Here is a 57,671-nt window from a genome sequence, read left to right as displayed (position 1 = left end):
CATTGCCATCCTGACCGCATCAACCGTGCTCGCGCTGGCGGTGTCGGTATCGGCCTCACCCCTCACCTACTTCGCATTTGTGCTCGCCATAGTGGGCGCGGCCGAATCGTTCGGGCTGGTGACGCGCGCACTCGTCACCATTGCCTGCACCGACCCACTGACCGGACTGCCGAATCGGGCCGGCTGGGAGATTGCGACCGCCCACCAACTCGCTCGCGCACGTTCGGCACAGACGACACTGAGCATCGCCGCGCTCGACGTGGACAACTTCAAAGCCATCAACGACGCGTTCGGGCATCAGGCAGGAGACCAACACCTGATCGACTTCGCCCGACAGCTACGGTCGTCGATTCCCGAAGATGCCGTCTTCGCCCGACTCGGCGGCGACGAGTTCGCGATCTGCATAGAAGGCACGTCCGGCGCACGATCCGATGACGTGCTCACCCGGATCCGCTCACAACACATCGACACCAGTTTCGGCGCCGCCTTCGGACCTGCCGCGACCGTCACCATCGCCCAATTGCTTGCCGAGGCCGACGCCGACCTCTACCGGGCCAAACGCGCCAAAGGTCCGGGAGAGCTCGAGCAGACCTCCTGACCAGGGTGTGAAATTCTGCCACTACGCTCAGAACCCATGAGCGCCTCAACAGATCAGCCCTTTGATCCAACGCAGTGGAAATCGGTTGAAGGTTTCGACAACCTCACCGACATCACCTATCACCGTCACGTCGGCGAGGGTCGCGCACATGGCATCGTGCGGATCGCATTCGATCGCCCCGAGGTGCGCAACGCCTTTCGCCCCCACTCTGTCGATGAGCTCTATCGCGTCCTCGATCACGCGCGTCGGAGCCCCGACGTGGGAGTGGTCCTGCTTACCGGCAACGGCCCGAGCGAAAAGGATGGCGGCTGGGCGTTTTGCAGTGGCGGCGACCAGCGCATCCGTGGCCGGTCGGGCTACCAGTACGCGGGCGGCGACACCTCCGACACCGTCGATTCGGCCCGGGTCAAGGCCGAGGGCGGCCGGCTGCACATCCTCGAGGTGCAGCGCCTGATCCGGACCATGCCCAAAGTGGTGATCGCGCTTGTCAACGGCTGGGCAGCCGGAGGTGGCCACTCGCTGCACGTTGTCTGCGACCTCACCCTGGCCTCGCGCCAACACGCCCGTTTCAAGCAGACCGACGCCGATGTGGGTTCATTCGACGCCGGATACGGCAGCGCCTACCTCGCGAAGCAGGTCGGTCAGAAGAACGCCCGCGAGATCTTCTTCCTCGGCCGCGCCTACGACGCTGAATCGATGCAGCGGATGGGTGCCGTCAACGAAGTGGTCGATCACGCCGAACTCGAGGCGACGGCCATCGAATGGGGCAAGACCATCAACGGGAAATCCCCCACCGCCCAGCGCATGCTGAAGTTCGCGTTCAACCTCACCGATGACGGTTTGATGGGACAACAGGTCTTCGCAGGCGAGGCCACCCGGCTGGCTTACATGACCGACGAGGCCGTCGAAGGCCGAGATGCCTTCCTGGAGAAGCGCGATCCGAACTGGGACGACTATCCGTTCTACTACTAGGACCCAACAAAAAGGCCCCACCGGATGGTGGGGCCTTTTTTGTGTTGCCGAGTGGGGTCAGGCGCCGATCGGGCCTGCCAGCGTCGGCCATGAGAGATCCAGCTGGTCTTCCCAGTAGCCCCACGAGTGGGTTCCGGTCAGCGGGAAGTCGTAGGTGGCCGGGATCTTCAGCTGGTTCAGACGATCAACCAGCATCGCGGTGCACACACCGGTCGCGGCTTCGATGCCACCACCGACGATGACCTGGTCCGCCAAGGTCGACGGATCACCATCGGCCCGCGCCAAGGTCTCGTACTTTCCGGGCAGGCCGGTGCCGTTCGAGATGTAGAGCTTCACACCGCGAAGTTTCTCAGCGTTGAGGATGGGGTCGTTGGCCGCCCAGCCCGGTCCGTCGAGCGGCCCCCACATGTTGGTCGGGTCGCCGCCGCCGCGTGCATCGACCGTGATCCGGATGTACATCTGGCCGAGATCACTCGACGTCGACGCACAGCCGCTGTACGAGCCGACCGACTTGTAGAGTCCCGGATGCTCGATCGCCAGGTTCAGCACCGAGGTCGCGGACGACGAGATACCGGCAATGGAGTTGAGGCCCGAGGTTTTGAGAGCTTCATTGATGATCGGCGGCAATTCGTTGCCCAAGAACGTCGACCACTTGTTGCGGCCGAGCACCGGGTCATCCTGCTGCCAGTCGGTGTAGTAACTGAAAGCACCCGCGTTCGGTGTCACCACGTTGACGTTCTTGTCGGCAAAGAACCCGTTGATGTCGGTCCTGGCCTGCCAGGTCGCAGAATCCTCACCGCCACCGGCGCCGTTCATCAAGTACAGCGTGGGCCGCGGCACCGACCGATCCTTCGGCAAGATGACCGAGATCGGAATGTTCCTGTCCATCGACGCCGAATAGACGAGTAGATCAAGATTCTTGGGGCCGGTCGGGGTCACACCCACCAGCTTCGATCCACCGGGCGATTCGATACCGATCTGCGGCAGGTCTTCAGCGGTGGCCGGCGACGTCACCAGCAGTGTGGTGGCAGCCATCACCGAGGTCACTGCCGCGGTCAGCGCTACGCGCGCATACCGGCGGGTCTTTCCTGTACTCATTCGGGTCACGAGGCGACATTAGCCGGAAATCGGCCGAGCGGGAAAGTAAAACAAGAACACCAGGCCCCGGGACGGCCGAACCAGCCGTTCGGCGCGCCGGTCCGGCAGCGTACGACCTGCACTATTTGCTATCGCAATCTCTCCATGCACTCGTCGTCCGAACGGTGTCACCCGCGCCTCACCAACCGCCCAGTCGCGACATTTGCGGACACAAATCAAATACTAATTTTCCATATTAATTCCAGCTCAATGCGATATTCCAAAACAATTCAAAAATTAGCCACGGAAAACACGTGACATATCCAAAATTCGTTGGCAGTGTGAAGTTGGCTCAAGTTGGTCGGGGAGTTCAAAACTCGAGCCCCCTTCGACGAGTCGTGTTCAACCAAATGAAGTCTACGAAAGGTAGAAAGCATATGGCATCGACAGACCTGTCATCCGAAATCGGACTCGGCGCAATCATCGCGATCATCGGGGGGCTCCTCGGTGGCGGTGGCGAGACACCTCCCGCCGAATAGATAAGTAACACAAGCTGATCCGCCCCCCGGGTTCCCATTGGGGACCCCGGGGGGTTTGGCTTTTCGGCAGGGCGGTGGCCAGCTCTGGGCCCATCACCGTGAGTGCTCCCAACGACCAAACTCCGCACGGAGGATTTCGAGACCCGTCGATATCGGCGAGACCGACCCGTCGATGACCTCCAACCAATTCGCAGCGATATTCCGTTTGCCGGCATGGGATTACCGCCGCGTGGCAGCTTGTCCAGCTCCTCATCGACTCTCCATCAAGAATTCAATCGGATCGACTGACACCGCCGTTCAACCGCAAGAGCAGGCCGCAGCGATTTGGCAGGGGAAAATCTGCACATGGCCGGCGAACAACGTGTCGGGAACTGGATCCGGACGGTCGCCTCCCGAAACCACACATTTCGGACAGATGATCTCGAGTCGATAACGGGGCAGAGCAGGGGCACGGGTTCAACACGACGCCGAACAGGCCGAACCCCCGTGACAGCACCCCAAGCCGACAACTTGCTCGAACCGCGGCCCATCCCGCAGACACCGCCATGCCCGTCGTTCGCGATTCCGAATTCTATTTGCCGGATGGACAATTCGAGAGAAGTACTCGACACGAATCAATTGCCGAAGCATTCAGTTCTCGCCGATGCTGCGACCCAGGGGTTTTCGCCATCAGAATATGACTTTGTGTCTCAGAGCTCCAGACGTCGGCGGTCACACAGCTTTTCAATGAACTTGACGATCATCCAATTGGGAGCAAGGTTTTGTTCCGCTAAAGAAGGAGATTCGAATTCATCGGGCGCAGTTGGGAATTCATTCAGCAGCTTTTCCAAAATGTCCCTGCGATCAATCCGTATGTGTCAATCTGATCACGACTCGCCTGGTCGGGGATTCCAGAATCGTTACCGAAGCCAACGGGTCGCAGTAAGTAATCACAACAAAGGGAGAAAACCATGCTCGCTTCATCGCAGGACATCGAGAACCTGTTCGCCCAGCTGCTCGCCTTCGTCGGCGGCCTCCTCGGCGCAGCCAGCTCGGACCCGACTGCACCCTAGAGTCACCGCCCGAAAGGTTTGATTGCACGTCCCTGAGGTGCCCTGATGGGACCTCAGGGACGTGCGATCGACAGTATCTAGAAATTCGAGTTTTACCACGGCCGATCGGCGCTAATACAACCTTTCTGACGAAAGGTGACAAATCCCTGCGCGAATGGCATTGTTAACCGGGTTCATTATCCAAGGTATTGAGCCGGCCGTGGGAATAGACGTCGAAAAGGAATTCAATGACCTCAACGAATAAGCGTTTACTTGCATAGTTCCCTACCCCGCGCTGCTGGGCCCGCGGGACGTGTGGTGCCCATGACGACAAAATCGGACAGAGCTCTGACGACGGTATTGCTGCCGCATGTGAGGGCATTCCGCGGTCCCCTTTTTCTCCTTCTTCTTTTGCAGGTGACTGCTGCAGGAACAACTCTGATGATGCCCAATCTCAGCGGGCGCCTCATCGACGACGGGATCGGCCAAGCCGATATGGACGCGATCCGCGCCATCGGCGGCGTCATGCTCGCGCTGGCATTCGTCAACCTCGCCGTATCCGTCCTGGCGACAATCCTTGGTTCACACATCTCGACCACCATCGGTCGCGACATCCGCAACCAGACCTACGCGCGGGTCCAGAGTTTCGCCGACACCGATGTCCATCGGTTCGGCATCCCGTCCCTCATCACCCGCAGCACCAACGACATCAATCAACTACAGATGATGGTCTTCGTCGTGATGACCATCCTCGCCACCGCCCCGATCCTGGTGATCGGTGGAACCGTGATGGCCTTGAGTGAGAACTACCGACTGGCGCCTCTGATCGTGCTCGTCGCTGCGGTACTCACAGCGATCGTCATCGTCATCGTGCGCAAACTCATCCCGCACTACGAGAAGTTGCAGCGCTCCGTCGATCGGGTCGGACGTGTGCTCCGCGAGCAGCTCACCGGCATCCGCGTCATCCGGTCGTTCGGCCGCGAAGACCTCGAGACCTCACGCTTCGCGACCGCCAACACCGATCTGACGAAGACCGCGTGGAGAATCGGGTCGCTGCAGGCCCTGCTGTTGCCCAGCATCATCTTGATCGCCAACATCGGCGCCGCCGCGGTGATCGGTGTCGGAGCCATCCTGGTCGACAACAATTCGATGCAAGTCGGCGGGATCGTCGCATTCGTCGGGTATCTCACGCAGATCGTCATCGGACTCTCCATCGGCGCCGCCATGGTTGCTCTGCTCCCCAAGGCGAAGGTGAGCGCACGCCGAATCCATGAGGTGCTCAGCACCGAGCCGTCGGTGAAAGATCCGATCGCCGGCCGGGTCCCGGTCTCACGGACGGGTCACGTGAAGCTCGAGGACGTCGGCTTTCGCTACCCCGGTGCGCAGCATGCAGTTCTGAGTGACATCAACCTCGAATGCCGCCCGGGCACCCTCACCGCAGTGTTGGGGGGAACCGGGGACGGCAAGAGCACACTGCTGGGGCTCATCCCCCGGTTCAGCGACGTCACCTCCGGGCAGATCTTGATCGATGGCGTCGATGTACGTCTGCGCCATCGATCCGAGCTCTATGAAGACATTTCCTACGTATCCCAGGTGCCTACCCTGCTGTCGGGCACCCTCGAATCGAATCTGCGTCTGGGAAATCCAGAGGCGAGCGACGACGAACTACGGTCGGCCCTGGAGGTCGCCTGCGCGATCGACTTCGTGTTCTCGCACGAAGACGGCCTCGACCAGCGGGTGCAGCACGGTGGCAAGAATTACTCCGGGGGCCAGCGCCAGCGTCTGGCGCTCGCACAGGCCATCGTCGCCAGACCGCGCCTGCTGTTGCTCGACGACCCCTTCTCTGCACTGGACCCCGAGATCGAGAGCATCGTGAAACATCGCCTCCGACAGGAACTTGCAGATGCAGTCATCATCCTGACCGCTCAACGCGTGTCGTCGGCGCGCGGCGCGGACACGATCGTCGTCCTGACGGACGGTTGTATCGATGCCCAAGGGACCCACGACGAACTGGCCGCGGAGAGCTCGGTGTACCGCGAGATCCTCGACTCACAGGCGGCACTGCGATGAACCTGAAGTGGTTGTTGGCCAGGCTTACCCACGAGCGACCGAAGCTGATCATCGTGGGTCTGGTCGCGTTCACCAATGTCGTGACACTCATCGCCGCCCCGCTGATCCTGGCCGGCATCATCAATCAGATCTTCTCCGGCGCAATCGGTATGACACTTCCGGACGGTCTGACCACCGACGAAGCCGTCGCCCAGCTACGCTCCGAGGGTCGAGGCGACTACGCCGATGTCGTCCAAGGTGCCGATGCCGTGCCGGGCGTGGGTATCGCCTTCGACACCGTGTGGAAACTGCTTGCGGTTCTCGTCGTCGTGTATGCGGTCGGCTCCCTGGGCAATTGGGTCCAGGCATCGATGGTCAACAGCATCACACAGCGTGCGATGAATCGGATGCGGGCCGACATCGAGCAGCACATCCATCGGCTGCCGGTCGCCTACTTCGACACCGCCGCACGCGGGCAGATGTTGACCAGGGTCACCGCCGACATCGACAACGTCTCATCGGTGTTCAGCCCTCTGTTCGTGAAGTTGCCGGGGGCAGTGCTGACGATGGTCGCGTTGCTGGTCGTGATGCCGATCATCTCTTGGCAGCTGAGCCTGGTTGTGCTGGCGTCCATTCCACTCATCGTCACGTTCGGCGTACTGATCGCGAAACGGGCCAGGCCCCATTTCCAGGACCAGTGGGAGGCGACCACCAACCTCACCACGCACATCGACGAGAGCTATGCGCAGCTCCACACCCTGCGGGTCTACGGGGCGCAGGAACGGGCCCGCGAAGACTTCGAAAGGATCACCGGCGAGCTGGCGCGATCGTCCCGCAGCGCGCAGTCCTATTCGGGCTCGATTCTCCCTGTGCTGCAGGCGATCACAACACTGAGCTATCTCACCGTCGCAGTGGTCGGAGCGTTCCAGGTCCTTGCAGGTTCGCTCAATGTCGGGCAGGTTCAGGCCTTCGTCTCGTTTTCCCGGATGTTCAGTCAACCCCTCAACGACCTGACCGCCATGATGAGTCAACTCCAGTCGGGGTTGGTGTCGCTGGGCCGAATTCGGGCGCTGCTCGAAGAACCCGCCGAGGATGCACCCGCAATCGACGAAGTGGTGCCAGAACACGTCGGCCGCCATACCGAACCTCCGGCACTCGATTTCGACACGGTGCGGTTCGGGTATCGCAAGTCATCGGACGATGAGAACCGGACGGTCGACGTCATCGACGGCCTCTCGCTCCACATCGACGCCGGCGCCACAGTGGCGATCGTGGGACCGACCGGAGCGGGAAAGACCACCCTCACCAATCTTGTTCTACGCCTCTATGATCCGTCATCCGGGTCGGTGAAACTCGATGACCGCCCGCTCGAGGAGGCGCCCCGGTCATTCGTTCGAAACCAGTCCGCCATCGTCACCCAGGACCGTTGGGTGTTCACCGGAACCATCGCCGACAACATTGCATTCGGACGCCCCGACGCCACCCGCGCCGCCATCGAACAGGCAGCCCGCGACAGCCACGTCGCGCAATTCGTCGACACCCTTCCTGACGGATACGACACCATCATCGGCGACGGCGGCGCCACGCTGAGCGAGGGCCAACTCCAGCTGATCACCATCGCCCGCGCCATGATCGCAGCGCCGCGGGTCCTGGTGCTCGACGAGGCCACCAGCGCCGTCGACTCCCGCACCGAACTCCTCATCGCCCGCGCATTGGAGACCCTGCAGGATCGCACCACCACAATCGTTGTCGCACATCGACTCTCAACCATCCGTGAAGCGGACAGCATTGCCGTCGTCGAGCACGGTGTGGTGACCGAACAAGGCACCCACACCGAACTCCTCAATCATGGCGGCCGCTACGCCGTCATGTACAAATCCCAGTTCGAGTAGCCGCTCGCTTTTCTCACGCTCGCTCGGCCTGCAGAGCGAGCGTGAGTGAGAACAGTGAGCAAGGTCAGTTGTCCCCAACTTCCAGGCTCATCCACAGGTCGAGCGGAACTGGGCTCACCCACCCAGCGGCCGTCGAAGCAGATCCCCATGATCATCGCATGGGGGATTTCACCGAGGACAACGATGGGCTGATCTGGCGCTCGACGGCAACAGCGCAGGGGCATAGCGACCAGGAGATCAAGCGCGCAGTACACAGCGGACAACTGCGCCGCATCTGGCCGGGTGTGTACGTATCGACCGTTCACCGGTTCACGACGGACGGGCCGGCACGCCTGCGTGTCGTCGCCGCGGTACGCAGTTGCGGCGAGGCCATGGCTGTTTCGCACCAATCCGCCGCCCTGCTACATCGCCTGCCGTTGCTGCAATCTTCGTACGACAGAGTGCATCTGACCAACGGGCGCGACGGTGGAGGACGTATCGAACCCCGACGGCACGTGCACTCGGGACTATTACTGCCCGGCGACCTCACCGAAGCCGATGGCCTGGCAGTTACCACAATCGAACGTACTGCTGTCGATACCGCTCAGGCGGGAACGTTCGCGCAGGGTGTGGCCGCATTCGACGGCGCACTGCGGCTCGACGCCGACCGCGAGCGGCTCACCACTTTGATCGACGGCCGACGCGGTAAACGCGGTGTCGGAGGCGCCCGGCGCGCTCTCGCCTGTGCGAATCCCTTGGCGGAGAGCGTCGGCGAGTCGTGGAGTCGCGCCCAGATGCTTGCGTGCCCCGACATTCCCGCGCCCCGCCTGCAGCACCGTTTCTACTCTGCGGACGGAAGATTCGTCGCCCGCACCGACTTCGACTGGGACGGACGGCTCGTCGGCGAGTTCGACGGCCTGATGAAATACGGTGGTGGATCGATGAAGCCCGGTCCGACTGCCACCGACGTGGTCATCGCCGAGAAGATCCGAGAAGATCGCCTGCGCCGGATGGGGATAGAGGTGATCCGATGGGTATGGACCGACCTCGTCAACGGCACCCTGCCGGCGATTCTGCGCCACGCGTTGGTCCGCGCAGGACTACGTTGACCTTGTCGCTCACCGTTCTCACGCTCGCGCGGCCTGCAGACCTCGCGAGCGTGAGAAAACTGAGCGGCAACCAGGTCAGCTTGTGAGTTCTTTGAGTTGACGGATCTGGTCGACGCGAGCCTCATGGGTCGGGGCCGGTGAGCCGACGAGCAACATGCTCAGGCCCGCCTCGTCGAATGCGGCGAGGCGCTCTTTGACATAACTCGCCGAACCGATGAGCGACATACCGGAAGCGAGCTCATCCGGAATCGCCGCGGCCGCTTCGGCCTTCTTTCCGTCGAGATAGAGGTCCTGGACCTTCTTTGCGGCGTCGGCGTAGCCGTAGCGAACGGCGAGGTCGTTGTAGAAGTTCTTGCCCCGGGCACCCATGCCACCGATGTACAGCGCGGAGTGGTGTTTGACCAGCTCGAGAGCGTTCTTCTGCGCTTCTTTGTCGTCGGTGATCAACGCGGTGACGGTGGCCGAGACCCCCAGCTTGCCGAGTGACGGATCGCGCTTGGCGTTGCCCTTGGCCAGCGACTCACCGAAAACCGTGGACAGGTGCTCGGGATGCAGGAAGATGGGCTGCCATTCCTCGAACATCTCGGCCGCGAGCTCCACGTTCTTGGGACCGATGGCGGCGAGCAGCATCGGGATCCGTTCACGCACGGGATGGTTGATGATCTTGAGCGGCTTGCCCAGTCCGGTGCCGCCGTCTTCCTTGGAAAAGGGCAGCTTGTAGTACTTGCCGCTGTACTCGGTCCGTTCACGACGCCAGACCATCCGGCAGATCTCGGCTGTCTCGCGCGCGCGGCCGACCGGGGCGTCGTACTTCACACCGTGGAAACCCTCGATGACCTGCGGCCCGGAGGCGCCGATGCCCATCACGAAGCGGCCGTTCGAGATGTAGTCGAGGCCGGCTGCGGTCATTGCGAGGTTGGTTGGTGTCCGCGTGTACATCGGCAAGATGCCGGTTGCCAGTTCCAAAGTCGTGGTCTTGGCTGCGATGAAACCGAGCTGACTGACCGCGTCGAAGCTATACGCTTCCGGGACCGTGATCCGATCGAGCCCAACCTTTTCGAAGTCGACGAGATTGTTGATCGTCTCGGCAAAATCTCCCGAGTAGTTGATGCCCATGCCGATCTTCATATATGTCCTCCCAAGGGCCGCGCAGATCTACGAGACAGGTTTAGAAAAGTGTGTCACATCACCCTGAACCGGCTTCTGTCACGCCCCCGCGAGTGGTCCGAAGGTGAACAATGAATGAACATATGTGTGGAGCGAACCTAACTGCTGGTCAAGTCAGATTTCGAACAGATGACCGTTTAGGAAATTCGGCCGCGTCGACCGCAGAATATTCAGTATGAGCGCAGAAATGTTGATCCTCGTGCTGCTCGTCATCACCGCACTTGGATTCGACTTCACCAACGGCTTTCATGACACGGGAAACGCGATGGCAACGTCCATCGCAACGGGTGCACTCAAGCCCAAGACCGCGGTGACAATCGCCGCCATCCTGAACCTGGTCGGCGCCTTCCTCTCGGTTGAGGTCGCTGCCACGATCACCAAAGATGTGCTGAAGATCCAGCAGACCAGCGGCGACGATACCGGCGCTCTGATCGGTGGCCTCGACGCCCAGAAGGCCATGCTCATCATCTTCGCCGGCCTCGTCGGCGGCATCCTGTGGAACGTCTTCACATGGCTGTTCGGACTTCCCTCCAGCTCTTCACACGCACTGTTCGGCGGCTTGATCGGCGCCGGCATCGCCGCGCTCGGCTCGTCCGGGGTCAACTGGGAGGGTCTGACCAAGAAGATCCTCATCCCGGGCCTGCTGGCACCGGTCATCGCGTGCATCGTGGCCGCCAGCGGCACCTATCTCATCTACAAGCTCACCAAGACGATCGCCGACAGCAAAACGGCGCAGGGATTCCGGGTCGGCCAGGTTGCGACCGCATCGCTCGTCGCGCTGGCCCACGGCACCGGCGATGCACAGAAGACCATGGGCGTCATCGCCATGGCGATGATCGCGGGCGGACACCTCGACGCCTCGAGCGTGGAGCACGGCCTGCCGTTCTGGATCGTGTTCAGCTGTGCCGCCGCCATCGCGCTGGGCACCTACCTCGGCGGCTGGCGCATCATTCGGACCCTGGGCAAGGGTCTCGTCGAAATCGAATCCCCGCAGGGCATGGCGGCCGAGGCATCGTCGGCAGCCATCATCCTGACGTCGAGTGCCGCCGGTATGGCGCTGTCGACCACGCAGGTGGCCACCGGATCCATCCTCGGCTCCGGCATCGGCAAAAAGGGCGCCTCGGTGCGCTGGTCGGTTGCCGGACGGATGGCCACGGCCTGGATCTTCACTCTTCCCGCGGCCGGACTGATGGGCGCGGTTTCGTTCGCGATCGCCAACCTGACCGGTGGCGCGACCGGCGCGATCGTCATCTTCGCGATTCTCGTCGCTGCGTGCGGCTACATGTACTGGCGTGCGCAGCAACAGAAGATCGACAGCCACAACGTCAACGCCGATTGGGACGAGACCACCGGCAGTGCCGTCCCCGCCGAGCTCGCAGCCGCGGAATCCGACGATGCGGCCGTAACCGCTCAGAAGCAGGCGAACATCCCGGTGGCGATCATCGACGACGCACATGCGGCCGCCTCCCCCAGACCGTTCAGCCAGAAGGAAGGGGTCTGAGGCGATGGGAACCTTCGAATCGATCCTCCGCGTTCTGGTTGTCGGCCTCGTCCTCGGCGCCGGGTTGCCTGCCGTCTACGCGGTGGGTATCCGCCTCTACGCCGCCGGATCGAGTGAAGTGCAGACCGATGGGACGATGACGCCATCGAATCCGCTGCTGAAGGGCATCGCATACGTTCTGTTCGCGATCATCGCAGCGGTCGTTCTGGTCGGCATCCTGTGGATCACCCGCGGGACAATCGACTATTACTTCGGCATCAACCTGTTTCCGTTTGTAGAGAGCTGATCAGATCGGGTGTTGGTGATCGAGATCAGTAAAATCGGGTGAGCCCGGGCAGTCTGGAAGAGGCTGCCGGGGACCGCCTCGAGTTGCGAAGGAGGCGAAATGGATCGGCCGCAATTTCTCACCAGAGTTGTCAGCTGGCTCCGCGAGGGTTACCCCAACGGTGTCCCATCCAGCGACTACGTACCCCTGTTCGCACTACTTCGCAGGCAACTGTCCGAAGAAGAGGTCACGTCTGTCTCCCGCGAGCTGATCGGTAGCGGCCAGATGGCCGATAGTCGGCCCACGCCGATCACCTCGATCGACGCCGGGGTCCTCATCACCAAGATCACCGACGACCTGCCCCTCGAAGCCGATGTGGAACGTATCCGCAAGCACCTCGAGTCCAAGGGCTGGCCGTTCGATCCCAATCCCCTGACCGATCCGGCCGGCAACTCCGAAACCAGTGAGTGAACCGCGGGTTCTGCGACCCCTGCCGTTGTCGGCCACACCCGATATCGGAGCGCTGACCGATCTGCTGGCGGGTTCGGTGAGTTACCTGCCGGTCCCGGCCGCCGACCCCACCGAAACCGCCCGGCTGTGCACCGCACTGGGTGCCGGAGAGCCCATCGACCCCGAAGTCGCACTGGTGGTCGCGACGTCCGGCACCACCGGAACACCCAAGGGTGCAATGCATTCCGCGGGGTCACTGCTCGCATCGATCGACGCCACCCACGAATACCTCGGTGGCGAAGGCGGATGGCTGCTGGCCCTGCCCCCGCATCACATCGCGGGACTGCAGGTGCTCCTCCGATCCATCCGGTCCGGATTCGCCCCGGTCACGATGGATGTGTCGAACGGCTTCGACGCCGCCGCACTGGTCGACGCGATCGCCTCGATGACGTCGACGCGCCGTTACACATCGCTGGTGCCAACCCAATTGGTGAAGGTCCTCGAGCACCCGGCCGCGACCGCCGCTCTGAGCAAGGTCGACGCGGTACTCGTCGGCGGTGCGGCGACCCCGGCACCTTTGCGTCGCAGGGCAACCGAGGCCGGCATACCCATCGTCCGGACCTACGGCATGAGCGAGACCTGTGGCGGTTGCGTCTATAACGGCACACCTCTGCGCGGGGTCGAGATCCGCATCGACGGCACACCCCCAGGCCGGGTCGTCCTGCGCGGCCCGATGGTCGCGACCGGCTACCGCGGACTACCCGACCACCCGGCGTTCGCCGAGGCCGGATGGTTCCGAACCGACGATCTGGGCCAAGTCGACGAGCATGGCGTGCTCACCATCATCGGCCGGGCAGACGAGGCGATCACCACGGGCGGTCTGACCATCGTGCCGCAGGTGGTCGAGGCGGTACTACTGGCCGATCCGGCGATCAGCGAGTGCGCTGTACTCGGATTACCCGATGATCGGCTCGGCGAGAAGGTGGTCGCCGCGGTTGTCGCCGCCGCGGGCGCTGCGATCAGCCCAGAATCCGTGAAAGCCTTTGCTGCCCAACAACTTGATCGAACAGCCGTACCCCGCGAGGTACACGTCGTCGACGAGCTGCCAAGGCGGGGTCCGGGCAAGATCGATCGCGCCGCGTTGCGCGCACTCCTGCGCCCATAACCGCGGCGTCCGCTATGGGTAGAGGGACGCGGAATTCGGGTAGTCGACTACCCGAGACCCGCACGCCCCACACAAAGCAGGCTGTCATCAAGCACTCGTCAGACTTGAAAGGCCGTTGACATGACTTCCATCAGCCTCACCCGAAGAGCGGTCGCTCCGTCGACGGTGTATTGCAAAGTCGATGACAGCAGCGGGCCGATCACCCCCGGCGATCTACTCGTCCCGTCCACCACCACGTTCGGCCACGCCATGAGAGCCGCTCACGCAAGCGATGATTCGGCGGTCATCGGCGAAGCCCTTGCGCCATTCGACGGTGGTTGCGGTTTGATCCGCATAGCCGTCACCGCCGAACAGGCAGCGGTGATGCGAGGGCAGTCCATGAAGACAAATCGTCAAAGAAATCTGTTCTACCGGCTCCTCAACCACCGCTGAGTACATCGGCCGATGTTTCATTCCGGGTTGCGATGGGTAAAGTTACTCCGTCACCTAGAATTTCGGCCGAGTAGCAGCCGGGGAGCTGTGCAGAAGAAAGTCTCGTGCCGAAGCTGGGAATGAACGAGGGGTCCTTTACACAAGACCGTTGTGTACGGGACCGGGGAAGGTCCGGGGATAGGTGAGCATCAGCGATTCAGGGCGCGTCTACAGGATAGGTGTCGTCGAGGATTTCGAGTCGCAGCTCAAAGGTCTGCAAACGATCATCGAAGAAGCGGACGGAATGACGTTTGTCGCGGGGGCGGCCACCGTCAGGGAATTGCTGGCCGCGTCCACAGATCTCGATGTCGTTGTACTCGATCTGCGTCTCGAAGACGGTTCCAGTCCACAGGTCAACGCCGAGCAACTCCATGCCCACAACATCAACGTCCTGGTCTTCACCACCGCGGACTATCCAGACCTGGTCCGGTCGGCCATCTCCGCCGGGGTTGCCGGTGTGATGCGCAAGTCTGCCCGCAACAAAGAGCTGGTGGAGGCCATCCGGCTCGCTGCCCAGGGACAAACGGTTGCCACCATGGATTGGGCTGCGGCCATCGACGCCGACCCCGACCTGGGATCGGTCGATCTCAGCCCCCGTCAGCGTGAAGTACTCGAGCTGTACGCCTCCGGCGAGCCCGCGGCAAGGGTCGCGTCGATCACGGGACTGTCGATCGAGACCGTCAACGCCTACCTCTCCAGGATCCGGCGCAAATACGCCGACGCCGGCAGGCCCGCCCCGACCAAAACCGACCTCTACAAGCGCGCACTGGAAGACGGCTGGCTGCCGATTCCCAGATTGTTCCGCCGTTGAGGAAGCCAGTTACCTCGCTGACGCCGTCTGATTCCAGAAGCTCCGCCGACAACATCTTTCGTCAGTTCTGCCGCTATCTCGGTGTCGCCTACCTTCTGAGCTTTGCCCTCCTCTTCGGCGCCATCGTTCGTTCCACGGATGTGGTCCCGGTCTGGTGGACCATCGCCGTGGTGCTGGCGATCTACGGCGTCGCAGGCGCGATGTTCGCGGTCTCGTTCCGCCGGCCCGATGTCACCTGGGTGCGGTGGTCAGGACGGGCGCTGGCCGTTGGCTACGGGCTTGCGATCGCGACGTGGCCGCTGGTGTGGAACGGGGAGCTCATCGACGCCAACTACGGAATGTGGTTCACCCAGTTCAACGGATTTGCGGCGGTCACCGCCGCCGTGGTCTGGCGAGTGCGGTGGTCGCTGCCCTATCTGATCTATGTGGTGGTCTCAGTCCAATTCGTCAACGATGCCGTCCACACGCCCAGGTACGACACCGCGGTACCCACCGACATCGCCTGGAGCATCTGTCTGACCGCGATCCCCTACGCGATCGCGGTTGCCGCGCTTCGATCCGGGCGCGTCCTTGATGCAACCCGGGTGCAGTCCTCCTTGGCCGCCGCGGACGCCGCGGCCATAGTTGCGCGAGCCGACGAGCGTGCCCGTTTCGACGCGTTGACCCACGATCGGGTGATGTCGACGCTGCTGAGCGCCGCTCGGCATCCGATGTCCGCCGAGCTCGTGTCGCAGGCGACGAGCACGCTGTCGAAACTCGACGCCCTCAAGGCCATCGGCGAGACCGACGCTTCACCGCTCGAGGTCGACGACGCGGTTCGCAAGATCATTCTCACGGTCACCGAGGTCGACGGAACCTTCGTTGTGCGCACCGACATCTCATCGCGGGCCCGCGATGAGCCTCTTCCGGGACCGGTGTTGTGGACGGTCGCAGAAGCCGCGGCCGAAGCGGCTCGCAACAGCGTTCAGCATGCGGGGCCCCGGACGGCGCGATCGGTGGACGTCCTCGTCACCGAAAGCGAGCTGTGCGTGGAGGTGGCCGACGACGGTGCGGGTTTCGAACTGAAAAATGTCCGCCCCGATCGACTCGGCGTGTCCGGGAGCATCCATGGACGGATGGAGGGCCTGACCGGCGGTAGTGCCGAAGTGGTTTCCTCACCCGGCCAGGGCACCCGGGTTCGGCTGCGATGGATCAGGTCATGACCCACCCGAAACAACTCGTCGACCCCGTGGACGTCCGCGACATCTTGGGCCTACGCACCCCGATGACCTGCGCGATGGTCGGACTCGTCGTGGTCGCGATGTGCTTCGGGGCATCTCAGAGTCTGGCCGGCGTGTCCCCCCGCTGGCCGGTGCTGCTGGTTGTCGGGATCATCGCCGCGGCGACGATCGCCCTGATCACCGTGCCGCACGATCCATTGCCGTTGGGCGCTGCCATCGCGATCGCCCTTGCCCCACCGCTGGCTGCCGCAATCCTGCTGATCGTCGTCCCGGTACCGCTGGCCATCGGAAATCAGGTGTGGGTGTCGGGATACGCGACGCTCATCTACATCTTCATGTGCATCCGTGGACGGTATGCCCTCGCCTGGATCAGTGTCGTGGTCGCGGTCGTCGTGCATGTGTTCTGGTCCGCCACGACCGACCAGGGCATCTGGGAGGGCGCGCGCATACCGCTGTACAACGCAGGGGGACTTCTGGCGGTGACATTGATCGCCCGCGCGCTCCGGTCGACAACCGAATCCGTCCTCTCGCTGCGCGCTGCCCGAGCGCAGCGCGCAGCGAGAGCCTCCGCCGTCGCCGCTGCCCTCCAGGAGCGGCACACCCGGCTCGCCGAACTCGGCGAACTCGCGCAACCGGCGCTCGCGCGGATAGCCACCGGGGTGCCGTTGACCGACGCCGAGCGCCAATCGTGTGAATTGCTCGAGGCCCACCTGCGCGACCAGCTCCGCGCACCCGCACTCGCAAGCCCCGAAACGACCGCGGCGGCCCGCGCTGCCCGCGCCCGGGGCGTCGAGGTGATGCTGATCGATGACGGCGGACTGTTCGGCGCATCCGAATCGATCAGGGCAACCGTTCGGCGCGAAGTCGCCGCGGCCTTGCAGAGCGCAGACGAAGGCGAGGTCCGGGTCCGGGTCATGCCGCCAGGACGCACCAATGTGGCGACCATCTATCAACACGGCGAGGCCCGAACCACCCGGATCGAGATCGACACGATGGGCAATATCGCGAAAGACATTCGCTCACATCAACTCCCGGGGCAGGCCACAGACGATCTAGTTAGCTCAGACAACGATGGCCCCAGTACTGGTGGCACATCCTTTGGCGACTACCGGCCCCACCACCGCCCTGGTTAGGGTTATCCGCCGGATAGCCTCCGTCCGGTATCCGAGGAGTACCCCCGAACATGTCGCTGCCATTGAACACTTCTGAGCCCTTACCCGCCCCCGCACTCACAGCCCGCGAGATCCAAATTCTTCGTGAATGGGCCATGCGGGACACCAAGTCCGAAGTCGCCGCGACCCTCTTCATCACATCGGCGACGGTGAGCACCCACATCAACCGGATCCGGTTGAAGTATGCCGCCATCGGACGTCCGGCCACCACCAAGGCAGCTCTCATCGCGCGCGCCCTGCAGGACGGACACGTCCAGCTCCACGAGCTGTGAAAATCACACACTCGTCCAACTGAGTTGGGAAACCGGCGCCACCACGCCCCGTTTCACGTGGACGAGGTGACAGCCGGCGACAGAACGTGACAGTGCGACGACAGGGCCTGCGCGCACTGTGTGTTTCATGAACCCACCACTGCACTCCGGAGCGCCGGCCATCGAGGCCCACGGGCTCGTCAAACACTTCGGTTCCACCCGAGCGGTCGACGGCGTCGATCTGGTCGTTCCCACCGGAACGGTCTACGGCGTCCTCGGCCCCAACGGGGCGGGCAAGACCACCACCGTCCGCATGCTCGCCACACTTCTGCGACCCGACGCCGGGAAGGCCAGGATCTTCGGATACGACGTCGCCGACGATTCGGTCGCGGTGCGGTCGCTCGTCGGTGTCACCGGCCAGTACGCATCGGTCGACGAAGACCTTTCGGCCACCGAGAACCTCATCGTCTTCAGTCGCCTGTTGGGCAAGAGCCGGAGAGCCTCCCGGCAACGGGCCAGTGACCTGCTCGACGAGTTCGGGCTCACCGCCGCCGCGAAACGCCCACTCAAGGAGTTCTCCGGTGGCATGCGGCGCCGGCTCGATCTGGCCGCCAGCCTGATCGCAACTCCCCCACTGCTGTTCCTCGACGAACCGACCACGGGGCTCGATCCCCGGACCCGAGCCCAGATGTGGGACACCATCCGGCGACTCGTGGCCGACGGCAGCACCGTGCTGCTGACAACCCAATACCTCGACGAGGCAGACCAACTCGCCGATCGCATCGCCGTCATCGATCACGGCCGGGTCATCGCCGACGGAACCGCCGATGAATTGAAGAACTCCATCGGCTCGACCACCTTGCAACTCACACCCGCCGACAAATCTCTGGCGCCGGCCGCGATGGCGATCATCGAGCGGATCCTTTCCGAACAGGCCACGCTCAGCCCGGAGGCCGGGCGTATCACGGCTCCGCTGATCCGCCCGGATCTGTTGCCCGACATCCTCATCGCACTGCGTGAGCAGGGCATCGTCGTCGAGGGCATGAACGTCCAGAAGCCCAGCCTCGACGAGGTCTTTCTCACCATCACCGGCAAACCCGCCGAATCCGATACCACCTCGCAGGAGGACGCAGCATGACCACACTCATCGAAAAACCGAACACCGTGGCCGAACACGCGCCGCGGCCGGTCACGGCCATCGGGCTCCGCGACACGATCGCCCAGTCGTTCACCATGGGCTACCGCGGGCTGCTCAAGATCCGCCACAACCCCGAGCAACTGTTCGACGTTGTGCTGCAACCGATCATCTTCACGCTGATGTTCACGTACATTTTCGGCGGCGCGGTGGCAGGCACCGTGCAGGACTACCTTCCCATCATCATCCCCGGCATACTCGTCCAGACCGTCATCGTCACCAGCATCGTCACCGGGACCCAACTTCGAGAAGACATGGACAAGGGCGTCTTCGACCGCTTCCGGTCGTTACCGATCGCCCGGATCAGTCCGTTGGCAGGTGCACTGCTCGCCGACGTCATCCGGTACCTGATCGCCACGGCCATCACCTTCGCCGTCGGTATCGCGATGGGCTGGCGACCCGATCCGCTCGGGGTCATCGGCGCCACGCTCCTGGTCATCGTCTGCAGCTTCTCGGTGTCGTGGATCTTCGCGTTCATGGGCACGATCATGAAGAAGGCTTCAGCGGTACAGGGCGTTTCGATGCTCATCTTGTTCCCGCTGACGTTCATCTCCAATGCATTTGTTGAACCCGACACCATGCCGGGCTGGATGCAAGCCTTCGTCGAGGTCAACCCGATCTCACACCTGGTCACGGCCGTTCGCGAGTTGACCAACAACGGTCACGTCGGCATCCATGTGCTCTGGTCACTCGTCGGGGCCGCGATCATCATCGCGATCATGGCGCCGCTCACCGTGAAGTCGTACATGCGCAACACGTGAATCAGGCAGTGACCATGAACTTTTGAGTGATCGACAAGATGTCCTGCACCGCTTGGCGGCGGGACATCTTGTCGATTTCCACTCCCAGTTCGTTCCACATCTCGTCGTTCATGCCCGCCAACTCTTGCCGCCGGTCCATCACCGCCATGAATGTCGGGTAGTCCAACCGGCAACCCACCCGCTGTGCCAGCAACAACAGCCGCGCACCGTCGACCGATCCGGGGTGTATGCCGCTGATCGACGCACCGAAAGCCAGCGCTATCGAACCGAACTGCGGAAGGTCGTAGAAGCCACCGGGCTCGAACATGTACTTCGCGATCTCGGCGAGATTGCGCAGATACCTTTCGGTCTCTGCCACGTGGCCTGCCAGTGCCAGTCCACAGACACTGACGCTGATCACCATCCCCACAAAGGGATCCTGTGTTGGGAATGGATGCTCGGACAACAACATTCGCGCCGAACGGTCGAACAGGTCTGCCGCATCATCAACACGATCGTCGTACCGTTCGAGCTCGGCGGCACACACCAGGATCCCCGCGGCAACCTCAGGATGGATCCGCGGATCCGGATCCGCAGGCACCCACCCCTCGGCAAAGACGGCGAACTCCTTTCGCGCTTCATCGATACGCCCGGCGCCGACGAGTCCCGCCACCACGTAGCCGCGGGTCTGCCGCAGATCATGTTCGGAACCCATCTGCTCGAACAGTGTGATCGCACGACGATAATTCTCGATCGCCATGTCGTAGTCGGCGACCTGGCCGTGCAGACTACCGATCTCCACCAGAGTGGCCGCCATTACCCAATGATCCTGCCGGGACTCTGCAACAACAAGATTCGCGCGGGCAGATTTCATGGCCCCGCGACGATCAGCGTTGTTCTCACGGGCATTGGCAGAGAGGGTGGTTGCGATCATCCGAACCTGCGAATTGCTGCTCCGGGTGCCGAGAACGAGTCGGCGTAGGGCACCGGTGGAACTGCGTGACAGCAGTATCGAGGAGGCGAAGTCCATCGGCGTGGCGTCGGCGAGGTCTGCACGAAAGAGCTTCCTGAGCTGCCACTTGGCCACCGCGAGGGGACGAAACTGCCGGATCATCCTCAAGTGACCACCAGCGATGAGGTAGGTGGCCTGTCGATGTTCACGTTCTGCCTCGGTCAACGCGGCAACCGCCGTCTGGTCGAGGTACGGCAATTCGGCGATCACCCGCGGTGCCCAGGTCATCACCTCACCGTGCAGGCCCCTGATCGACCAGAACCCGGAGAGGACCGGGAAGCAGGTGATGATCGTCTGCTCCCAGCCTTCCGGGCGCGCAGACATATCGGGGTCCATACAGCGTCGCAAAACCCAGACCAGATTGTCAGCCTCTGCGGCCACCGCGGCGAGGACCGCCGGCTGCTCCCCGTTCTCGAACGGATCCTTGGCATCGTCAGCGAATCCCCGGGCCCAGCGCGCGATGGATGAGTTGACCTGAGCGCCTTCGTCCGTTGCCGCCAGTTGCTCCTCACCGAACTCCCGCACGGTCTCGAGCATCCGGTAGCGCATCCTGCCGTTCTCGGTGACCTGCAGAAGCGACTGGTCGACAAGGGCTTCCAGGTCGTCGTCGAGTTCGAAGTCGGTGACACCTACGACCTCGGCCGCGGCAGCACGCGAGAACCCACCCGGGAAACGACACAACCGGCGCATCGCCACCTGCGCGGGCTCATCGAGCAGATCCCAGCTCCACTCGATGACCGCGTGCAATGTCCGGTGCCGGGCCGGTGATGATCGATCTCCCGTGCGTAAAAGGGCAAATCGTTGCGACAAGCGCTCAGATATCTCGGCGACGCTCATGGTTCGTACCCGCGCCGCGGCCAGTTCGATGGCCAGCGGCAGCCCGTCGAGGGCCCGGCACAGTTCGGCGACGACGGCGGCGTCGATGGCAACATCCGGTCGGATCGCACGCGCTCGGGCGATGAACAGATCGGTTGCCGCCGAGCCATTCTCGTCGATGGACAGAGACGGAAGCTGATGGGTCACCTCTGCACCGACCCGCAGCGGCGACCGGCTCGTCGTCAGAAGCCGTACCTTCTCAGACATTCCGATGAGTTCGGTCGCCATCTGAGCACAGGCGTCCACCACGTGCTCACAGTTGTCGAAGATGACCAGGCTCTCCGACGTCAGGGCATCGGACAGACGGCTCTGCAGGTCGGAGTAGGCCAGGCGTGGGCGGCCCGCGGGACCGACGTCCGATTCACCGACGCCAAGGGTTGCGGCCACAGCGGCCAGCACGTCGTCGGCTCCGCGCACCGAGGCCAACTCGACAAAGAAGACACGAACACCGTCATCGGCAACCAGATGTCCGATGCGGTTGGCAATACGCGTCTTTCCGGACCCGCCGGGTCCCTGAATCGTCACAACTCTGGACTGTCGGAGCAGCGAAAGGATGTGGGCGATGTCTTCGGTACGACCGAGCAGCTCATTGGGCTCGGCCGACAGACCAACCGACATCGCACGGGCGGCCTCTCGTGGAGGCTCGGCTGCAAGCGGCGGCCGCAACAGCTGTTCGTGCAGCGCAACGATCTCCGGACCAGGGTCGGCACCGAGTTCGCTCGACAACGTGCGGCGCAGACGTGCGAATACCGCCAACGCCTCTGCGCTGCGGCCCATGCCCGCCAGCGCGCGGATCAACGTGGCGTGCGCAGACTCGTCGAGCGGATCGGCATCACATCGCCGTTGGGCCAGGGTCCGGGCGGTGTCGAAATCCCCGTCCGCCAATGCTTTGCGTGATCTGTGTTCGTCCAGGTCGGCGAGTACACGATCGGCGGTCTGCCGCACAGCACCGGCGAGATCGTCGTCCCCGAGATCGTCACCTGGCTCGCCGCGCCACAGGTCCGAGGCCGCGTCCAGTGACTCCGCCGAGCCATTGGTCAGCAACGCCTGAACCGCAAAGACATCGATGGCCTCGGGCGCGAGAGTCAATCGATATCCGGTGGGACCGGCTTCGATTGCACCGTCGGGAAGCAATGGCCGAAGACGCGAGATCTGTGTGTGCAACGCCGATTGCGGCGACCGGGGCAGATCGTCGCCCCAGACGCCGTCGATGAGGGCCGACTGTGACCGCTGGCTGCCCGGTGCCAACGCCAGCACGGCGAGCAATCGTCGTGCACGAACCCCCGGAACGGGTCGCATTTGTCCGTTTTCGTCCGCGATGGCGACCGGTCCGAGCAGTCCGATGATCGGTGCCACTCCGACAGATTGCACGTGTTCCTCGCTATAGGTCACCGGTTGTCAAACAAAACTGCAGGTCAGCAGCGCCCCAACAGAGTATCGCGGACACGGATCCCGGCGGAGTCCGACCAAAGGGGTGGGCAGAGATGATGTCGAAAGTCGGTGGGGAAGGATGATCCCATGGCTTCCGCAGCGCAGTGGTTCGAAGGATCTCGGCCCCGTACCTACCCGAACGCGATCGCCCCGGTGATCGCCGGAACGGGTGCGGCCGGCTGGGCCGGCGACATCGTGTGGTGGAAAGCAGCGCTGGCGCTGGTGGTGTCGTTGGCCCTGATCATCGGCGTCAACTTCGCCAACGACTACTCCGACGGCATCCGTGGCACCGACGACGTACGGGTCGGTCCCATGCGCCTCGTCGGTTCCAAGGTGGCCACCCCGAAGTCGGTGAAGACCGCGGCGATGACTGCCCTGGCGGTGGCCGGGATCGCCGGATTGGTACTCGCATTGTCGAGCGCCTGGTGGCTGATCCTGGTGGGCCTGGCCTGCATCGTCGCGGCCTGGTACTACACCGGTGGCCGAAACCCATACGGGTACAGCGGCTTCGGTGAGGTTTCCGTTTTCGTGTTCTTCGGACTTGTGGCTGTCCTCGGCACACAGTTTGTCCAGGCCGAGAAGATCGACTGGGTCGGTGTGCTGGCTGCGGTGGCGGTGGGTTGCTACTCCAGTGGGGTTCTGGTGGCCAACAACCTCCGCGACATCCCCACCGACACCGAATCGGGCAAGGTCACGCTCGCTGTTCGTCTGGGAGACAAGCGAACTCGGATGTTGCACACGACACTCGTGGCCATTCCGACGATTGTCACCCTCGCGTTGATCGCGGCGACCCCGTGGGCGTTACTCGGTCTGATCGCAGCCCCGCTGGCCTACAAGGCCAACGTACCGGTGCGCGCAGGCGCCGGTGGACCGGCGTTGATTCCCGCGCTCGGACTGACCGGCCTGGCAATGCTCCTGTGGTCGATCGGCACCACGATCGGCTTGCTCGTGGCCTGACCCCGCCACCCCCGATTCTGGTGGGTTTTGGTGAGCAAACCCGCAGGTCGACCTCACCAAAACCCACCAATTTCGGCTAGCTGGCGGCCTGAAGGACGGCCTCACGCAGGGCTTCCGGTGTTGTCACCGATTCGATGAGCGCCTTCGAGGCCGCATCATCGGTGGCCAGGATGCCGAGTAGGACATCCTCCGCGGTCAACGCGCGGCCGGCGTCACGGGCGATGACGCCCGCGTGAGTGATTGCCGCTTTGGCATCGGTTGTGAACTTGGGCCGGCGCGTGCCACCCCGCGGTCCCCGTCGGCCACGGCCGCCTTCCCAGGGGCCGCGTTCATCTTCTTCGCGGTCCCACGGAGGTGTGTCGTCACCTTCGGGACGCTCCCCTGGATCTCCGCGAAAACGACCGTGAGGTCCTCCGCGGCCATGAGGTCCCCCGCGTCCGTGTGGTCCGCCGCCGTGTCCGTGTGGACCTCCATGCGGGCCGCCCCGACGGCCACCTTCACGGCCACCACGACGTTTGCCCCAGTTGTCCGTGATGTCATCGCCGAATGCGGATTTGACCGCTGCGCGAACCTTGTCGAGATCGATCCCGATGGCCGCGAGGGCGTCCCGGTCTTCATCGACGCGGTCAGTGTCCGCGCCCGACTTGTTGGCCTCGTGGTACTCGCGCACCACTTCACGGGCCTGAGCCAGGGTCAAACCCTGCTCACCGAGAATGTTGAACACCGAATTCCGGGCGTTGCACAGCATGCCGAGGATGAGATGATCGTTGCCGAGTGCGGTGTGTCCGAGGTCGGCTGCCTCCTGATAGGCGAAAACCAGGGTCATCCTGTTTTCGCGAGTGACTTGGTTGAACATATTGTCTCGCTTCCTGATATGGAATGCGGCGGCTATTCGCCGCGTGAATGCTTTTGGTGCACGGCTTGACGGCTCACCTGCAGAACGTCGGCGATTGCCTGCCAACTCCAGCCTTGCTGCCGGGCATTGGCGACCTGTACGTCCTCGAGGCGATCGGCCAACGTTCGCAGTGCCCTGACCGCTGCCAGCCCTTTGGCCGGATCACGATCGGCAACTGCTGTGGTGATGTCATCTTTGTTGTCTTGCACGATTGTCAAGTTACCCTGACAACCATGAGCTGTCAACATTTATTGACAACTCACCCCGGAACTGCCCCATTTTGGTGGGTTTGGGTGAGCATTCCCCCAGTTCAGGCTCACCCAAACCCACCAACATCGGGACAGGACCAACCTCTCGAGTGCAGAGCAGTACGGACCTGCTCGACGAATTCGGCGCGCCCGGATCGGATGTTTGCGGCGGTGACGGCGATGACGATCCAGCCTGCTGCCCGCAATCTGTTCCATCTCTCCAGATCCTTGGCATGTTGTTCGGAGGTGCGGTGATGGGCACCGTCGTATTCCACGGCGACCTTGAGCTTCGACCACGCAATATCGAGGCGGTAGCGCCCGGACATCACCTCGACTTGCAGCTCCCACCCGCACAAACACTCGTCGAAAAGGATCAGACGCAGGCGGGTCTCCCAGGGAGACTCCGCCCGAGCATCGACCAGCCGCATCGCTGTGATCGCCTTACCTATCCCCCAGTGGTTCTCCCACCGCTTGAGTTCGGCACGCATCTCGTCGAGCAGGGTGGGCCACAACCGGGCCATCGCGTCGAGCGCACCAACCGCCTCATCGCGAAGATTAAAGCGTCCCAGATCAATACCGGTTCTCGCGAGCGAGGTGCATCGAACTCCATCGAGGTCGACGATCTCATCGGGATCGATCTGGACGCGGCGAACGCAGACGCCCTCATAGCGCTTGTTGCCATCGATCGGCGCCACGATTTCCGGTTCGGCGACCTTCGGACGATAAGGATTGCCCCAGATATGGGCCGCGGACCAACCGCAGAGCACCGCATGGTCGTTGAGCATCCCGGCCGCAATCGACATCACGCCGAAGTCGGCCTCCTGATCGTTGCGCAACCACACCCCGCGCAGGATAGAGCGGTACTCGAGCCGGAGCTGATGTCGCGACATGACGTCGAGCAGATCGGCCGCACGCGCCGGCCCGGTTGGTAATTCCCCCATGGCCAGAGTCTGCCGACCCACCAAGTCCGTCAGCGCCACGAACTGTCGAGTTATCCACAGGCCGCGCCCCAGTTCTGGTGGGTTCTGGTGAGCCCGACCTGGGTAAATACTCACCAAAACCCACCAAGATCGGGATCTTATTCGGTGAGGAGGGACTCGCTGATGTTCATCCGGCCGGCGCGGGCAGCGGGGAAGAAAGACCCGGCAAAACAAAGACCGAAGGCGACGACGACATAACCGACGATCAGCAGCTGCGGCGAATAGACCACCTCCACCGACGTGGACTGCGCCAGGATCTTGTTGCCGACGATGTGGAGACCAGTTCCCATCACGACACCGAGCAACGACCCCACCGCCGCGACCGCTGCCGCTTCGGCCAGGACCATCCGCTGGACGAACTTGCGGGAGGCACCCATGGCGCGCAGGACACCGAGTTCACGCTTTCGCTCGATCACCGAGAGCATCAACGTGTTCAGCAATGCAATGGCGGCGACAACCGCGACGATCCACTGGATGGCGATCGCGAAGGCGCCGGACTGTTCGACCGACGCCTTGGTTGCGTCGAGGCCTTCCTGGCCCGTGTAGACAGAGGTCGGCATCGTCGTGGCACCGTCGGCGGCCGAATCGAGCGCAGGTCGGATATCCTCCTGCGACACACCGGGTTCGAGCGTCACCTGAAGATAGGTGTCACCGGGCCGGTTGAACCACTGCGACAACAGGTCATGGGAGATGGCCGCGGTACCCGAGTTGATGCTCACATAGTCGACGAGTTGTAGCACCGGCAGTGCGTGGTACCCGGTCGGTGAGGCGATCTCGACCGAATCACCGGTCCCGACACCCAGATTGGTCGCCATCGTCCGCGACATGATCATGCCGCGTCCAGCCAGAACCTCATCGATCACCTCCGGCGACCCTTTGCTCACGAACGGCGCGCTGGTACCCGGTTGCAGCCCCTGCAACAGCACCAGGGATTCACCGATGTTCACCGAGGCCCACTGGCCACCGACAACGCTCTGCACCCCCGGCACCTCGGCGATCGCGGTGGCCACCGCCGGGTCGAGGATCGGCCCATCGGGGACGGTCGCCTTGTCATGGGAGGACACGTAGAAGTCTGTGTCGCCCAAGCCATCCAACGAGTTGGTGATCGACGATACCAGGTTGCTCATCACGCCGGAGGTACACAGGCCGACCGTGATCGCGACCGCAACGGTCATCAAGGTCGCCCAGGCCCGGCGCGGTGCCCGTTCGGTATTGACCGCGCTCAGCTTCCCAGGTCCGCCGAGCAGTGCCGCGAGCCGGCTGACCGCAGCGACCAAAGGTCTTGTGACGGAGTAACACACCAGCAGCATGCCGACACAGAAGACGATACCGGCGGTCGCCACCGCGGCACTCTGGATCCGGTTGGCCATGATCACACCGACAACGATGAGAACCACCCCGAGGACGGCACAGATCTTTGCTGCGATCCCCCGGCCGGCCCGGCCCTCGGCCGCGACACCACCGGACATCGCCTCGATCGGCGACACCGCGAACACCGACCGGGCCGCGAGAACGCTTGCCCCGGTACAGGCCAGGACGCAGGCGATAACCGCGGCAGGCGCGGCATACGACGGTAGCCCGAACTCGATGGTTGCGCCGTAAGATCCCAACACCTCGGGCAACTGACCGATCGCCCAGCGCCCCGCGAGGATGCCCACGGGTACCCCGATCAGACCGCCAACCAGTCCGAACAGTGCCGCCTCACCGACCAGGTCGGCGACCAGTGGTCCGCGCCGCCCGCCGAGGGCACGGATCATCGCGATCGATGAACGCCGCGATGCGACCGCCATGTTCATCGTGTTGAAAACCAGGAACCCGGCGATCACCAGGGAGATCAGCGATACCAGGAGCGTCGAATTTCGGGTTGTCGCAGAGGCTGTTTCGGCCTGCTTCGTGCGGAAGTCGGGACTGACCACGGCGGCGCGGCCATCGACGACCGAGTTCAGCTGCTCACGGAGCTCATCGGTGGAACTCCCGGATTCCTTCGTCACCAGGATGGAATCGACGCGGCCTTCGTGATCGGTCAGCTGTTGCGCCAGCCCGAGGTAGGCGAAGATGAACCTGCCCCCGTTGATGCTGCCGGCTTCCGGGGCATCGATCACCATCGTGACCTCGGTGTCGACGCCGTTGATCGAAACCTTTTGACCCTTCTGAAATCCCGTGGCCTTACCGACACTGATCCCGGACATCAACTCGGTCACGTTGGTGCCGCCGTCACTGACGGCCGACTCCACGGCATCGCGGAGACCACCACCGAGGGCAGTGATGTTGTTGTCACTGCCGAGAACCGTGATTCGCTCGCCGTCGACGTATACCGGGCTGTTGATCAGCGGCACAACGCTTCTCGCAGCAGGGGCATCGCGACGAATTGCACCCATCAGCTCATCGCTGACACCGGAGTCGACGATCCCGGCGACCTCGAGGTCGGCCGTACCGGAAATGGTGTCGCTGAGCTTCTGCACAGACGACGTCAGCGACCCGTAGGTCCCGAACACCGCCACCAACAGCGCCGAGGCGACAACCACCACCATCAGAGAGGTGGTCACGCGGAGCCGGTGGCCGAGCAGTTCGCGGAGATTGACAAGCCTGATCCGGGTCAGGCCGGCGAGAACCGGCCCGAACAGTGCCGACGGCTTCACGCCTGAATCTTCCCGTCCCGCACGGTGATCGTCCGGTCGGCGTGCGCAGCGGCCTTGTTGTCGTGGGTCACCATCACCACCAGTCGACCGTCACCTTCGTGCGCGACCTCGGAGAGCAACTCCAGGATCGATTCGCCCGTCTGCGAATCGAGGTTTCCGGTCGGTTCATCGGCGAGGACGATCCGCGGGCTCATGATCAGCGACCGCGCAATCGCCACGCGCTGCATCTGTCCGCCGGACAGCTCGGATGGTCGGTGCTTCGAACGTTCGCCGAGCCCGACCCGATCCAGGAGTGCGATGGCCTCCGACTTGGCCGACCTGAGCGACTTACCGTCGAGCAGCCGTGGCAACGCGACGTTCTCCCATGCCGACATCGTCGGGATGAGATTGAAGAACTGGAAGATGAATCCGACCCGCTTACGCCGGAACTCGGACTGCTGTTCCTCGGACAACGTCGCCAGGTCGAGACCATCGACGATGATCGATCCGGAGTCCGGGACATCCAAAGCCCCCAGGACATGGAGCAGCGTGCTCTTGCCTGCGCCGGACGGCCCGACGATGGACACGAACTGACGCGCTTGCAGCGTCAGGTTGAGACCGTCGAGCGCACGGACTTTCTCCTGCCCCATCTGGTACTCCCGAACCAGATTGATCGCTTCCACGATCGGCCGTCCATCCGCCTCCCGGACGTCACTCAATCCCGAGCTCTGCTCACTCAATCCACTCCCCCGTCGTAAAGAACTTCTCCAGTGTCGCTTCGGCACGGGTCAGATCCAGACCGGCACCTGCGACCCAGTCGTCGTTGTAGTACGTGTCGGAATACCGATCCCCGCCGTCGCACAGGAGAGTGACGACGCTGCCCGGCGTACCTTCCCTTCGCATTTCGGCGACCAGGCGCAGCGCGCCCCAGAGGTTGGTTCCGGTCGACCCACCCACCCGCCAACCCAGGACCTCACTGGCGCGTCTGGCGGTGGCGATGCTCGCGTCGTCGGGTACCGACACCATGCGGTCGATCACCTGTGAGACGAACGAGGGCTCGACCCGCGGACGACCGATCCCTTCGATGCGGGAGCCGGGCAACGGCCCCGCCGGATCCGCGTCACCGTCGCGATAGGCCGGGTAGAACGCCGAGTTCTCGGGGTCGACGACACACAGCCAGGTGTGGTGCCGCCGATATCGGATGAAGCGGCCGATGGTGGCCGAGGTTCCGCCGGTTCCGGCACCCACGACCACCCATGTCGGCACCGGGAACTCTTCCTGCGACAACTGGCTGAAGATGGATTCGGCGATGTTGTTGTTCCCACGCCAGTCCGTGGCGCGTTCGGCCATCGTGAACTGATCGATGAAGTGGCCGTTCGTCTGATCGGCCAACTGCTGCGCAGCGGCGTACACCTCATCGGACCGGTGGACAAAATGACAGAGTCCACCCTGTCGCTCGATGAGCCCGATCTTGGCCGGTGATGTCGTCGCGGGCATCACCGCGATGAACGGGACGCCGATCAACTGCGCGAAGTAGGCCTCGGACACCGCTGTCGAACCCGATGAGGCCTCGATGACCGTGGTCCCCTCGGTGATCCAGCCGTTGCACAGGGCATAGAGAAACAACGACCGCGCCAGACGATGCTTGAGCGAACCCGTGATGTGGGTGCTCTCGTCTTTCAGATAGAGCGAAATCCCGGTGGCACCCGAAGTCGTGTCCCACCGCGACCAGGCAGGCAGCGGAAATCTCAGTAGATGCGTGTCAGCGCTACGGGTCGCATCGGCGTCGATGAGCCGGATCGCGTTGTCGACCCACCCGCGATCGGCCCGCCTGTCGACCTGACGCGTCCACCCCGGCTCCGCGCCGTCCCCAGCGTTCGCCATGACTACTTGTCAGATCCGTCTTCACCACGAAGCCGCGACGTCAGGTTCTCGCGCTGCGCCTTGCGGCCGGCATCGACCGTCGCGATACCGACGTTCACGCGGTCCCGCAGGCCCTTGAACAGCAACATTCCCAACGGCAAGGCGATGATCACCGCAAAGAACGCGGCCACCAGTATCGGAACGTCGATCCCCACTGCCTGACCGATCAGGTAGATCGCGCCTGCCAACGCGATCACCAGAGCGATCCGGGCGCCGGTGAAGAGCACCAGGTCGATCGCCAGTCGGCGTCCGGCACCGGGCGTCGGCTCCACGACAGGAGGTGTGCGGCCCTTCTTTGCAGAAGGCCGTTTGTTTGCAGATGGCTCGTTCGTGCTCACGTCCTAGACCTTACTGCGCACCGAGCGGCCCGGGAACGTCCGGCTTTGCAATCGCTTTACCAACACCTAACTATTCGAATACCTGGGCATTTCGGTGTAACCATGAGTCGTAGGCTCCTCCAGAGACACGCGGGAGAACTGCACACAATCTCTGCCGAAGCTCCACCCGGGACCTGAGGCATGCGATTGACGGCCCACTCGATAGGAGCAGCCATGACGTTTGCAGGCCATCTCGGACAATCCGCCCCCACGCCCGGCTTGAACAACCCCGGCTTGAACAACCCCGGACCGATCCTCTCGCCCCAGGCTGCCAGTCAGCACACGCTGACTCCCGGCCAGGTAGCCGCGATGTTCAACGTCAACCCCAAGACTGTCGCCCGGTGGGCCAGCTCAGGACTTCTCGGCGCCATCCGCACGCCCGGTGGACACCGCCGATTCCGCGAAGAGGACGTCGTCGAGCTCCTCAATCGCCGCACGCCCGCTACCGGTAGCTGAACCAGATCACGTCCGACCAGCTCAGACCACACTCGTGCATCTGTCGGCGGCGTGCGTTCAGCTCAGGCAGGCACCACGGGTCGGCACCTCCAGTAGCCTGGCCTCAACGGCTTTGATTCTGGAGGTGCCGAAATGATTTACCTACTCGCCATCATCGGCTTGCTGGCACTGACCTATCTTGCATGGCGCGCGTTCGGGCCCGATGCAGCGGGCGGAGAGACCAGTGGACCTCAGATTCCGCGACGTCAGATGAAGCGCGGACCCGTCGGTCCGGACGATGATCTCGAATTCTTGAACGATCTGGAGCGCAAAGCCCGCGACAAGAATCCGAAGTTCAATTCCGACGGTGACGACCGGCCCAATTCCACTGACTGACATTGGCTGGCCCTTCTGATTAACGTTACTTAGCCTGCACAACTGTCCAAATTTTTTTGGCCTTTTGTCCAAAAATTGCGATCTAATTCCGCAGCCCATATTTGCCGAATTAAGTCCAAAGTTAACGTACCCAAATTGCTAGAAGATGCCTGCTCTCGGTACCCCTTTTGCGAACTTTAAAGGTAGAGTCACGCTCTAGTTCGACCGCTTCACACTGCTGCGGTCAAATCTCAGGTCTGGGAGTTAGATAAGTGGCTGCTGTACACGATGGAAAAACGTTTGCCGACCACCTGAACGAATTGTTCAGCACCGTGCGCGACGAGAACGGAATTCCCTACACGGGCAAGAAGATTGCCCTGAAGGCGAACCAACTCGGCTACACCCTCAGTGACGCATATATCTCCCAGCTGCGGACCGGCAAAGCCAAAACCCCGTCTTTTCGAACCGTCGAAGCAATTTCCCGGGCATTCGAAATCAGCGTCACCTATTTCTTGACGGATCCAGATGAGGATCTCAAACGCGTAGAACAGCAACGTGAATATGTGCAGATGGCCGCCGAGACCGGCGCACACCTCGCAGCGTTTCGGCACGAGGCGATCTCGACCGACACCCTCGACGTTGTGATCGAACTCCTGAAGGTTGTCAAGAAGCAGCAGAACGACCGCGTGAGCTGACGCGCGTCGAAGACGCCCTTGATAGTGCCGTCGGAGACACCTCTGAAGTGACGCCACAGACCACCTGATATGCCGAAAGGCGCCCTTGACCAACTGGTCAGGGCGCCTTTTGTGTTGCGATCAGAGTCCGGCGTAGGAGTGCAGGCCCGATACCACCAAGTTGATGATGAACAGGTTGAACAACATCGCCACGAAGCCGGCAATGTTGATCCATGCCGCCGCCGTGTTCCGCCAACCGGCAGTGGCACGCGCATGTAGGTAGGCCGCGTAGATCACCCAGGCGATGAACGAGACCGTCTCTTTGGGGTCCCATCCCCAGAACCGGCCCCAGGCGGCTTCGGCCCAGATGGCACCACAGATGACACCGAGACCGAACAGCGGGAACGCGAACACGACGGTCTTATAGGCGAGACGATCGAGCGTCTGCGCCGACGGCACGCGCTGCAGGATCCGACCCCAGAATCGATCGCTCGGCTCGGGGTACTTCAGCTTCAGCAGGTAAAGGATGCTTGCCACACCCGAGACCAGGAAGACTCCGGATCCGAGTGCGACGATCGAGACGTGGACGGCCAGCCAATAGGACTTGAGCGCCGGGACCACGGGTGCCGCGTTGGTGTAGAGGTAGGTGCCGGCGATGAACAGCAGGATGACAATCGGCAGCAATACGAATCCGAGCAGCGGACGGTACTCACGCTTGCGCAACACCACCAGGGCCGCGATCATGCCTGCGGCACAGCTGATGGAGACGAACTCGTACATGTTGCCCCAGGGCGCCCGGCCGGTTGCGAAACCGCGCAACACGATCGACGCGATCTGCAGCGCAGTCGCCAGGAGCACCACACCGTAGGCCATCTTGGCCAACCGGTCCCCCAGCGGCGCTTTCTCCGCGGCCTGAAGCTTGCCCGGCGTCCGCACGTCATCGGGATCGACCACCGGCGAACCACCGACCGCACCCGCGGCGACGAGCTCGTTCGACTTCTCGAGGGTCTTGTTCTTGGCGGCCAGCGATGCCAGGAACAGGATCATCGCCAGGACGTACACGGTCAGCGCCGTGCCGTACGTCAGGTCGGAGAACCGAGAGAGTGTCTCATCGACGTTCATCAGTCACCTTTTCCCAGCGTTCATTTTCTACGTCCACCTTGTTCTTTGCCACCAGGCTTGTTTTTGTCCGCATCAGGGGCGATGCCCAACAGATCCGCGACCATGTCGGAAAAGCCTTCGCCCCAACCGGCCTGATCCGTACGTGCCAGACCAGCCATTTCTACTACAGAGCGTCGCACATCCACCGTAGAGGTGCCATCACCCGGCGGCCCGGTCAAGGGCGTGATCCGGGCCCACACTCGGCGACGCTTGATCAGCAGTGACACCAACAGGCCGACGAGCATGGCGATCGCGGATACCAGCACCCACTTCTGGGCGGGATCATGCGAGACCTGCAACGACACCCAGCGTTGGAAGCCGTTGAACTGGACGGTCGTGCCGTCCTCGAGTGTGGTCGATTCGCCCATGTTCAGGTTGACGCGCTCCTGCTTGAGCAGGCGTCCCTGGTTGATCAGGTTCACGTCGAGTGTGAAGACGTTCTGTGGTCGTCCGGTGTCGAGGCCGGTGTCGCCCTTGTAGATGTCGATCGCGACCGCAGGGGCTTCGGGTAGCGGGAAGCTCGAGGTCATCAATCCGCCGTGGAAGGTGGCCGTCGGAGCGAACAGACCTTCGATGGCGATCTGATTCTTCCGACGCTCGTCCTCGTTGGGATAGAGCCCGGCGGGGGTGTCGAAGCGGGCCACACCGCTCGACATCATCGTCTGCAGCTCATCCGGCTGGAACGGAACCGTCTGCGTGCGGGTTTCGCCGCCCGGGAACGTGACCGTGAACGTGGGAGCAAAACCATTACCCAGCAGATAGATTCGATCGCCCGCGATCCGCAGCGGATGGTTCACCTTGACGTCGCTCGATTGCCACTCGTCGGTGTCGATGTCACTGCCGACCTGGTATTTGAGGTCCGCGCTGTACATCTCGGGCTGCCCGCTCGGCAGGAAGTCCGCGTCGAACGACTCCACTTGCAGGCAGAACTCGTTGAGGTTGGTGCCGTCGACCATATTGCCTGCACGGAACGAGTCGTACACCGCGGTCGACGTGTTGCAGAGCCCTTCTTGGCCGTCTGCGACCAGGATGCGGGTGCCCTCGTAGCCGAACATCTTGCCCGCCGCGATCGCGACCAGCAGCGCCAGCAGTGCGAAGTGGAAGAGGAGGTTGCCGCCTTCGCGGAGGTAGCCCTTCTCGGCCGAGACCTCCACGACGGTTGCCACCGAGCCGTCGGCTTCCTTGCGCTCGACGGTGCGGGTGGTCTTGCGCCATCCCCGCAGACCGGAGTTGATCTTCGACGCGATCTCGTCGGGTGTGCCGTCGACCTCGTGGCTCTCGTGCCGGGGCAGTCGGCCCAGGTTGCGCGGTGCCGGGACCGGACGGGCCCGCAGCGCCTTCGCGTGTTCGATCATGCGAGGCGTCAGACATCCGACGAGCGAGATGAACAGCAGCACGTAGATGGCGGTGAACCAGATGCTCGAGAAGACCTCGTACATCTGGATCTTGTCGAAGAACCGGCCGATGAAACCGTGATCGGCGATGTACTGCTCGGTCTTGAACTCGTTCAGCGACCGCTGCGGCAGGAGCGCCCCGGGTACCGCGGCCAGTGCCAGCAGGAACAGCAGCGCGAGCGCGGTCCGCATCGAGGTCAGTGAACGCCAGGTATTGCGGGCGGGCCACAGCAGGTAACGCTTGAGCGGGCCTGCCCTCGGGACGGGCGGCGGGGTTCTGGTTTCGGTGGCGGTCATATCGGAAGCACCGTGTCCGAGACGAACATGTCCCGAACCCAAACGATGAATTGATCCCACAGTCCGGTCACCAGTGCCACACCCACGACAACCAGTAGTACACCTCCGAAGATCTGGATGGCGCGAGCGTTTCTGCGCATCCAGCCAACCGCCCGCAAAGCCCAGGCCGAACCGAAGGCCAGAAGGATGAACGGCAGGCCCAATCCGAGGCAGTAGAAGACGATGAGCGTCACACCGCGGGCAGCGGTGGAACCCTCGGTGCCGCTGGCGGTGGTGATGACCGCGGCCAGTGTCGGCCCGAGGCAGGGCGTCCAGCCGAGCGCGAAGACTGCACCCAGTAATGGGGCTCCCACCAGGTTCGACACCAGTCGGGGATGGAACCTGGCGTCGCGCTGCAACATCGGGATCAGGCCGATGAACACCAGGCCCATGATGATGGTGATCACACCGCCGACACGTTGCAGCAGTTCACGATTGACCACAAAGGCGCTCGTGATCCCGAACACAGAAGCGGTGGCGAGCACAAAGACGATTGTGAATCCGAGCACAAACAGCAAGGCAGCCCCGGTGACCCGCAGGCGTCCGGCTTTCTTCGACTCCACATCGCTCATCGCCGGGGCCTCGGCACCCACCAATCCGGCAAGGTAGGACAGGTACCCCGGAACCAGGGGCACCACGCAAGGCGAAGCGAACGAGACCAGCCCGGCGAGCATGCACGCCCCGAGCGCCAACAACAGCGGCCCGCTCGAAACGGTCTCCGCGAAGGTGTCACCGACTCCGGCGAGGTGGCTCGAACTCTGGGCTACAAAAGTCATGGGGTATCAGATGTTTCAGCGGCAATCCGCTCGACAACAGGTTGGAGTTCGTCCGCGGTGATGGCTTTGAGGAAGACCGCCGCGGCACGATGCTGACGATCGAGAACAAGGGTGGTCGGGATCACCGAGGTCGGGGTGGTCAACTTCGACAGGGTTCGTCCGTCGTAATCAAAGATCGACGGGTACGTCACCGCGCGATCGGTGACAAAGTCGCGGGCCGAATCCTTGCGGTCACGAAAGTCGATGCCCAAGAACGCAACACCCGAATCCTTGGTGTTCGCATAGACCTCTTCGAGCGCAGTTGCCTCACCGCGACACGGGCCGCACCACGAACCCCACACGTTGATGACCACAACCTGGCCTGCGAAGTCGGTGAGGTTGATGGTCTTGTCGTCGGACAGCAGATCGGGGCCGGTGAGGTTCGAAACCTTGCCACGCTCCGACGGCGGATCGTAGAAGATGACGGTTTTGCCACCAGGAGAAACGAATTCGAAGTTTTCACCTTGTGCCACGGCGTCGTCGCCGGTGCCGCAGCCGGCGATCACCAGCAGCGTCGCGATCCCAAGGATGCACAACGTGACCATCCGCCAACCAAGCGGTGCCAGTACGCGGGTCCTCCCACGCTCAGGGCCGAGCTCCATCACTGTCTCGCTACCTCAGGCTCCCGTGGCAAGGGGGTCAGAAGCACCGGCCGGCTCCGAATAGACGATGTCCACCAACGCATCCCCGTCGTACATCAGGCTTGTCAGCGACGCCAGCGAGCACTGCCGCTTACGCGGGTCGTGCCAAAGGCGTTGGCCTTCAAGGAATCTCCGCAGCGTGTACACCGGCAGCTGGTGGCTGACACAGACAGCCTCATGACCCTTGGCCTCTTCGCGGGCCTTGTTGGCGACCGCGAGCATGCGGTGCGCCAACTGGATGTACGGCTCGCCCCAGCTCGGGGTGAACGGGTCACGCAGTTTGATCCAGTGCCGGGGGCGACGCAGCGCACCGTCACCCACCGAGACCCGCAGGCCCTCGAAGGTGTTGTCGGCCTCGATCAGACCTTCGTCGGTGATGATCTCGAGGCCGTGCGCGGCCGCGATCGGAGTCGCGGTTTCCTGCGCCCGCTGCAGCGGGGAGGCGAACACGTGGGTGATGTCGTGGTCGGCCAGGGCATCGGCAACCGTCTGTGCCTGTTTCGCGCCGAGCTCCGACAGGTGAAAGCCCGGCAGTCGGCCATAGAGGATGCCGTCGGGGTTGTGAACTTCCCCGTGCCGCATCATGTGCACGATTGTGCGCATCAGTTCTCCTTCAGGGCCCGCGCAGCGGCGGTCGCAGCAGCCGGGAGTGCCCCGGCTATAACACCGAAAGCATCCTCGTCCAAGGCCGCGGATACAAACCAGGCTTCGAAGGCACTCGGGGGCGGGTAGACGCCGGCATCGAGCAGAGCGTGGAAGAACGGGGCAAAACGCCAGGTCTCGGTCTTTTTCACGGCCGCGTAGTCGGTGATGGGGGTATCACCGTCTGCGGTGAAGAACACGCTCACGAGGTTGCCCGCGTACTGCACACGGTGGCCGACACCCGCTGTGGTCAATGCGTCCCCGATGAGGGTTCCGAGCTGTTTCGAGTTGGCGTCGAGGGCCGCGTAGACGGCGTCGTCGGCGTGGCGCAGGGTGGCCAGTCCGGCAGCGACCGCCACCGGATTTCCGGACAGGGTGCCGGCTTGGTAGACGGGGCCTGCCGGTGCCAGGTACGCCATGATGTCGGCACGACCACCGAATGCCGCGGCCGGAAGTCCACCGCTCATGACCTTGCCGAAGGTGTAGAGGTCGCCGGCAACGCCCTCGAGGCCGAACCAGCCGGCCTTGCTCACCCGGAAGCCGGTCATGACCTCGTCGATGATCAGGAGCGCACCATCAGCACTGGTGGCGTCCTTGAGGCCCTTGTTGAAGCCTTCGACCGGGGCGACAGCACCCATGTTTCCGGCGGCGGCCTCGGTGATGATCGCGGCGATCTGTCCGGGGTACGCCGCGAATGTCTCGCGGACGGCAGCCAGATCGTTGTACGGCAGGACGATGGTGTCCTGGGCCTGGGCACCGGTGACTCCGGGTGAGGTCGGCAGGCCAAGCGTTGCCACACCTGAACCCGCGTCGGCGAGCAATGCATCTACGTGGCCGTGGTAGCAGCCGGAGAACTTGATGATCTTGCTTCGCCCGGTGAATCCGCGGGCCAAACGCACCGCCGACATCGTCGCCTCGGTGCCCGAGTTGACCAGTCGGACCTGCTCGACCGGGGCAACCCGCTTGATGATCTCTTCGGCCAACTCGATCTCGGCCTCGGTCGGCGCACCGAACGACAGACCCGTGGTCGCCGCCTTCTGCACGGCCTCGACAACCGCCGGATGGGCGTGGCCCAGGATCATCGGGCCCCAGCTGGAGACCAGGTCGACGTAGCTGTTGCCGTCGGCGTCGGTCATCCGATAACCGGATGCGCTGGAGATGAACCGTGGGGTTCCGCCAACAGAGTTGAAGGCTCGAACCGGCGAGTTCACTCCGCCTGGAATGGCACGGGATGCGCGCTCGAAGAGCTGCGCTGACTGATCGGTGGCATGCGACACGACCTCCAGTGTGGCAAACGCCGGCGCGTGAACCGAAAATGGCGGTTCCTGACGACGCTGACCTGGCCTTTTACGCACCCCAAGCCGCCACCATGGAATTCGCGGTGATCGACTACGCTACGGAAAACCGAATCGAAGCCGGGGGGCATTCATGGGGGAACAGTTCGATGTCGACGAGGTCACCACGATCCACGATGTTGGCAAGAAACTGATCGCGATCGCCGGGAACTTCCGCGATATCAAGGCTGCTCCCGGTTTCGCGGACTGCGGGACAGCAATGCCGAACTCGGCGATCGCCGGATCGTGTGTCGGTAAAGACGAGCTTCTCACCGACCTACTCGGCCGAGCGTCGGGCCGCGTGGAGCAGATCGGCAATGCCTGCATCGACACCGGCAAAGAGGTGATCGACACCGAAGAGGAGTCTGCAGGCGGCTTCCGTGCGATCGGCGAGTTCTGATGGGCCAGCCGACACGGTCAACGGTGAACAGCTGGGACGTTTCCACGCTGCGCACACAAGCCGCCGGTCTGATCGCTGCTGCCGTCACCCTCCGCGAGCAAACACAAGCGGTCGTGGACGCGGCACAAGGGGCAGGCAACTGGCACGGGGAATCACAACGCGCATGCGAGGAACGCGCGCTTTCGGACCAGACCGAGATCAACAAACTGGGTTCCGATGTCGATCGCGCGGGGAACATCTTGAACAACACCGCAACTGCGATCGAACCGAACCGGACCACCGCACTGTCCCGCTGCGACGGCCTCGAGCGCGATGGCTTCGCCGTTGCCGACGACTGGACAGTGACCGAAACCCGCGACTACGCAACGGCAATCGCGAACGAAGAGAAAGGGAGCGACACCTACAACAAGCTGGTTGCCATGCGTGACAGCCGAGCAAACGACGCAATCAACGCCACACTTTCGTTGAAAGCACTTGCCGATCAGATGGGCATTGACGATCAAGCCGGCGCCGACGCCCTGGCCAACACATTCGGCAACGCGGAACTCAATGCCCCCATGACTTCTGGACTGTCCCGGCAACAAGCTGCGCGCGACGTGGAAGCAATCTCGAACGGCACTGCGACACCACAACAAAGGGCTCGCTTCGAGGCGGCAACCGACCTGCCACCCGAACAACGCGACGCCCTCATTCAGGGCCGGGATGCGGTGATTGGCAAGGGACAGTTCGAGTATCTACAAGGCATATACACCGAACTCGGGGAAGGTGGGCTTGACGCTTTCACCAAGTTCGGTGGCAACGATCCCGCACTGAAAGCGGCTCTCGCCGACGGACTGCAGATCCTGTCGAACCCACGCGTGCGCACCGACCAACCAATCGATAACTGGTTCAGCAGAACTCTGAATCCCATGGTCGGCCTTCCCACGACTCCCGGTTACATCCGCGGCGGGCTATCACAACTGCCAACCGCAATCCGCGACCCGCTGACGCAACAAGCAGCACGATCGAGCCTGGTGACCTTCAATGCCGGCACCTCGACTTACTCGGTGGTCACCAACGACTTCCCGACCCTGGAGCAACTGGGGGACGTCGCCGATATTCTGAGCCACGGAGACGCAAGCATCCAGCTGGGCAGCGACATAGATCGCGCGCTCATCGTGAGAAGCAGCGAAATTGCAGGCGCTGCAATTGATCCATCGAAGATCTACGGCACCGGCAACGACTACACAAGCACTGCCGAGATCTCGGAAGTGCTAGGTAAGACGACTTCGGTGGCCGGGACTGATCACATTGCCGTGCACGATGCCTTGATGACCGGGCGCGAGGGTGGACCGTCCGCTACATCGTCGATGCCAGACACAATCGACACCGACGGAAACACCAAGAAGTACAACGCAAGCCAAGCAATGACCAACCTACTGTCATATGACTGGCGGGATGGAGCCGGAGCCGCCGATTCCGGCCCGAACAATATGTTCAAGTGGATCGGCGATTCCGCCTCCGCACCAGATGGATCATCACCCAACGTGGTCGCCGAATCGTGGCGCGCTGGGGAATCCGGCTCCGAACTCGCCAGAATCATCGCCGAGAACAAGGATTCCTTGATCGACATCAACGGCAATGCGCCAGCGCTCGGAGAAGTCAACCCCGAACTCACGCGAACCCTGGCCGACGCCTTGGCGCCACAAATAGGAGACTTGGCCGGCGCGCCCGATGGAATTTTCACCACCAACGGCGCAGACAAACTCGAGCATTCGGATCAGCTGGAGAATCTCTTCCAAGTCTTCGACACCGACGCGGAAGCGGGTCGGTCATTCAATACCGCTGCCGCGCAGACGATCAACTATGCCGCCTATGCGTTCGGCGACGATATGAGCCAGAATGAACTTGGCAAAGTAGTGGGTCGAATCGACCACGCCATGCATACCGGACTCGAAGAACAGACGAACGACGACATCAACGATAGCCGCTACGCGGCCACTGTTGAATACGCGAACAAGGGCGGTCTGTTCGACTCCGGAAAAGCCCTCGTCGGTTCCATACCCCTACCTCTTGGCCCCAAGGTGGCACTCGATGTGCTCGCGCCATGGGCGAAATTCGCGGCGATTGGGGAGCCTCTCGACCTCAGTGAAATCAATGCAAACGACAGCTATAAAGAACTCAAGATGCAGCTCGACAATTCCACCAACCCCAGCGAGCAATATATACAAATACTGCAAGCTCAAGCCGATGCTGACCCATCAATTCGGAATGATCCGAGATTTATCCAATATTTCGACGACCAAGGGAATGTCACTCCAGAGTCTGCCGAAATCGATGAATTCGAAGCCCGCGTCAGATCAAACTTGGATAACCAATTCGACGACTACGCAACAGCCCGCACAGAAGGCGATAAAGATGGTTCATGGGACCACCCGAGCTCATAAAATTCTGTTCAGCCTCATAGCCTTGGTAGTCCTGTTTGCTACCAGCTGCACCAACGAAGTGGGTCACTCAGGGCAATCCACTGACGGGACGACAACTAACCAGCAGCCGCCAGGGATGGATATTACATTCCAGTGGATCGAAACGCCAGACTTCGAATTATCCAGCCCTGAAGGAACTTTCGTCCGTGCGTACATAGAATCATATGAGTTGGCGCGCTACATGCGCGATCCAGCGTGGGGGTATCCCGGATTTGAACAGACTTCTCCACCAGAGATTACGAACCTTCTTGAGCACGATTCGATTTCATTCTCATTCGCGGGGACGTTCTTCTACGGGTTGCTCAAGCACCACAAAGATGGAACCACGAATCAATACACGCTCTGCCGGTTCGGGTACTTCACCACCGATATCTCTCCATTCACTCCCGATGGCGTTGATAGCGACCTATGGGAGCCGCGCCCAGTGAACCTGACATTCACGAGCATGGGAGATTCCCCTCCGGCCGAACAGTCCGGTAAAAACCGAGCGCCGGTTACCGGCGTATTCGGTGGCTGGCAGGTCACAGATATCGACTTCGTTCCCACCGATCCTGAAACTGGCGATACCCCTGAGTACGCCGAGTGCGCCACAGCGTTCGCGTCGGTCCCTGGGTTACCCAGCGAGAAGAAACAGCAATCGGAGCCTGCTCCGCCTCTCCCACCATCCCCCGGATGGCCAGGGGCTGGAATGTGAAACGCGAAGCGTGCAGACCCCCGCACAGGCCAGACGCTGGACTTCTCCAAGGACGGAGCGCTCCCAACTACACGAACCTTCCAAGACAACGACGTTGAGCCACTGCCGCCGTCTCCCGGCTGGCCCGATAACGGGCTACAGATCCCGCTTTGCGGATCGGCCAACAGGATCAGCAGCGGTTCGGCACTTCGCCAATTCCGCAGACACCAAGCCATGAACCGAAAATGGCGGGTTCTGGCACGCTGACCTGAGCCTTCGCTCACCCAACCCGGATTTTTCGAAATTCAGCGGTATCGGGCACGAGTACCCGAGGATGCGACCTCGGTCGTCGCGCTCCGGATTGAGCCTGATTCAGACGGCGTGGATCGAGCCAGGGCAAGCGAGTCGAGTGGGCGCCGGAATCGTGCAGAGGCGACCACAACCGCCGGCCACACCAATTCGGCGACCACGGTCACGCGTTCGGCGAGCCCGAGCAGTGCCCCGCCCTGGGTTTCATAGGCGGTCCAACCAAGCAGTAGAAACAGTGTGCTCGACGCCGCGATCGCAGCGGGGACCCGGAGAGCCGCAGGCGCCGCCCTCGACCGGGATACCGCAAGGGCCGGCCACAGCGCCAGCAGAAATGCCGAGACGCACGTTGCCGCGAGGTGGAGTGTTGTTGTCAGGGTGATCGGAAACGCTGCGACCGCCACACCACAGGCACCACCGGAGACCAGAACCACACGGGCGATCGGCCGCACCATGAACAGGCCCAGACCCACCACGATCAGGCAACTCGCGCTCAGTGCGATACCGGCCGACATCACCCATTCGGCGCGGTCCGACGTCGCGAGGACGCTCAGTGTCTGACGGGTCGGGTTGTGACCTTTGGCCAGCGAATCCGCCGCGACAGCGGTCACGAGTAACACGAACGGGGCCGTTGTCGCCGAGACCCGCGCCCAGCGCGGCACGATCAAACCGCTTGCTTCCACGAAGGTTTCAACCACGGTGGGTGCAGAAATACTCCGCGTTCTGATGTCAGGCGTTGACCAAACCGACATTCGCGACAATCGGTGCCGAACCGATCGGGCCCTCGAGTCCGACATGCCCGAATCGACCTTGATGTCTGAGGGTTTGCCAATCCGTCGCGTCAGCGTGGATCGGACAGCAGGATCAGCAGCAGTTCGGCTCTTGTCCGGGCATCGGTGAGGTCGATGCGAAGTAAACGTTCGATGCGGTCAATCCGGTTGCGGAGTGTGTGTCGATGTACACCGATCGCCACCGCCGCTGGTTCCCATTGACCGTTGGCCTGCAGATAAGCCCGCAGGGTTTCGACGAGATCGCTCCCCTGTTCACGATCGTGGTCGACCAACGGGCCCAGACGAGAAACCCGGGCCCCATTGAGCGCCTTCCGGACCGGATCGAGCGACAACAGAGATCGCTGAGCCAGCAGGTCCACCACTTCACCCTCGGCCGCGACATCCGCAGCCAATCCGGCATGCCGGGCCGATTCGGCGATGTCGTCCACTGCCACAATCGAACCCAGTCCGCCCCGACAACCGCTGCTGCCGACAACTCCGAGGACGGACTCGGCAAAACGGCGCTGATCCTCACCGCGCAGCAGGACCACGATCTCCTGCCCCACGTGGTGGACGAATACCGGGCGCCACCGGGACTGCAGTTCGACGGCAACAGCCAACGCTGCCAGCTTCGCCGCTGCAACACTGTCGAACGTCGCCATCGCAACGCGCACCCGCCCGTCCCGATCGGCAGCTCGCAGCACGATATTGCGGGCAGCGGCCGGGGGCGGTCCTGCCATCGCCATCATCAGCGCGTCGGCATGCAGCGCCTGTTGATCACGCTGTACCTGAAGGGGTTTGGCATGTTCGAGACTGAGCAGTGAGGTCGCGTGCCCGAGCAGGACGCGCTCGAGATCGCCCAATGGCGACACACTCAGTACGGAAAGATAGCCGAATACACTGCCGCCGACACTGATTCGCTGGATCGTTACCGTTTGCTCATCGCTCATCGTGACTCCGCTGGCCGCGTTCGGATCACGCATGATCTCGCTGCGCACCGTCGCCAACTGTTCGGGGCTCAGTACAGCCGGCCGGGAACTGACCAATTCTCGGTCATGATCGAGCAACACGACAACGGCATCGATCGCCTCCCCCAACTCCCGGACCACTGCGGGCATTCCACCGGAGATGACCGCCCTCGTGATCCGCGGTTGCGTATGGGACGCACGGACGAACTGGTCGAATCGCTGTTCGGCGATCCGATCGAGCACTGCTCGCGCGATCGCCGAGAACGGCACCGGCAGCGGCACCTTCAACAGCGGGAGACCGCATTCGTCGGCTGCGTCGATGAGGTCCTGCGGAACGTCGTCGAAACCGAACCCCACCCCGAATCCGATGCCGGCGACGCCGACTTCACTCAGACCGCGCAGGTAGTCGAATCGCCCCTCCCGTGACTCCGGCAGCCGAAGTCCCGTGGTGAGGAGGAGTTCGCCACCGGAGAGCCACTCCTGTGGCGCCGGGAGTTCCGACGTCAACGCACAATCGATATCCGTGTCGATCCCGGACCGGCCACCGAGCAACGTCAGATCGAGTTCACGCTGTGCGAGCAACCATCGAACCGTTGTGCTCACTGTCGCAACCCCCTGAGTTCGTCTCCCGCACAATGGCCCTGCGACCTGGGATGACCCGAATACGACTATACAGATTGGCAATATTCCAGCCGATAGTTGGACAACCTGTCAGGATCACGCCCCCGACCCGGCAGCGAACACTGGGTATCGGTAGGAGTTTCCATCCACCCGCAACCGAAAGTGACCTGGTGTCATGGCACACGAGCCCCTGAAGAACTACATCAACGGCGTATTCGTCGCCTCGGATTCGACCGAGACCATCGATCTCATCAACCCAACGGACGAGTCGGTGGTCGGGGTCTCGCCGATCTCGACCCAATCCGACATCGATGCCGCGATGGCTGCCGCCGCACAGGCCTTCAAGACGTGGGGCAAGACCACCCCCAAAGTCCGCCAGAAGGCCCTCCTCGCCCTCGCAGACGCCATCGAGGCGAACTCGGATGCACTCGTGACCGCGCAGGCCCGCAACACCGGACAGCCCGACGATCAGATCGCGGACGAAGAGGTCACCGTCGGCGCCGACCAGATCCGCTTCTTCGCCGGTGCCGCGCGCCTACTCGAAGGCAAGTCCGCAGGCGAATACATGGATGGCTTCACCTCGTACGTCCGTCGCGAACCGGTCGGGGTGATCGCTCAGGTCACGCCATGGAACTACCCGCTGATGATGGCGCTGTGGAAAATCGGTCCCGCGATCGCGGCCGGTAACACCGTGGTCCTCAAACCGTCTGACACCACACCCGAGTCGACGTTGGTCCTCGCCGAGATCTCGAAGGGCATCCTGCCCGACGGTGTGCTGAACGTGATTCTCGGCAACGGCGCCACCGGAGCCTCGATCGTCGGACACAAGACTCCGAGCATGGTCTCGATCACCGGCTCGGTCCGGGCCGGCATCGCGGTCGCGGTGTCTGCTGCGCAGAACCTCAAACGCGCACACCTCGAACTCGGCGGTAAAGCCCCGGCCGTGGTCTTCGCCGACGCGGATCTGGACAAGGCCGTCGACGGTATCGGCGATGCGTCGTTCTTCAACGCAGGCCAGGACTGCACTGCGGTCACCCGCATCCTCGTCCACTCATCGATCCACGACAAGTTCGTCGATGCCCTCGTCGACAAGGCCAAGGGCACAACGGTTCCGCCACTCAACAACATCAACCACTTCACAAAGGTCACCTCGATCCTCGACTCCGTACCGCCGCACGCCACCGTGGTCACCGGCGGGAAACGAAAGGGCGACAAGGGCTTCTACGTCGAACCCACCGTGATCACCGGCGTGGATCAGACGGACTCCCTCGTTCAGGAGGAGACCTTCGGACCGGTGGTGACGGTGCAGGCGTTCGACTCCGAGGAGCAGGCTCTGGAACTGTCCAACGACGTCAGCTTCGGTCTGGCCTCCAGCGTCTGGACAACCGATAACGCCACTGTGGGACGAATGAGTGCCGGACTCGACTTCGGTTGCGTTTGGGTCAACTGCCACATCCCGCTCGTCGCGGAGATGCCACACGGCGGGTTCAAGAACTCCGGTTACGGCAAGGACCTCTCCAGCTACGGGGTCGAGGACTACACCCGCATCAAGCACGTCATGAGTTCGGTGGAATGAGGATGACAACTGTGAGCGCCAACTACCGTTTGCCCCAGCGACGCAACCTCGTCACCTCGATACCCGGACCGAAATCTGCTGCACTGCAGGGTCGCCGGGCGATGGCGGTGGCGAGCGGGGTGGGTTCGACCGTGCCGGTGTACGCCGCCGACGCGGACGGTGGGGTGATCGTCGACATCGACGGCAACTCGTTCATCGACTTCGGTTCCGGCATCGCGGTGACCACGATCGGCGCCAGCAACTCGGCGGTCGCCGATGCCGTCGCCGAACAGGTCCGCCACTTCACGCACACCTGCTTCATGATCACCCCGTACGAGGGGTACGTCGCGGTGGCCGAACGCCTCAACCACCTGACACCCGGCGACCACCAAAAGCGCACGGTGCTCTTCAATTCCGGGGCCGAGGCCGTCGAGAACGCGATCAAGGTGGCACGCTTGGCGACCGGGCGCGATGCGGTGGTGGCATTCGATCACGCCTACCACGGCCGCACGAATCTGACCATGGGTCTGACTGCCAAGACGATGCCCTATAAACACGGGTTCGGTCCATTCCCCCCGGAGATCTACCGGGTGCCGACCTCGTATCCGTACCGCGACGAACTCGACGGCCCCACCGCGGCCTCCCGGGCGATCTCGCAGATGGACAGCCAGATCGGCGCCGATCAGATCGCCGCGATCATCATCGAACCCTTGATGGGCGAGGGCGGATTCATCGTCCCGGCACCGGGTTTCCTGCCGGCCATCGCGGACTGGGCCCGCGCGAACGGAATCGTGTTCATCGCCGACGAAGTGCAAAGCGGCTTCGCCAGGACCGGAGCCTGGTTCGCCAGCGAACACGAAGGTCTTGTCCCTGATCTGGTCACCATGGCAAAAGGTATTGCAGGCGGTATGCCGTTGTCCGCGTTGACCGGTCGTGCCGATTTGCTCGACGCCGTGCATGTCGGTGGACTCGGCGGCACCTACGGCGGCAATCCGGTGGCCTGTGCGGCGGCACTTGCAGCGCTCGACGTCATGGCCGAACTGGATCTACCCGGGCGGGCACGGGACATCGAGGCCATCGCCGGAAGCCGTTTGCAGGCAATGGCATCGGTGACCGACGAAATCGGCGAAGTACGCGGACGCGGCGCGATGCTGGCCATCGAGCTCGTTCACCGCGATGGCAAGAAACCGTACCCTGAACTCGCCAAAGAGTTGGTCGCCGCCTGCCTCGCCAAGGGCGTGGTGCTGCTCTCGTGTGGCACCTACGGCAACGTGATCCGTCTGCTCCCGCCGCTGGTGATCAGCGACGAACTGCTGCACGACGGCCTCGATGTCCTCGAAGACGCCCTCAACGAACTCACCAGCCGCTAGGAGCGATCGCGTGTCAACAAAAACAACGTTCCACCCGCTCGATCCGCTGCGGGAAGACGAGTTCAGGGCCACTGCAGCTCTGTTGCAACGTGACCAGGGTGTCGGCGATGGCTGGCGATTCAACTCCATCGAACTCCTCGAACCGAGCAAGGCCGACCTTGCCACCTATGCCGGCGGCGGCCCCGCCCCAGCACGCAAGGGCGTCGTCACCTGCCTGGACAGCGGCCGTAACGCCACCTACAAGGCGGTGGTCTCCCTGACCGACGACACCGTCGAATCCTTCACTCACATCCCGGGTGTGCAACCGAACTTCACCGTCGACGAGTTCGAGGAGTGTGATGAGGTTCTGCGCAAGCATCCGGATGTGATTGCGGCACTGGCCAGTCGGGGTATCACCGATCTCGATCTCGTGTTCATGGACACCTGGACCTACGGCGATGCGGTGGCTCCGGAGAAGTATCGGGAGCGGCGGATCGGATGGTCCGACACCTGGGTCAAAGGTGAGGCCGGCGCCAATCCGTATGCCCATCCGGTCAGCGGTCTACATTGTGTCATCGACCTGAACACGATGGAACTGCTCGAGATCGAGGACACCGGCGGTGTGGAACCACCCGAGGTGATGGGCGAATATGTCCCGGCCCGCATCCCCGAACGCCTGCGCGCCAAATCGACACGGGAGCCACTCAAACCGCTGGAGATCACCCAGCCCGAAGGACCATCATTCACCCTCGACGGAAATCTGCTGACGTGGCAGAACTGGTCTCTGCGAGTTGGTTTCAACCACCGCGAGGGTATGACGCTGCACACGATCAGCTACAACGATTGTGGTCGCGAGCGGTCGGTGGCGCATCGGCTGTCATTCGCCGAGATGATGGTCCCCTACCGGGATCCATCCGAAGATCATTACCGCAGAACGGCATTCGACATCGGCGAGTGGGGTTTGGGCTTCATGACCACCTCGCTGGAACTCGGCTGCGATTGCCTCGGTGAGATCCGGTACCTCGATGCGGTCCTGCACAACAGCAAGGGCGAGCCGTACACCATCAAAAACGCCATCTGCATTCATGAAGAAGACAACGCCGTGCTCTGGAAACACGTCGATCACGACGCCGGCGCCGAGGTCCGGCGCATGCGCAGGCTCACGGTGTCCTTCCATGTCACAGTGGCGAACTATGAGTACCTTGTCTACTGGCGCTTCTACCAGGACGGCAACATCGAATGCGAGGTCCGCGCCACCGGGATCATGGTGACCACACCGATCGCACCCGGTGCGGCTCACCCCAACGGCACGCTCGTGGACGAACGGACCTACGCGCCGTACCACCAGCACTTCCTGACCGCCCGGCTGGATCTCGACGTGGACGGGACCGAGAACACCGTCTATGCCAGCGAAACCGAGATCGAACCGATGGGTCCCGGCAATCCCTACGGGCTGGCGTTGGTCCAGCGCAACACCCCACTGCGCACCGAAGACGAGGGCAAACAGGACATGAACTGGGCGACTCAGCGCGCCTGGAAAGTGGTGAACACCAACACCACCAACGGCCTGGGAACCCACCCGTCGTACAAACTTGTTCCCGGCGACGCCATCCCGGCGATGTTCGATCCCGCCTCCCCGATCTTCCAGCGCGCACAGGTCATCGGGCACACCGTCTGGGTGACGCCGAACCATCCCGACGAGCGCTGGCCGGCAGGCGAATTCGTGAACCAATCGGCCGCCGACACCGGACTCGGTGAATGGACCAAGGCCAACCGAAGCATCGACAACACCGACGTGGTCCTCTGGTACACCTTCGGTGTCCACCACATCACCCGGCCGGAGGACTGGCCCATCATGCCCGCCGACACGGTGTCGTTCTGGCTCAAACCTTTTGGCTTCTTCGACCGCAACCCGTCACTGGACGTCGAACCGAGCCCCAGTTCACACTGCTCAACCGAAACCACAGGAGGCCACTGCCATGACTGAGAACACCACCGACCCCATCGCCGACTTCCGCGGCCTGCTGGGCACAGTTCCCGCCGGGCTGTGGATCAACGGCAAGTCGGTCGACTCGTCGAACGGCGAGACCTTCCCCGTCGCCGACCCGGCCACCGGCACCACCCTGCTGCAGATCGCCGACGCGACCCCACACGATGCCAATACCGCTTTGGAGAGCGCACTCTCGGTCGCTGACGAATGGGCCGACACCGCGCCCCGGGTCCGCTCGGAGATCCTGCGATCGACATTCGAGTTGATCCGCGAGAACGCCGACGACATGGCGCTGATCATGACGCTGGAGATGGGCAAGGCCCTGGCCGACTCGAAGGCGGAGATCAACTACGGCGGTGAGTTCTTGCGCTGGTTCGCCGAAGAAGCCGTACGAATCGCCGGTCGCTTCACACAGTCGCCCGCCGGCACCGGCAACATCCTGGTGAAGCACGCGCCCGTGGGCGTCGCCCTGGCGATCACGCCGTGGAACTTCCCGCTGGCCATGGGAACTCGCAAGATCGGTCCCGCGCTCGCTGCCGGTTGCACCATACTGGTCAAACCTGCAAAAGAAACCCCGCTCACGATGTTGTACCTCGCGAAGCTACTGAGCGAGGCCGGACTGCCCGACGGCGTACTCGCAGTGCTGCCGACCAGTAAGGCAACCGATGTCACCGAGCCACTGATCGCCGACCCCCGGGTCCGCAAGATCAGCTTCACCGGTTCGACCGAAGTTGGTCGCACGCTGCTCGGCGATGCTGCTGCAAATGTCCAACGGACCTCCATGGAACTCGGCGGTAACGCACCGTTCCTGGTCTTTGCCGACGCCGACCTCGAACTTGCGGTCGAAGGCGCCTTTGCTGCCAAGACCCGCAACGGCGGCGAGGCCTGTACCGCGGCCAATCGCTTTCTGGTACACGAAGATATCGCCGAAGAGTTCACGACCGCCCTGGCCGCGAAAATGAAGGCGATGGTGCTCGGCCCGGGTTACGACCCGAAGACGACCCTGGGACCGATGGTCAACAGCAAACAGCAGCAGTCCATTGCCACCGCCGTGTCCGACGCGGTGGCAGCCGGTGCGCGGGTTCGCCTCGGCGCCGATCCGGCCGATGACGCCGGATGCTTCTACCCGGCGACCGTGCTCGACCAGGTTGCCGCAGACGCCGAGATCGCCAAGAACGAGATCTTCGGCCCCGTTGCCGTGATCAGCACATTCACCACAGAGACCGAGGCCATCGACGCAGCGAATTCCACCGAATTCGGCTTAGCCGCTTACCTTTACACCACCGACCTCGACCGCGCACTGCGCGTGGCCGACAAGGTAGAATCCGGCATGGTGGGTATCAACCGGGGTGTGATCTCCGACGTCGCCGCGCCGTTTGGCGGCGTCAAACAGTCCGGCATCGGGCGCGAGGGTGGCTCCGAGGGTATCTACGAGTATCTGACCACGAAGTACATCGCCCTGACCTAGCCCCGACGAGGAGCATCCGATGAGCAACTGGCACATGCCCGCGGAAAGCGCTCCGCAGGACAGGGTCTGGATGGCCTTTCCGGTCCAGGGTTATTCGCTGGGCGACACCACGGTGGCTCGTGACGCGGCCCGCAGCACCTGGGCCGCCGTCGCCCACGCCATCGTGGAGTTCGAACCGGTCACGATGATCGTCGACCCGGGCGAGATCGGTCCGGCCCGCGATTACCTGTCGTCCGAGATCGAGATCATCGAGGCACCGCTGAATGATGCGTGGGCACGCGACATCGGGCCGACGTTTGTCCTCGACGACAACGGTCGCCTCGGCGCGGTCGACTGGGTCTTCAATGGCTGGGGTGCGGCCGAGTGGGCACGGTGGGACAAGGACCAGCACATCGGAGAACTCATCGCCGAGCGCGCCGGCGCCGAACTCATCGATTCGCCAATGATCAATGAGGGCGGCGGCATTCAGGTCGATGGGGCAGGAACCGTCCTGGTCACGGAGTCGGTGCAGCTCGGCGACGGGCGTAACAGCACGTGGACCAAAACGCAGGTCGAGGCCGAGCTTGCCCGGACCATCGGGGCCGACCGCGCGATCTGGTTGCCACACGGCCTCACTCGTGACAACGAGAAGTTCGGCACCCGTGGGCACGTCGACATCGTGGCCGCGATGCCGTCACCGGGGGTGGTGCTGGTGCACGATCAACGGAATCCGAACCATCCCGACTTCGCCGTCAGCAAGCAGATCAAGGCCACCATCGCCGCCGCCGAACCCGGCTGGGAGATCATCGACATACCGGCGCCCACCGTCCTGACCGACGACGAAGGACCGGTCGACTACAGCTACATCAACCACCTCGTCATCAACGGTGCCGTCATCGCCTGCAGCTTCGGCGACCCCAACGATCACGAGGCCGCGGAGATACTCGGCGACGTCTACCCTGGCCGGACAGTGCGAACCATCGATGCTCGGCCCCTCTTCGAACGCGGCGGCGGCATCCACTGCATCACCCAGCAACAGCCATCCCTCCGCTAGTTGCGCTCACCGATCGCCCATCTACTTCGTCAGGCTATCGAAAGATGTTGTAGCCGAACCACATCCGATTGACTACACCCTTGCGAACACGCGTTCGATTGAGTTCGGTGGAGTCAGTCGACCACAAGTACGACGTATCTGACGCCTTCCCCGCAGAGACACTCCGGTCGACGCCCCCGGTTTGTTCTCTCCTTGGAAGGTGCTGTGCTATGCGACTTCTCGAGATGGTCGACGATTTGGTTGATCTGGTCTTACCCGATGATCCAACTGTGACGCTGGGTATGGCGAAGGATCTGATCACCCTGCGTAACGCGACGGAGCATCAACTCGCGGTGTGCGCCGCGGTGATCGATGAATCGGGGATGGCGCGTAAGGCGGGTTCGACCACATCAAAGTTGTTGCAGGCCAGCGGTGCTGCACCAGTATCGGCGTACCGCTGGTTACGCATCAGCGCAGGCTTGATGGGTCTGGATCGTACTGCCGGCTATTCACCGGACGGGTCCAGGGACACCGGCGGGCCACCGCCGGCGGAAGACCGGTCACTGAACAGCCTGGAGTATGCAGTCCGTGAGGGCCGCTGTGTCGGCACGTTCGATGTGGATGCGGTGATCGGTGAAAAGCTGTTCTCCGCGTTGGACTTCTGGTCCAAAGGGCGCCCTGAACCGGATGGCTCGGATGACGGTCGAAGCCCCACCCAACGCCGAGCTGATGCGCTGCACCAACTTCTGGATTGCGGTGGTGGTGGACAGACGTTGGTGTCGGCGCCGCGGACCGAGGTGATGGTGACCGTGCCCGCCGATCATCCCGAGGCTGCCTCGCTGCCTGGATGGGTCCGGCCACCGAGGCGACTGCCGCGATGTTGGCGTGTGATTCGTCGATCACCACGATCACCCTCGACGCACAGCAAGTCCCCATCGATCTGAGTCCGCCGAAACGTCTGTTCAAGGGTTTGGTCCGCAAGGCGATCATCATCCGCGACACCTGCTGCATCAAGTATGGGGCCAAGGCCGGCTGGTCGGATTGTCATCACATCGTGCACTTCGTCGACGGCGGCCTCACCACCCTGGATAAACGGGTGCCTGCTGTGCCGGACCTGCCATATGGCGGTCCACAACACCGATTGGGACGTCATCATGGGTTCCGACGGACACCCGTGGCTGATCCCACCGGCCGACATCGACCCGCAACGAAAACCTTTACCGGCTTACAACCGGCGAACCCTCACCCTCGCCGCCTGAACCAACTTCACCACCGTCACCACTTCTCCACCACCAGCGCACCCGAGCTCTCGTCGGGACCGCGCACGCATCCTTGACAACTCCATAGCGTGAAAGTGCGTGGTGCTGCCGCCCACGAAGTCAGTCCAGCCGGCCGGATGAAGTCCGCTCCAGGTAGCCGGATGAAGTCCGCTCCAGATGAATTGACGGGTTGCGGCCGCAGCACCATGGCAACCGGCTGGTCGTTTGCCTACCGATTCGGACAATCCGACTGCCGAATCGGTAATCCCAACCGACGAAATGTCAGTTGCAGCTTGCTCCTGCGCGGGAGACTGTTGCGCAATGACATCCACGACGCCCCGCACCACTCCGGAACCGGAGACTGCATCGGGCACCTACGGCGACAAAGTTCTCGCAGTGGAGCCGGGTGGTAACGAGTTCATCCCGCTTGAGGCACGCCATGGCAAGCCCCGCGGCCTGTTCTGGACCTGGACCGCCCCCAACCTGGAATTCGCCACCATCTTCCTGGGCATACTCGCGGTTCTCTACTTCGGTTTGACCTTCTGGCAGGCCATCGCCGCGATGGCACTGGGCAATCTGCTCGGCGCCGCGGCCCACTTCCTGTTGTCCGCGCGCGGCCCGCTTCACGGTGTGCCACAGATGGTGCTCGGCCGCTTGGGCTTCGGGTACCGAGGCAACATCGTCCCGGCATCCTTCATGGCGGTGATGTGTGGCATCGGCTGGTTCGCAACCAACAGCGTCAGCGGCGCACTGGCCCTCAACACACTCATCGGCGTGCCGTCGGCGATCGCGCTGCTCATCATCGTGCTCCTGCAGACGAGCTTCGCGTTCTTCGGGCACAACCTGGTCCAGAGGTTCGAACGGGCCGCTGCACCGGTCCTTGCGGTCATCTTCGTGATCGCAGGCATCTTCATCTTCAGTGAAGCCGACCTTTCGATGCCGTCATTGGGCGAGAGCGGCGGTACCCTCGGCGGATTCCTGCTGACCGTCGGCGCAGCCTTCGGATACACCGCAGGCTGGACGCCCTATGCTGCCGACTTCACCCGCTACCTTCCGGCGAATGTATCCAAGCTCCAGACCGGATTCTTCGCATCCAGCGGCCTGTTCATCTCCACCACCGTTCTGATGGCGATCGGCGCGGCATCGGTCACGATCGGCTTCGACGCCGACCTCAACTACACCGACGCGTTCACCTCGTCGATGCCTTCGGTCGTTGCCAACCTCACCTTGCTGGCGATCGCCGTCGGCGCCGTGGCGGCCAACGCGATCAACCTCTACTCGGGCGCGATGGCCTTTGTGACAATGGGATTCAAGTTCTCGGTCGGTATCCAGCGCGCTCTGGTCACCGCGGTCTTCGGTGTGGTCGGATTCCTGGTCGCCTGGTGGGCCCTCGCCGATGCCGCGGCGAACTATGAGACGTTCCTGCTGATCGTCGCCTATTGGATCGGACCGTGGTTGGGCATCGTGTTCGCCGACCAACTGCTGCGCCGAAACCGGCCCATCGCCGGATTCCTCTACGACTCCAAATACTCCAACTGGGGTGGACTCTTCACCTTCCTGGTCGCCCTGGTGGTCTCGGTGTTGCTGTTCGGCAATCAGGAACGCTGGGTCGGTTACGTGGCCGATGCTGTGCCGGAACTCGGTGACATCGCCTTCTTCGTCGGATTCATCATTGCTTTCTTCGGCTACATCCTGTTGTGCAGCAAGAAGATCAACAAGGACTACCAGGCAGTCTGATCAACCCCCGCCCGTTGATCTGACAGTTGATGACCCGAGCCGCTGATCACCCCTCGAACTGCTCCACAAGTGGTTCTGATCAGTCGGCTCTGCGACGGCCCTGTGCGCGATGAGCGCACAGGGCCATCAACAATCCCGGATAGGTTTGCGGCGCAGTGAAATCGAATCCGACCAGTCCTCGGATACGTTCGAGGCGCTGATACAGACTCTGCCGCCCCAGATTCAGCGCCGCCGCCGACCGGGTGGCGCTGCAGCCGTTCCGCAGATGCACTTCGAGGGTGTGGATCAACTCCGAGCCGTGGTCGTTGTCCCAGGCGATCACCGGGCCGAGCGCTGCGGCGGCCAACTCCGACCGGACGCCATCCGGCAAGGTCTCCACCGCCAGGTCCGCGGCCAGCGCCCGGACCGACGTCACCGCATCGGAGTGTGAACCCGACCGCCGATCGGCCACCGCGAGCGACAATGCATGGCGCACCCGCACCAGCGCCGACGAGAGTTCGTGCGCATCAAGGCGGCAGGGATCGCCCACCACCACTGTCGCCGCGCCGGAGCCGCCTGCATACGCACCCACGATCTCAGTGACGGCATCGCGATCGAGTCTCGACGGGGCGATCAGGGCGTACGCGGTCGCATGTACCTGCGCGTGCATCGACTGCGCCGAGATCCGTTTGGCGGCAGAGGCACTCAGTTGTGAGGCCATCCGCGGTGTCGGGACATCAACCGCGACAGGAACAATCCGGGCGGAGGCCGACGGCCGAAAACCTGCGGCCCCCAACCGCATCATCAGATCGGATCGCCGATCGATACGGGCGTCGAGCAGATCCGAGATCAACGACGACGCGGCCCGATGCGGAAGTCCACCGAGCTCCCGCGACAACGAAAGCGTCACTCCGAGGGGCCCTGCCCCGAGCTCGAGCATGCTGACCAATCCGGCCCGATCCAGTGGCGATCCGGGACCGGCGACCAGCGTTGCGAGAACCTCCCCTCGCATCCCCACCGGAACCGATGCCACCTGCGCATCCACCGCCTGCCACGCCGAATGGTCGTCGTCGACGCCCTCGGCGGCCATCAGCGCGTTGCCGCTCCCGAGCAGCACAAGGGGGCAACCAGCCGCGGCCGCAATACGTTTCAGCATCGCAGGCGCACCGTTGCCCGCCGCCATCTCGGTGTGCAACGCGGTACCCAGCTCACTGCGCCGGCGCAACAGGGCAACCTCGCCCGACACCAGATCTGTGTTGGCAGACCGGCACAGGTCGATGAACGGGATCACCGTGCGCAGGGCGATCAACGGAAAGTGCACGGTCGAGGCCTCGCGCACCATCTCGTCGGGCACCTCGTCAAAGGTCCGACCCATCTCGATCGCGACGCCGGCAACCTTGCGTTGCGCGAGTTCCCGGATGTAGTGCCGACGCGTGCCTGCATCGACCCCTGCCAGTCCGAGGCCCGTGGTCAGCAGCAGTTCTCCGCCCGACAGCAGCGGCCCGATCTCGAAGATCTCACTCGAGTGCACCCACCGGACCTCGTTGTCGAGCCCGTCATAGCCGCTCAGGACCTGCGGGTCGGCGGCCGCGAGATGCCGGTCGAGCACGTCACGCAATGTCAGGACCATGGCGTCCCTTTCTCAGGCGATCGACTTAGGGACCAGACGAAATGCACGCCGGTCAGCATTGCTACCGGGACACTATGTCAGTTGCCGCGGTGACGCATCACGGGCACCGTTGCTGGCATGACGACATCCCTCGATGTTTCCCCGACCACCTTGCTCGAGATTGCGTACGCCGAAGCCCGACAGGGCCTGACCGAAGGCGGGATCCCCATCGGAGCGGCTCTGTTCGCCGCCGACGGGACGCTCCTCGGCCGCGGCCACAACCGTCGGGTACAAAACGACGATCCCTGCGTCCACGGCGAAACCGACGCGTTCCGCAATGCCGGCAGGCAGACCGACTATCGGTCCACGATCATGGTCACCACGCTGTCACCGTGCTGGTACTGCTGCGGCCTGATCCGGCAGTTCAACATCGGGACCGTGATCATCGGCGAGAACACCACATTCCGCGGCGGCGAGGACTGGCTGATCGAGAACGGCGTCTCGGTGACCGTGCTCGACGATCCCGACTGCGTGTCGATGATGTCGGAGTTCATCGACCTCAACCCGCTCCTGTGGAATGAAGACATCGGTGTTGCCGATGACACGGAGACATCGAAGGAGAGCATGTCGTGAGCAGTCCCATTCTGACTGTTGACATCTCGCAGTGGCGCTCCGGCGGCGAAGCAGCCGATGCACTGTGCGCGGCCGTGGACAGGAGCCTGCAACAGGCCG

General features: G+C 62.9%; 52 protein-coding genes (2 of these 52 cut by a window edge). 33 read left to right on the top strand and 19 right to left on the bottom strand.

Annotated features, from left to right (window positions below):
* Both AC56PL_RS01595 and AC56PL_RS01590 read left to right on the top strand, forming a co-directional pair.
* A protein-coding gene (locus AC56PL_RS01595) for a diguanylate cyclase domain-containing protein (protein WP_495514680.1) crosses the window boundary here: on the top strand, positions 1–598 show its 3' portion. The gene continues 386 nt to the left of window position 1, outside the view; 598 of the gene's 984 nt are visible here — the last part of the coding sequence; its start codon lies beyond the left edge, outside the window; its stop codon occupies positions 596–598.
* 36 nt (positions 599–634) lie between these two features.
* Complete coding sequence (locus AC56PL_RS01590; protein WP_495514679.1) at positions 635–1,570, top strand: 1,4-dihydroxy-2-naphthoyl-CoA synthase; 936 nt, start codon at positions 635–637, stop codon at positions 1,568–1,570.
* A 57-nt stretch (positions 1,571–1,627) separates the two neighbouring features.
* On the opposite strand, the gene AC56PL_RS01585 is transcribed toward AC56PL_RS01590, so the two are convergent.
* On the bottom strand, positions 1,628–2,668 hold the full coding sequence (locus AC56PL_RS01585) for an alpha/beta hydrolase-fold protein (protein WP_495514678.1): 1,041 nt from the start codon (positions 2,666–2,668) through the stop codon (positions 1,628–1,630).
* 1,873 nt (positions 2,669–4,541) lie between these two features.
* On the opposite strand from AC56PL_RS01585, the gene AC56PL_RS01580 reads away from it, so the two are divergent.
* The 3 genes from AC56PL_RS01580 (at position 4,542) to AC56PL_RS01570 (ending at position 9,246) form a co-directional block, all read left to right on the top strand.
* A complete protein-coding gene (locus AC56PL_RS01580) occupies positions 4,542–6,287 on the top strand; it encodes an ABC transporter ATP-binding protein (protein ID WP_497152825.1) in 1,746 nt (581 codons plus the stop codon).
* Positions 6,284–8,158 (top strand): ABC transporter ATP-binding protein, encoded by a 1,875-nt coding sequence (locus tag AC56PL_RS01575; RefSeq protein ID WP_497152824.1) that lies wholly within the window; start codon positions 6,284–6,286, stop codon positions 8,156–8,158. The genes AC56PL_RS01580 and AC56PL_RS01575 overlap by 4 nt, the downstream gene beginning before the upstream one ends.
* Positions 8,159–8,316: 158 nt before the next feature.
* On the top strand, positions 8,317–9,246 hold the full coding sequence (locus AC56PL_RS01570; protein WP_497152823.1) for a hypothetical protein: 930 nt from the start codon (positions 8,317–8,319) through the stop codon (positions 9,244–9,246).
* 75 nt (positions 9,247–9,321) lie between these two features.
* Here the strand turns inward: AC56PL_RS01570 and AC56PL_RS01565 are convergent, their stop codons facing one another.
* Complete coding sequence (locus AC56PL_RS01565) at positions 9,322–10,374, bottom strand: LLM class F420-dependent oxidoreductase (protein WP_497152822.1); 1,053 nt, start codon at positions 10,372–10,374, stop codon at positions 9,322–9,324.
* Between the two features lie 214 nt (positions 10,375–10,588).
* Here AC56PL_RS01565 and AC56PL_RS01560 point away from each other — a divergent pair, with 214 nt between their 5' ends.
* From AC56PL_RS01560 to AC56PL_RS01510, 11 genes are all read left to right on the top strand, one after another.
* Complete coding sequence (locus tag AC56PL_RS01560; protein WP_495514673.1) at positions 10,589–11,914, top strand: inorganic phosphate transporter; 1,326 nt, start codon at positions 10,589–10,591, stop codon at positions 11,912–11,914.
* Positions 11,915–11,918: 4 nt separating this feature from the next.
* The gene (locus tag AC56PL_RS01555; RefSeq protein WP_495514672.1) at positions 11,919–12,200 is read left to right on the top strand and encodes a hypothetical protein; all 282 of its coding nucleotides are present in this window, start codon (positions 11,919–11,921) and stop codon (positions 12,198–12,200) included.
* A 99-nt stretch (positions 12,201–12,299) separates the two neighbouring features.
* Complete coding sequence (locus tag AC56PL_RS01550; RefSeq protein ID WP_497152821.1) at positions 12,300–12,650, top strand: DUF3349 domain-containing protein; 351 nt, start codon at positions 12,300–12,302, stop codon at positions 12,648–12,650.
* Between the two features lie 25 nt (positions 12,651–12,675).
* Entirely contained in the window at positions 12,676–13,794 is a 1,119-nt protein-coding gene (menE, locus tag AC56PL_RS01545) for an o-succinylbenzoate--CoA ligase (RefSeq protein ID WP_497153545.1), read from the top strand.
* Positions 13,795–13,914: 120 nt separating this feature from the next.
* Positions 13,915–14,226, top strand: a complete 312-nt coding sequence (locus AC56PL_RS01540; protein ID WP_495514670.1) for a hypothetical protein — start codon at positions 13,915–13,917, stop codon at positions 14,224–14,226.
* Between the two features lie 187 nt (positions 14,227–14,413).
* The gene (locus AC56PL_RS01535) at positions 14,414–15,076 is read left to right on the top strand and encodes a response regulator (protein WP_495516007.1); all 663 of its coding nucleotides are present in this window, start codon (positions 14,414–14,416) and stop codon (positions 15,074–15,076) included.
* Entirely contained in the window at positions 15,073–16,278 is a 1,206-nt protein-coding gene (locus AC56PL_RS01530; protein ID WP_497152820.1) for a sensor histidine kinase, read from the top strand. The genes AC56PL_RS01535 and AC56PL_RS01530 overlap by 4 nt, the downstream gene beginning before the upstream one ends.
* Positions 16,275–17,429: a DUF8320 family protein gene (locus AC56PL_RS01525; protein WP_497152819.1), complete on the top strand. Its 1,155-nt coding sequence runs from the start codon at positions 16,275–16,277 to the stop codon at positions 17,427–17,429. The genes AC56PL_RS01530 and AC56PL_RS01525 overlap by 4 nt, the downstream gene beginning before the upstream one ends.
* Before the next feature lie 50 nt (positions 17,430–17,479).
* Complete coding sequence (locus tag AC56PL_RS01520; protein WP_495514667.1) at positions 17,480–17,740, top strand: LuxR C-terminal-related transcriptional regulator; 261 nt, start codon at positions 17,480–17,482, stop codon at positions 17,738–17,740.
* A 127-nt stretch (positions 17,741–17,867) separates the two neighbouring features.
* On the top strand, positions 17,868–18,857 hold the full coding sequence (locus AC56PL_RS01515) for an ATP-binding cassette domain-containing protein (RefSeq protein ID WP_497152818.1): 990 nt from the start codon (positions 17,868–17,870) through the stop codon (positions 18,855–18,857).
* A complete protein-coding gene (locus AC56PL_RS01510) occupies positions 18,854–19,675 on the top strand; it encodes an ABC transporter permease (protein ID WP_495514665.1) in 822 nt (273 codons plus the stop codon). The genes AC56PL_RS01515 and AC56PL_RS01510 overlap by 4 nt, the downstream gene beginning before the upstream one ends.
* Before the next feature lies 1 nt (position 19,676).
* On the opposite strand, the gene AC56PL_RS01505 is transcribed toward AC56PL_RS01510, so the two are convergent.
* Entirely contained in the window at positions 19,677–22,913 is a 3,237-nt protein-coding gene (locus AC56PL_RS01505) for an AfsR/SARP family transcriptional regulator (protein WP_497152817.1), read from the bottom strand.
* Positions 22,914–23,060: 147 nt separating this feature from the next.
* On the opposite strand from AC56PL_RS01505, the gene AC56PL_RS01500 reads away from it, so the two are divergent.
* A complete protein-coding gene (locus AC56PL_RS01500) occupies positions 23,061–23,930 on the top strand; it encodes a 1,4-dihydroxy-2-naphthoate polyprenyltransferase (RefSeq protein WP_495514663.1) in 870 nt (289 codons plus the stop codon).
* A gap of 76 nt (positions 23,931–24,006) precedes the next feature.
* Here AC56PL_RS01500 and AC56PL_RS01495 read toward each other — a convergent pair whose 3' ends face one another.
* From AC56PL_RS01495 to AC56PL_RS01465, 7 genes are all read right to left on the bottom strand, one after another.
* Complete coding sequence (locus AC56PL_RS01495) at positions 24,007–24,756, bottom strand: Clp protease N-terminal domain-containing protein (protein WP_497152816.1); 750 nt, start codon at positions 24,754–24,756, stop codon at positions 24,007–24,009.
* Positions 24,757–24,818: 62 nt separating this feature from the next.
* A complete protein-coding gene (locus tag AC56PL_RS01490) occupies positions 24,819–25,073 on the bottom strand; it encodes a helix-turn-helix domain-containing protein (RefSeq protein WP_497152815.1) in 255 nt (84 codons plus the stop codon).
* A gap of 68 nt (positions 25,074–25,141) precedes the next feature.
* On the bottom strand, positions 25,142–26,014 hold the full coding sequence (locus AC56PL_RS01485) for a DUF559 domain-containing protein (RefSeq protein ID WP_495514660.1): 873 nt from the start codon (positions 26,012–26,014) through the stop codon (positions 25,142–25,144).
* A gap of 137 nt (positions 26,015–26,151) precedes the next feature.
* A complete protein-coding gene (locus tag AC56PL_RS01480; RefSeq protein WP_495514659.1) occupies positions 26,152–28,692 on the bottom strand; it encodes an FtsX-like permease family protein in 2,541 nt (846 codons plus the stop codon).
* Complete coding sequence (locus AC56PL_RS01475) at positions 28,689–29,321, bottom strand: ATP-binding cassette domain-containing protein (RefSeq protein WP_495516006.1); 633 nt, start codon at positions 29,319–29,321, stop codon at positions 28,689–28,691. The genes AC56PL_RS01480 and AC56PL_RS01475 overlap by 4 nt, the downstream gene beginning before the upstream one ends.
* 82 nt (positions 29,322–29,403) lie before the next feature.
* Positions 29,404–30,555 carry an L-cysteine desulfhydrase Cds1 gene (gene cds1 / locus AC56PL_RS01470; RefSeq protein ID WP_497152814.1) on the bottom strand — a complete coding sequence of 384 codons (1,152 nt, stop codon included), beginning with the start codon at positions 30,553–30,555 and terminating at the stop codon, positions 29,404–29,406.
* Positions 30,556–30,557: 2 nt separating this feature from the next.
* Positions 30,558–30,932 carry a DUF4229 domain-containing protein gene (locus AC56PL_RS01465; protein ID WP_495514657.1) on the bottom strand — a complete coding sequence of 125 codons (375 nt, stop codon included), beginning with the start codon at positions 30,930–30,932 and terminating at the stop codon, positions 30,558–30,560.
* Positions 30,933–31,145: 213 nt separating this feature from the next.
* Between AC56PL_RS01465 and AC56PL_RS01460 the strand changes: the two genes are divergently transcribed.
* The 3 genes from AC56PL_RS01460 (at position 31,146) to AC56PL_RS01450 (ending at position 32,476) form a co-directional block, all read left to right on the top strand.
* Positions 31,146–31,427, top strand: a complete 282-nt coding sequence (locus tag AC56PL_RS01460) for a BldC family transcriptional regulator (RefSeq protein WP_495514656.1) — start codon at positions 31,146–31,148, stop codon at positions 31,425–31,427.
* Positions 31,428–31,559: 132 nt separating this feature from the next.
* The gene (locus AC56PL_RS01455) at positions 31,560–31,802 is read left to right on the top strand and encodes a hypothetical protein (protein ID WP_495514655.1); all 243 of its coding nucleotides are present in this window, start codon (positions 31,560–31,562) and stop codon (positions 31,800–31,802) included.
* 251 nt (positions 31,803–32,053) lie between these two features.
* Positions 32,054–32,476 (top strand): helix-turn-helix domain-containing protein, encoded by a 423-nt coding sequence (locus AC56PL_RS01450; RefSeq protein ID WP_482135741.1) that lies wholly within the window; start codon positions 32,054–32,056, stop codon positions 32,474–32,476.
* A 120-nt stretch (positions 32,477–32,596) separates the two neighbouring features.
* Here AC56PL_RS01450 and ccsB read toward each other — a convergent pair whose 3' ends face one another.
* From ccsB to hemL, 6 genes are all read right to left on the bottom strand, one after another.
* The gene (gene ccsB / locus AC56PL_RS01445; protein ID WP_495514654.1) at positions 32,597–33,577 is read right to left on the bottom strand and encodes a c-type cytochrome biogenesis protein CcsB; all 981 of its coding nucleotides are present in this window, start codon (positions 33,575–33,577) and stop codon (positions 32,597–32,599) included.
* A gap of 20 nt (positions 33,578–33,597) precedes the next feature.
* Positions 33,598–35,307 (bottom strand): cytochrome c biogenesis protein ResB, encoded by a 1,710-nt coding sequence (resB, locus tag AC56PL_RS01440; RefSeq protein WP_497152813.1) that lies wholly within the window; start codon positions 35,305–35,307, stop codon positions 33,598–33,600.
* A complete protein-coding gene (locus AC56PL_RS01435) occupies positions 35,304–36,122 on the bottom strand; it encodes a cytochrome c biogenesis protein CcdA (protein ID WP_495514652.1) in 819 nt (272 codons plus the stop codon). Before AC56PL_RS01435 ends, resB begins: the two co-directional genes overlap by 4 nt.
* On the bottom strand, positions 36,119–36,706 hold the full coding sequence (locus tag AC56PL_RS01430) for a redoxin domain-containing protein (protein WP_495516005.1): 588 nt from the start codon (positions 36,704–36,706) through the stop codon (positions 36,119–36,121). The genes AC56PL_RS01435 and AC56PL_RS01430 overlap by 4 nt, the downstream gene beginning before the upstream one ends.
* 72 nt (positions 36,707–36,778) lie before the next feature.
* Positions 36,779–37,405 (bottom strand): histidine phosphatase family protein, encoded by a 627-nt coding sequence (locus AC56PL_RS01425; RefSeq protein ID WP_495514651.1) that lies wholly within the window; start codon positions 37,403–37,405, stop codon positions 36,779–36,781.
* Positions 37,405–38,721 (bottom strand): glutamate-1-semialdehyde 2,1-aminomutase, encoded by a 1,317-nt coding sequence (gene hemL / locus AC56PL_RS01420; RefSeq protein ID WP_495514650.1) that lies wholly within the window; start codon positions 38,719–38,721, stop codon positions 37,405–37,407. Before hemL ends, AC56PL_RS01425 begins: the two co-directional genes overlap by 1 nt.
* 151 nt (positions 38,722–38,872) lie before the next feature.
* Between hemL and AC56PL_RS01415 the strand changes: the two genes are divergently transcribed.
* From AC56PL_RS01415 to AC56PL_RS01405, 3 genes are all read left to right on the top strand, one after another.
* The gene (locus tag AC56PL_RS01415; RefSeq protein WP_497152812.1) at positions 38,873–39,178 is read left to right on the top strand and encodes a hypothetical protein; all 306 of its coding nucleotides are present in this window, start codon (positions 38,873–38,875) and stop codon (positions 39,176–39,178) included.
* A 23-nt stretch (positions 39,179–39,201) separates the two neighbouring features.
* Positions 39,202–41,604 (top strand): TPR repeat domain-containing protein, encoded by a 2,403-nt coding sequence (locus AC56PL_RS01410; RefSeq protein WP_497152811.1) that lies wholly within the window; start codon positions 39,202–39,204, stop codon positions 41,602–41,604.
* 115 nt (positions 41,605–41,719) lie between these two features.
* Positions 41,720–42,337: a hypothetical protein gene (locus AC56PL_RS01405; protein ID WP_497152810.1), complete on the top strand. Its 618-nt coding sequence runs from the start codon at positions 41,720–41,722 to the stop codon at positions 42,335–42,337.
* Between the two features lie 284 nt (positions 42,338–42,621).
* Here the strand turns inward: AC56PL_RS01405 and AC56PL_RS01400 are convergent, their stop codons facing one another.
* Together AC56PL_RS01400 and AC56PL_RS01395 are read right to left on the bottom strand one after the other, a co-directional pair.
* On the bottom strand, positions 42,622–43,305 hold the full coding sequence (locus tag AC56PL_RS01400) for a DUF998 domain-containing protein (protein WP_497152809.1): 684 nt from the start codon (positions 43,303–43,305) through the stop codon (positions 42,622–42,624).
* A 158-nt stretch (positions 43,306–43,463) separates the two neighbouring features.
* Positions 43,464–44,963 (bottom strand): PucR family transcriptional regulator, encoded by a 1,500-nt coding sequence (locus tag AC56PL_RS01395; RefSeq protein ID WP_497152808.1) that lies wholly within the window; start codon positions 44,961–44,963, stop codon positions 43,464–43,466.
* 193 nt (positions 44,964–45,156) lie between these two features.
* Between AC56PL_RS01395 and AC56PL_RS01390 the strand changes: the two genes are divergently transcribed.
* From AC56PL_RS01390 to AC56PL_RS01355, 8 genes are all read left to right on the top strand, one after another.
* On the top strand, positions 45,157–46,557 hold the full coding sequence (locus AC56PL_RS01390) for an aminobutyraldehyde dehydrogenase (RefSeq protein WP_497152807.1): 1,401 nt from the start codon (positions 45,157–45,159) through the stop codon (positions 46,555–46,557).
* 2 nt (positions 46,558–46,559) lie between these two features.
* Complete coding sequence (gene gabT, locus AC56PL_RS01385) at positions 46,560–47,906, top strand: 4-aminobutyrate--2-oxoglutarate transaminase (RefSeq protein WP_497152806.1); 1,347 nt, start codon at positions 46,560–46,562, stop codon at positions 47,904–47,906.
* 10 nt (positions 47,907–47,916) lie between these two features.
* Complete coding sequence (locus tag AC56PL_RS01380; protein WP_495514642.1) at positions 47,917–49,872, top strand: primary-amine oxidase; 1,956 nt, start codon at positions 47,917–47,919, stop codon at positions 49,870–49,872.
* Entirely contained in the window at positions 49,865–51,343 is a 1,479-nt protein-coding gene (locus AC56PL_RS01375; protein WP_497152805.1) for an NAD-dependent succinate-semialdehyde dehydrogenase, read from the top strand. The genes AC56PL_RS01380 and AC56PL_RS01375 overlap by 8 nt, the downstream gene beginning before the upstream one ends.
* Positions 51,344–51,362: 19 nt before the next feature.
* A complete protein-coding gene (locus AC56PL_RS01370) occupies positions 51,363–52,376 on the top strand; it encodes an agmatine deiminase family protein (RefSeq protein ID WP_497152804.1) in 1,014 nt (337 codons plus the stop codon).
* A gap of 209 nt (positions 52,377–52,585) precedes the next feature.
* Complete coding sequence (locus AC56PL_RS01365; protein WP_497152803.1) at positions 52,586–53,299, top strand: DUF222 domain-containing protein; 714 nt, start codon at positions 52,586–52,588, stop codon at positions 53,297–53,299.
* Positions 53,300–53,476: 177 nt separating this feature from the next.
* Positions 53,477–53,614, top strand: a complete 138-nt coding sequence (locus AC56PL_RS01360; protein WP_497152802.1) for a hypothetical protein — start codon at positions 53,477–53,479, stop codon at positions 53,612–53,614.
* Positions 53,615–53,935: 321 nt separating this feature from the next.
* On the top strand, positions 53,936–55,351 hold the full coding sequence (locus AC56PL_RS01355; RefSeq protein WP_497152801.1) for a purine-cytosine permease family protein: 1,416 nt from the start codon (positions 53,936–53,938) through the stop codon (positions 55,349–55,351).
* Between the two features lie 79 nt (positions 55,352–55,430).
* On the opposite strand, the gene AC56PL_RS01350 is transcribed toward AC56PL_RS01355, so the two are convergent.
* Complete coding sequence (locus tag AC56PL_RS01350) at positions 55,431–56,960, bottom strand: PucR family transcriptional regulator ligand-binding domain-containing protein (RefSeq protein WP_495514637.1); 1,530 nt, start codon at positions 56,958–56,960, stop codon at positions 55,431–55,433.
* A gap of 117 nt (positions 56,961–57,077) precedes the next feature.
* Here AC56PL_RS01350 and AC56PL_RS01345 point away from each other — a divergent pair, with 117 nt between their 5' ends.
* Both AC56PL_RS01345 and AC56PL_RS01340 read left to right on the top strand, forming a co-directional pair.
* Positions 57,078–57,572 (top strand): deaminase, encoded by a 495-nt coding sequence (locus AC56PL_RS01345; protein ID WP_495514636.1) that lies wholly within the window; start codon positions 57,078–57,080, stop codon positions 57,570–57,572.
* Positions 57,569–57,671 carry the 5' portion of an isopenicillin N synthase family dioxygenase gene (locus tag AC56PL_RS01340; RefSeq protein ID WP_497152800.1) on the top strand. It continues 875 nt past the right edge of the window, so only the first 103 of its 978 coding nucleotides appear in the window; it begins with the start codon at positions 57,569–57,571; its stop codon lies beyond the right edge, outside the window. The genes AC56PL_RS01345 and AC56PL_RS01340 overlap by 4 nt, the downstream gene beginning before the upstream one ends.

The sequence above is a fragment of the Williamsia sp. Y721 genome, assembly GCF_059683565.1.
Note: the sequence above shows the minus strand (reverse complement) of the source record. Positions and strands in the feature narration are given on the sequence as shown.

Bases quoted from the DNA above. Each gene is read 5' to 3' on its own strand.
- AC56PL_RS01565 (WP_497152822.1), bottom strand. From the start codon at position 10,374: ATGAAGATCGGCATGGGCATCAACTACTCGGGAGATTTTGCCGAGACG.
- AC56PL_RS01405 (WP_497152810.1), top strand. From the start codon at position 41,720: ATGGATATTACATTCCAGTGGATCGAAACGCCAGACTTCGAATTATCC.
- AC56PL_RS01500 (WP_495514663.1), top strand. From the start codon at position 23,061: ATGGCTTCCGCAGCGCAGTGGTTCGAAGGATCTCGGCCCCGTACCTAC.
- ccsB (WP_495514654.1), bottom strand. From the start codon at position 33,577: ATGAACGTCGATGAGACACTCTCTCGGTTCTCCGACCTGACGTACGGC.
- AC56PL_RS01575 (WP_497152824.1), top strand. From the start codon at position 6,284: ATGAACCTGAAGTGGTTGTTGGCCAGGCTTACCCACGAGCGACCGAAG.
- AC56PL_RS01415 (WP_497152812.1), top strand. From the start codon at position 38,873: ATGGGGGAACAGTTCGATGTCGACGAGGTCACCACGATCCACGATGTT.
- AC56PL_RS01560 (WP_495514673.1), top strand. From the start codon at position 10,589: ATGAGCGCAGAAATGTTGATCCTCGTGCTGCTCGTCATCACCGCACTT.
- AC56PL_RS01490 (WP_497152815.1), bottom strand. From the start codon at position 25,073: ATGTTGACAGCTCATGGTTGTCAGGGTAACTTGACAATCGTGCAAGAC.
- AC56PL_RS01525 (WP_497152819.1), top strand. From the start codon at position 16,275: ATGACCCACCCGAAACAACTCGTCGACCCCGTGGACGTCCGCGACATC.
- AC56PL_RS01485 (WP_495514660.1), bottom strand. From the start codon at position 26,014: ATGGGGGAATTACCAACCGGGCCGGCGCGTGCGGCCGATCTGCTCGAC.
- AC56PL_RS01430 (WP_495516005.1), bottom strand. From the start codon at position 36,706: ATGGTCACGTTGTGCATCCTTGGGATCGCGACGCTGCTGGTGATCGCC.
- AC56PL_RS01355 (WP_497152801.1), top strand. From the start codon at position 53,936: ATGACATCCACGACGCCCCGCACCACTCCGGAACCGGAGACTGCATCG.
- AC56PL_RS01375 (WP_497152805.1), top strand. From the start codon at position 49,865: ATGACTGAGAACACCACCGACCCCATCGCCGACTTCCGCGGCCTGCTG.
- AC56PL_RS01345 (WP_495514636.1), top strand. From the start codon at position 57,078: ATGACGACATCCCTCGATGTTTCCCCGACCACCTTGCTCGAGATTGCG.
- AC56PL_RS01540 (WP_495514670.1), top strand. From the start codon at position 13,915: ATGACTTCCATCAGCCTCACCCGAAGAGCGGTCGCTCCGTCGACGGTG.
- AC56PL_RS01520 (WP_495514667.1), top strand. From the start codon at position 17,480: ATGTCGCTGCCATTGAACACTTCTGAGCCCTTACCCGCCCCCGCACTC.
- AC56PL_RS01350 (WP_495514637.1), bottom strand. From the start codon at position 56,960: ATGGTCCTGACATTGCGTGACGTGCTCGACCGGCATCTCGCGGCCGCC.
- AC56PL_RS01495 (WP_497152816.1), bottom strand. From the start codon at position 24,756: ATGACCCTGGTTTTCGCCTATCAGGAGGCAGCCGACCTCGGACACACC.
- AC56PL_RS01585 (WP_495514678.1), bottom strand. From the start codon at position 2,668: ATGAGTACAGGAAAGACCCGCCGGTATGCGCGCGTAGCGCTGACCGCG.
- AC56PL_RS01555 (WP_495514672.1), top strand. From the start codon at position 11,919: ATGGGAACCTTCGAATCGATCCTCCGCGTTCTGGTTGTCGGCCTCGTC.
- AC56PL_RS01360 (WP_497152802.1), top strand. From the start codon at position 53,477: ATGGCGGTCCACAACACCGATTGGGACGTCATCATGGGTTCCGACGGA.
- AC56PL_RS01455 (WP_495514655.1), top strand. From the start codon at position 31,560: ATGATTTACCTACTCGCCATCATCGGCTTGCTGGCACTGACCTATCTT.
- AC56PL_RS01460 (WP_495514656.1), top strand. From the start codon at position 31,146: ATGACGTTTGCAGGCCATCTCGGACAATCCGCCCCCACGCCCGGCTTG.
- AC56PL_RS01475 (WP_495516006.1), bottom strand. From the start codon at position 29,321: ATGGGGCAGGAGAAAGTCCGTGCGCTCGACGGTCTCAACCTGACGCTG.
- AC56PL_RS01435 (WP_495514652.1), bottom strand. From the start codon at position 36,122: ATGACTTTTGTAGCCCAGAGTTCGAGCCACCTCGCCGGAGTCGGTGAC.
- AC56PL_RS01390 (WP_497152807.1), top strand. From the start codon at position 45,157: ATGGCACACGAGCCCCTGAAGAACTACATCAACGGCGTATTCGTCGCC.
- AC56PL_RS01570 (WP_497152823.1), top strand. From the start codon at position 8,317: ATGGGGGATTTCACCGAGGACAACGATGGGCTGATCTGGCGCTCGACG.
- AC56PL_RS01425 (WP_495514651.1), bottom strand. From the start codon at position 37,405: ATGCGCACAATCGTGCACATGATGCGGCACGGGGAAGTTCACAACCCC.
- AC56PL_RS01590 (WP_495514679.1), top strand. From the start codon at position 635: ATGAGCGCCTCAACAGATCAGCCCTTTGATCCAACGCAGTGGAAATCG.
- cds1 (WP_497152814.1), bottom strand. From the start codon at position 30,555: ATGGCGAACGCTGGGGACGGCGCGGAGCCGGGGTGGACGCGTCAGGTC.
- AC56PL_RS01515 (WP_497152818.1), top strand. From the start codon at position 17,868: ATGAACCCACCACTGCACTCCGGAGCGCCGGCCATCGAGGCCCACGGG.
- AC56PL_RS01370 (WP_497152804.1), top strand. From the start codon at position 51,363: ATGAGCAACTGGCACATGCCCGCGGAAAGCGCTCCGCAGGACAGGGTC.
- AC56PL_RS01365 (WP_497152803.1), top strand. From the start codon at position 52,586: ATGCGACTTCTCGAGATGGTCGACGATTTGGTTGATCTGGTCTTACCC.
- gabT (WP_497152806.1), top strand. From the start codon at position 46,560: ATGACAACTGTGAGCGCCAACTACCGTTTGCCCCAGCGACGCAACCTC.
- AC56PL_RS01550 (WP_497152821.1), top strand. From the start codon at position 12,300: ATGGATCGGCCGCAATTTCTCACCAGAGTTGTCAGCTGGCTCCGCGAG.
- resB (WP_497152813.1), bottom strand. From the start codon at position 35,307: ATGACCGCCACCGAAACCAGAACCCCGCCGCCCGTCCCGAGGGCAGGC.
- AC56PL_RS01580 (WP_497152825.1), top strand. From the start codon at position 4,542: ATGACGACAAAATCGGACAGAGCTCTGACGACGGTATTGCTGCCGCAT.
- AC56PL_RS01510 (WP_495514665.1), top strand. From the start codon at position 18,854: ATGACCACACTCATCGAAAAACCGAACACCGTGGCCGAACACGCGCCG.